Below are 57,395 nucleotides of genomic sequence, written 5' to 3' on the forward strand. Positions count from 1 at the left end.
AGCCCCTCCCCACCGTGTACAGCAGGTGGTCGGTGTCCCGCAGGTCGAGGACGTCCCGCCCGTCGACGACGACGAGCGGGCCGTCGAAGCCGTCCCAGTCGATCCCGTCGAACTCAGGATGGTCGGTGACGAGCGCGACGGCGTCCACGTCCAGGTCGTGGATCCCCTCGAGCGGGACGCCCTCCGCGTCGAACCCCTCGGCGTCGACGAGCGGGTCGGTCGCGAACACCTCGGCGCCGTTGTCCGCGAGCGTCCCGCAGACCCCGAGCGCGGGGCTCGCCCGCGTCTCCCGCACGCCGGCGCGGTACGTCAGTCCGAGGACGAGCACCCGCGCGTCCGCGAGCGGGACCCCGCCCGCGTGGAGCTCCTCGTCCGCGCCGACGACCCCGTCCGCACGCAGCCCCTCGGCCAGTTTCGCGGCGACGAAGCCGGGCATGGCGTCGTTCACGCCGCGGGCCGTCTCCAGCAGCGGCGCGGGCGACTCGAGCCAGTTGATGAGGAAGTACGGGTAGTACGGGATGCAGTGTCCCCCGACGCCCGGGCCCGGCGTGTGGATGTCACAGAACGGCTGGGTGTTCGCCGTCTCGATGGCCTCGCGGGTGTCGATCCCGAGTTCGTCGGTGAACCGGGCGAGCTCGTTCGCGAGCGCGATGTTCACGTCGCGGTAGAGCCCCTCGAACACCTTCACCGCCTCCGCCGTCGTCGCGTCCGAGACGGGAAGCACGTCGTTGTCCACGAGTTCCTCGTAGAGGACCCGCGCACACGCGGTGCTCTCCCCGTCGATGCCGCCGACCACCTTCGGGTGGGCGCCGCGGACGTCCCGGAGCGCCCGGCCGCTGGAGGTCCGCTCCGGGCAGAACGCGAGACCGAACTCGCCGCGGCGGAGGCCGCTCTCCCGCTCGAGCAGCGGGAGCACCACGTCGTGGCACGTCCCCGGCGGGACCGTCGACTCCACGACGACGAGGTCGCCCGGGTGGAGCCCCTCGGCGATGCCCTCGACCGCGGCCTCCAGCGTCGAGAGGTCGGGCTCGTTCGCCTCCGTGACGAGCGTGGGGACGATGACGACGTGGACGCTCGCGTCTCGGGCGGCCGCGGCCGGGTCGGCCATCGCCGTCAGCGCGCCGTCGTCGGTCACGGCCGCGACGGCCTCGGGGAGCCCCGGTTCGCGCTCGACGTGGCACTCGCCCGCGTTGACCGCCTCGACCACGTCGGGGTCGACGTCGACGCCGGTGACGTCGCCGCACGTCTCGGCGTACACCGTGGCGAGCGGGAGTCCCATCTTCCCGAGGCCGTACACCGCGACCGGCACCTCGCCGCGGGTGAACGCCGCGCGCCGGCCGTCCTCGTCGAGTTCGGAGCCGTACAGCGAGCGGACGTCGGTCCGGGTGGTCACGAGACCACCTCCGTCTCCCGCTCGGCGCGGTCGGCGGAGACGTCGTCGATCCGGCGGGCGACCTCGACGGCGCGGAGGCCGTCCTCGGCCGTGACGACGGGTTCTGTCCCGTGCCGGACCGAGGCGGCGAACGACTCCAGCTCCGCCTTCAGCGGCTCGCCGTTCTCGACGATGGGCCGCTCGACGACGCTCTCGACCCGCTCGCGCACCGCGCCGTCGTCCTCGATGTACGCCGGCGCCGTGTGGCGGTGGATCTCCACGGACTGGTCCATGTAGTCCACGTGGATGCGGCACTCGCGCGCGGTGATGCCGAGGGTCCGCACCTTCCGCTGGGTGACGCGGCTCGCCGTGAACGAGGCGACGACGCCGTCGTCGAACTCGCAGGTGGCGGCCGTGTAGTGGCCGTCCGCGGCGCCGGACGCGGTCACCGAGGTCGGGGCGCCGTCCAGCAGCGCACACACCACGTCGATGTCGTGGATCATCAGGTCGAAGACGGCCGAGTCTGCCACCTCGCGGTCCCGCGGCGGGCCGAGCCGCTGGGCGTCGACCGCGAGCACCTCGACGTTCGGGACGACGTCGGCGAGCGCCCGGACCGCGGGGTTGAACCGCTCGATGTGTCCGACCTGGAGCACGAGCCCCGCGTCGCGGGCCCGGCGCGCGAGCTCCCGCCCGCGCGGGACGTCGTTCACGTACGGCTTCTCGACCAGCGCGTGGACGCCGGCGTCGATACAGCCGTCGAGCACCGACGGATGTGCGGCCGTCGGGACCGCGACGGAGACCAGGTCGGCGGCCGCGAGCAGCTCGTCGGTCCCGCGGGCGACCGTGCCGTAGTCGTTCGCGACCGAGCGGGCGGCGGACTCGTCGAGGTCGGAGACGCCGACGAGGTCCACGTCCGGGAGTTCGCTGTACACCCGGGCGTGGTTTCGACCCATGCTGCCGACGCCGAGGACGCCGGCGGCGAGTGGCTCGGTCATGCGCTCTTGCGGCCGGTCTCGGCCGCGACCTCCGCGTTCGTCTCGGGGGCGTACGCCTCGACCGCGTCGGCGACCCGTCGGAGGTCGTCGGTCGAGAGCCCCGGGTGGACCGGCAGCGAGAGCACCTGCTCGGCGGCGCGCTCGGCGACCGGGCAGTCGGCGTCGACGCCCCCGTAGGCGGGCTGTCGGTGGATGGGGGTCGGGTAGTAGACGCCCGTGCCGACGCCCGCGTCCTCGAGGTGGTCGCGGAGGCCGTCGCGGTCGTCGGAGCGAACGGTGTACTGGTGGTAGACGTGCCGGGACCCCGGGGGCTCGTGGGGGGTGACGACGCCGGCGTCGTCGAGCCGCTTCGAGAGGTAGGCGGCGTTCCCCCGGCGCGCGATGGTCCAGTCGACGAGCTTCGGGAGCTGCGCCCGGCCGATGGCCGCACAGAGGCTCGTCATCCGGAAGTTGTGGCCGACCTCGGCGTGCTCGTACCCCGAGACGCGGCCGTGGTCGGCGAAGCGGGCGACCCGGTCGGCCAGGTCGGCCCGGTCGGTCGTCACCATCCCGCCCTCCCCCGTCGTCATGTTCTTCGTCGGGTAGAACGAGAAGCAGGCCGCGTCGCCCAGCGTGCCGACGCGCCGCCGGTCGTACTCGGCGCCGTGGGCCTGTGCGGCGTCCTCGACGAGCGCGAGGTCGTGCTCGTCGGCGATCTCGCGGAGACGGTCCATCTCGGCGGGGAGCCCGTAGAGGTGGACCGCGAGGATCGCCGCGACGTCGTCGCGCTCGCGGACGACCCGCTCGACCTCGCGCGGGTCGAGCGTGAACGTCGTGGGGTCGACGTCCGCGAAGACGGGTTCCGCGCCCGCGAGCCGGATCGCGTTCGCGCTCGCGACGAACGAGAACGGCGTCGTCACGACCGCGTCGCCCCCGCCGACGCCGAGCGCCTCGAAGGCCGCGTGGAGCGCGGTCGTGCCGTTCGTCGTCGCGACGCCGTGGTCCGCCCCGCAGAAGCCGGCGAACTCGTCCTCGAAGCGGCGGACCTCCTCGCCGTCCGCCAGCTGGCCGCTCTCGAGCACGCGCTCGACGCCCTCGTGCTCCTCCTCCCCGACCTGTGGGTTCGCGATGGGGATCATCGGACCGTGTTTCCCCCTTGCAGCCGCTCGGGGAGCGGCTGGTGTTCGGCGGGCGCCCCGACGGCCAGCGTGTCCGCGGGCACGTCCTCCGTGACGACCGCGCCGGCGGCGACGAACGCGCGCTCGCCCACCGTGACGCCCGGGAGGACGGTCGCGTTCGCGCCGACGGTCGCGTCGTCCTCGAGGGTCGGTCCCTCGAGGTCGACCTCCTGGCGCAGCGGGTAGTCGTCGTTCGTGAGCACCGCGCCCGGGCCGACGAACACGCGGTCGCCGACCGTGGTGTTCGTCGGGAGGTACGCGCCGGTCTGGATGCTCACCTCGTCGCCGACGGTCGACCCGCCGTCGATGACCGCGCGGGTTCCCACGAGCACGCCGTCGCCGATGACCGTGTCCTCGCGGACCAGCGCGTCGTGGCCGGTGGTGAACCCCTCGCCGACGGTCACGTCGCCGTAGACGACGGTGCCCCGGCGGATGGTCGCCCCGCGCCCGATGGTCGGCATCGACCCGTCGGGGTCCCCGAGGGTCACGTCGGGGTGGACCTCGGCGCCGTCGCCGAGCGACGTGTTCGTCACTGTGGCCCCCCTGGGCGGCCAAGCGACCGCGGGACTGCACCGCCGTTCGGTCCGGTACGTCGGGTCTGTGAGTGTGTCGAAGACATGGATAGGAACTGCTCGGTCACTTTCCCGGCAGTGTCCGCCCTTGCCCGGTATCGAACCATTGTTATGTGCGGCTTTGCCGTCGTTAATACACGGCTGCCGCCGCGGCGCCACCCCGGCGCGTGCGGTCGCCGCCTCGCCGCCGATACCGGCTCACGCCATCGCCTCCGGCGGTAGCACGTCCGGAACCGCGGCTCCAGTCGCCCCCGCGCCACCGTCAACGGCCCCCGTCCCCGCGCCCGGGGCGAGCGGAGTCGTCGTCCCCGCGTCGGCCGGCCGTCGACGGGCCCCGCTTGCGCGCGACGTAGTACACGGTCGGGCCGAACGCCCGCGAGAGCGCCCCGGATTTGCCGATGGTGGCGATCGGCTCGAAGCCGAACGCCCGGAGCTGGCGCCGCTGGGCCCGGGGGGTCGTCTGGTACGCCAGATACGTCTCGTCGCTGTTGGTGAAGCGCTTGTAGGGGGTCCCGACGAGCCCGTCGGCGGCGTTGCGCGCCCAGAAGCCGAGGGCGCCCAGGAACTCGGAGGCCGTCGGCGGATGGATCAGGAACTGCCGTCGGCTGTTGTGCGCGCTGAACACGAACCGGCCGTCGTCGGCGAGCACGCGGTTGATCTCGCCGAGTGCCGCGTGCCGCTTCCCCTCGGGGTACAGGTCGTCGAGGCCGTTGTACGAGAACAGGACGGTGCCGAACCGGCCGTCGGGGACCGGTATCCGGGTCGCATCGCCCCGGATGCACGGCGCGTCCACGGCGGCCGCGGTCTCCCGGATCATCGGGCCGCTTCGGTCCAGGGCGACGACGTCGTAGCCCCGTTCGACCAGGGCGACGGTCGTTCGACCGGCGCCGCAGCCGAGGTCGAGCACCGGCGCGTCGGGGTCGAAGAACCCCCGTTCGAGCGCCCGCCGTTCCTGTTCGAACAGGCCGCCAGCCCGGAGCGTCACGTACCTCCGCACTGCGTCCTCGCGCCGGTAATCGGCGGTGTCTCCGACGCCCGTCCCCCGTTCGTCCGCGCGCGTTCGACTCGATACCATCGGCCCTGGCGTGGGTATCGACGTCGCAACGGCGCCACGTCCGTTCGTGCGGCCGCGGCGGGGACGCGTCGACGCGACGAACCTCCCAGTGCGGCCAGTCATGTCCCACAGCCCCCCCGGGACCGGGCTCCGGACTCGCGGAGGCGCCGCACGGAGACGTCGGTCGTCTCGATGTTGGAGTTCGTGAAGCGGTACGGCCTGTCGGTGACCGCGAAGTGGGCGTCGCGGATGGCGCCGTTCACCCGGGTCGCGCTGACGCCCGTGCGGTTCCGGCCGGTCTGGTGGACGCAGAGCCCCTCGAACACGCAGTCGTCGCGCTCATTCGCCTGGATCGCGGCGCCGGTCGCGGCCGACCCGGTGACCGTCACGTTCTCGACGCGGAAGGAGCCCCCGCGGCCGAAGAGGCCCCTGGACTCCTGCGCGTGCTTGATGCGGATGGCGTTGACGCCGTCGGCGTCGACGTGGACGTGGCTGTCGCGCATCGTCGCCGACGTCAGTTCCGTGGAGAACGTCACTCCCCCGTCGCTCTCGGTCACCGCGAGCATCTCGACGAGACAGTCCTCGACGAGGACGTCGTCGCCGCCGCGGAGGCGGATGCCGCGCATGTTCTCGAACCTCTGACGGGGCTCGTCGCACCTGACGTGGACGCCGCGGACGATGCTGCCGGCGTCGGCGTTCACGCGCACGCTCGCGACGTCGTTGTTGGCGTAGTAGCCGCCGAGCACACGGACGCGGCCCTCCGGGGGGTCGGCGTAGAGGCCGTTGTCCGAGAACCCCTCGACGTGACAGTCGGCGAACGTGAGATCCCCGCGCGTGTCGTCGCCCACCTCACAGCCGGTGATGCCCGGCCGCATCGCCACCGCGCCGTCGGGCAGACGGAGCCGTTCGATCCGCCCGACGCCGTCGGGACTCGCGACGTCCACGCGGACGGTGTCCGTGTCGACGTCCTGTCGCCCGCTGACCGAGACGTCCCGCAGGAGGAGGTCGTCGTCGACGCGGGCGACGATCGGCCGGCCGCCCGTCCGGTCCGCGCGGAAGTCGAACCGGAGCCCCTCGACGAGCAGGCGGGAGGCGGTGCCGGGCGCCCCGAGTTCGATCACCTCGTCGTCGAACCCCTCCTCCGGGACGACGGTCGCCCCGTCGGAGACGAGGCCGAACGAGTCGAACTCGGTGAACTCCCAGGTCTCCTCGAGCCGGTACCGGCCCGGCGGGAGATACAGGAGCCGGCCGTCGGCGGCGACCTCCTCCAGGGTCCCCTCGATGGGCTCCGTGCCGAACGGGTCGACCCCGTGCTCCTCGAGGTCGACCACCTCGTCGATCCCCCACGCGTCGGCGACGTCGTCCAGGTTCGGTCGGTCGGCGGGCGGCGGCTCCCCCCACGGCTCCGGCTCCGACTCCGGCTCCCTGCCGCCGCAGCCGGCGAGCCCGACCGACGCTCCCGCGGCGGCCGCTAGCAGCGCTCGCCTCTTCATGGTCGGTCAGGGGACCGTCGGCGGATTGTTATACGTCCCGTGTTCGCGGTACGGTCACCCTGTCGTCCGGAGAGGGCGTCCACTTTCCCCTAGCGCGCGTCCAGTTCCGCGTACGAGAGCGCCCATCCGTTCGGGTCCCTGAGCGAGACGCCGCCGGCGCTCCACGGCGTCTCGTCCGGGCCGCCGAGGTCGTAGGCGACGAGGCCGGTCGGGCTCGCGACCGCCGAGAGCGGCGGGGCCGTGTCGGGGAGGAACCCCCGCTCCCGGAGCAGCGACGGCGGGATCGTGTCGCCGCTGTGGGCGACGATGTCGGCGTCCGACAGTTCGGGGAGCACCCCCGACAGCAGCGCGCGCAGCCCCGCCCGTCGATCCCGGCCGCCCGCGAGCGGGTAGACGTCGACGAGGTTGGCGGTGGTGACGCCCCCCTCAGTCGCCGTCCCCGTGACGAGCGCGGCGGCCGTCTCGCCCGCGACCTCCGCCGAGTAGACGGTGTAGTCCCACATCGGGTTCCGGTAGCGCCACTCGAGGAACGCCTCGTCCCGGACGGCGTGGACGCCGGCCGGGACCGCCCGCCCGTACAGCCGCGACAGCAGGCCGACCGGGACGTCGGCGTGTCTGAGAACCCGCGCGTCGTCCGGCACGCTCGCCCGCCGGTCGCACCTCCTCGCGTACGCCCGCGCGACCGGACCCGCGACGGACCCGGCGAGGCGCCCGAGTGCCCCCTCGCGGTCGCCGGCCAGCGCCGCCGGGTCCTGGATCCGGTAGTACGACGGGAGCGTGGCCACCTCCTCGCCGCCCGCCTTCAGGAACCCGGGTCGCGAGAGGTCGTTCGGGCAGTTGAAGCAGAACCGCGGGGCCATGTCGCGGTAGTGGTCGAGGGCCCGCCCGGTGAGCCGGCTGAAGACGCCGCGACGGCGGTGGTCGGGGTGGACCATCGTGTCGCCGAAGCGGAGCGCGAGCGTCTCCTCGCCGCCGGCGCGCATCCGGAAGGGGACCTGCGGGCGAGCGCCCGCCAGTTCGCCCCCCGCGTCGGCGACGAGGACGGGGACGTGCGAGACGTACGGGGTCTCGCGGTACTTCCAGTCGAACCACGCCTCGCTCCCGCCGCCGAACGCCTCGTCGTACATGTCGAGGAACCCCGCGAGGTCGTCGGGGTTGAACCACCGCAACTGGTACTGGTCCTCGGAGTCGGTCATACCGTCGACACGTGCGTGATCCCCATAGTTAGTCGCCGTGCCGCGGACGCGTCGGGGTCAGTCCTGCCCCTCCGCGAGCGGCGTCGCCGCCTCCCCGTCTTCCGCGTTCCGGAACACCTCGCAGTGGTCGCGGTGGTCGAAGTCGTACCTGTCGTTGCAGATGTCCGCGCGCATGGGGGAGACGAACGACTCCTGGGCCCGGCAGAACGGGCGCTCGTGGTCGAACTCGAGTTCGCCGTCGTCGTCGCGGTACTCGAGGTACGGGCAGGTCATACGGGGTACACCTCAGGGCGGGGGCTCAATGTTATCACCCACTTATGGCTCGTTTGGTCCCGCCGATGCCCAGCATCTCGCGCGCCTCCGCCGGCGTCGCGAGCTCGCAGCCGAGCCCCTCGAGGACGTTCGCCGTGCGATCGACGAGCTGCGCGTTGCTCTCGACGGGGACGCCCCGCTCCAGGTAGAGGTTGTCCTCCATTCCGACCCGAACGTGCCCGCCCATGATGGCCGAGAGGGTCGTCAGCGGGAGCTGATGTCGGCCGACCGCGAGGAGGTTGAACTCCGCCCCCTCGGGGAGGTTCCGGATCATGTTGAGCACGTTCTCGGGCGAGGGCATCGTGAAGGTGCCGTGGCCGAAGATGATGTTGACGTAGTAGGGCTCCTCCAGCAGCCCCGTCTCGATGAGCCGGTGGACCTCGTTGAGGTGGCCGTTGTTGAAACACTCGAGTTCGGGCTTGATGCCCTTCTCCCGCATCTCCTCGGCGAGCGACTCGATGTTGTGCCGGTTGTGTTCGGTGATGATGTGCTGTTCGCGGTTGAACGGTCCCATGTCGAGGCTCGCCATCTCGGGGTACGGGTCCGTCCTGATCCCCTGTACCCGCTCCTCGTAGGTCGCCTGGCCGCCGGTCGTGTTCTGGACGACGATGTCCTCACAGCGGTCCCGAACCGCGTCGTTCACCGCCTGGAGCCGTCGCGCGCTGTTCTCGCCGTGCTCGTCCCGCCCGTGGAGGTGCGCGATGGCGGCGCCCCGCTCCTCGCAGGTGCGGACCTCCGCGGCGATCTCCTCGGGCTGTTCGGGAACGTTCGGGTTCGCGTCCTTGCCGTGGACTCCCCCCGTCGGCGCGACCGTGAGTACGACCTTCCGCCCGTCGAGGTACTCCTCGTAGGTCATCTCTCCCTGGATACCTGTTCGCGGGTCGTATTGTTGTACTGGCCCTACAGTTTCGCCGAATGAGAATGGTCGATGTACCACGCCGTCGGGCGATGCTTCAGGCGAGCTTACCGCCGGCAGATTCGCCGCGTGAGAGCGGACCGGATCCGAGAGAACCGGGCGAGCTGGAACCCGACGACGGAAGGATCGGGGAAAGGGAGCGGTAACGGGTCCGTGCCGTCCCGCTAGTTCACACCATCGTCTCCAGATCGCGGATCGAGTCGGGGTCGACGACCATGAAGGCGTTCTCGCGGAGCATGTTCTCGTCGGACGGGAGCACGAGGATGTGCTCGTCCGCGCCGTCGGACGACCGGAGCACGTCCAGCTCCAGGAGCTGATAGCCCAGGTCGGACTCGGGGTCCGGGTCGCGCGGCAGCCGGCCCCAGTCCCGATGGCTACCCGTACTCATCTCAGACGCCACAGACGTTCTCGTCGTCCTCGTCCTCGGAGTCTTCGGAATCGGAATCGTCGCCCGACTCCTCGTCGTCCGCGCCGTCGCTGCCGGAGTCGCCCTCGTCGGAGTCCTCGGCGTCGCCGCTCGACTTCCCGTCGGAGCCGCCCTCGGATGCGTCTTCGGCGGTTTCACCCTCGGCGGATTCGCCCTCGGCGTCGCCGGCCGTCTCCTCGTCGGCCTGCGCCACGGAGACGGAGCCGTTCCACGGGCCGAGGCCGGACTCGACGCCCTCGATCTCGTCGGCGGCGGGGTTGCCCGTCACGTCCGAGGGGAGCGGGAACGAGACGTCCCCGTCGGCCGCGAGGTCGGACTCGCTCACGTCGGCGCCCTCGATAGTGAAGCTACCGGAGCCGACGGCGACGCAGTTCTCGACGGTGATGTCGGCCGAGCCGCCGGACTTGTCGCGGACGAGTTCCTGGTCGGTGTCGTTGTAGAACGTGCAGTTGCGGATCTCGACGGTCGCGCCGGCCGCCTCGTCGTGGACCTCGATGGGGTTGGCGGGGCCGTTGACGTCGAGATAGATGAAGTAGCAGTTCTCGATGACGATGTGGCCCGGGGCGCGCACCCGGATCCCGCGCGCGTTCGGGCTGTTGGTGTCGTCGCTGGGGATGTCGGCCGTGACGGCGACCAGCGAGTTGCGGACCTCGGTCGTCAGTCCCTCGCTCGTCCCCTCGCGGTGGCCGACGCGGATGCCGGCGATGTTGTTGTTCACCGCGGCGCAGTTCTCCATCGTCACCGGCGGCTTGTCGACGTACGCGCCGTTGTTGGCCATCATGCCCCAGGCGGAGTTCCGGATGGTCAACCGCTCGTCGCCGCCCTCGGGCGTGTACAGCGCGCGGTCCTCGCTCTGCTGGCCCCCCTCGGGCCAGACGAAGCCGTCGACGGTCGCGCCGGGGTTGACGTTGAGCCCGGCCTTCGCCTCGGGGTTCGCGCCGCGGACGACGACGTTCTCGAGGGTCCCCTCGACCTCGCCGTGCATCGTCCCGGACTCGAGGTTCAGGACGACGTCGCCGGGCGACCCGCCGCCGACGAGCGCGGCGTCCGGGCCGATCTGGATCTGGGAACCGTCCCACGAGTACTCGCCCGGCTCGAGCGTGACCTCGCCGTCCGGTTCGAGCGGCAGTTCGCCCTGTGCGGCGGCCCCGCCCGGGAGGCCCCCGACGGTCCCCACCGCGGCGGCCGCGGCGGCCACCCCCTTCAGCACCGAGCGTCGCGAGGAACCGCCGACCTCCCCGCCGGTAGGCGCGTCGTTATCGACGGATCGATCGGTAGCATCGTCCTTCTCGGCTCCGGCCTCGTTGTGGCGTTTCGCCATGGACGCGTAGGATGGAGTTTACCGAAAAGTCGTTTCGACCAGTTCCGCCCGGATGATTGGTAACGGCTACCTACTGGTTACCGCTTGCCGGCGCGTGGTGACCAGGTGCGTACGGACTTCCGATGATAGTAGGTATCCGTCGCTTAATACCGCGCCCTCCGGCCTGACCGAAACTAACGACCCGATACCGCGAGGTAGGACGATCCAACCCTGACGGCGCCGTCCACGGAGGCGGTGAAACGCCGCCCTAGCTGCGTTAGGAGGCTGCTACTCCGAACGATCGGGCGTTCATTCGTGGGTGCGACCGCGTTGGTACGCCCGACGACTCCCGCCGGGCGCCCATCCTCCGTCCCGAACCGTCGCGCCCGCCCCGCCAGGGGCCCCGGAGACGCCGGGCGGTTCCGCGGAGGCTACCCTCGACAATGCCTCCATAACAATTGTACCGGGTTCGGTGGGGACAGTCGTGAGTCGAAATGACACGTCTTCCGGGTTGCGGACGCTTCTCGTCGGGCTCGACGGGGCCTGCCTACCCGTCCTCGACCCGCTCGTCGAGGAGGGGCGCGTCCCCGTGCTCGCGGATCTGCTGGAACGGGGGGTGTCGGGGCCGCTCGAGTCCCAGATTCCGCCGTGGACGCCGAGCGCCTGGCCCTCGCTGTACACCGGAACGAACCCCGGCCAGCACGGCGTCTTCGACTTCCTGACGTTCGACGGCTACGACTGGAGCGTGGTGAACCGCACGCACGTCCGCGAGCACGCGCTCTGGGAACTGCTCGCCGAGCAGGGTCGGACGAGCGTCGTGGTCAACGTCCCCGTGACGTCCCCCCCGCGCTCGTTCGACGGCGCGCTGGTCCCGGGGTACATCGGCCCCGAGTCGCCGCCGTGTCACCCCGAGGGACTGCTCGAGGAGCTCCGCGCGGAACTCGGCGACTATCGGGTGTACGGCCCGCGGGGGGTCGAAGGGGACGAACAGGTCGAGTGGTACCGTCGGCTTACCCGGATGCGCGGGGCCGCGTTCCGCCACCTCACGGAGCGGTTCGACCCCGAGTTCGGCTTCCTCCAGTTCCAGCAGACCGACACCGTGTTCCACGAGCGGCCGGAGGACGCCGCGGCCATCTCGGCCGTGTTCGAGGCGGTCGACGACGAACTCGGCTCCGTGCTCGACCGCTGTGATCCCGACACGGTGATCGTGGCGAGCGACCACGGCATCGGCCCGTACGACCCCGACGAGTTCCGCGTCAACGAGTACCTCCGCGAGCGCGGGTTCGTCGAGACGACCCGCGGCGGCGGGATGCCCTCGTGGTCGACGATCGCGCCGGAGGACCGCGACGAGGGGACGCCGAGCGAGGACCGCACGCTCGCCGAGCGCCTGCTCTCGGCCGCGGCCGCGATCGGGCTCACGAGCCAGCGGATGGGGGCCGTGCTCTCGCGACTCGGCCTCGCGGAGTTCGTCCTGCGGTTCGTCCCCCGGGACGCGGTCCGCGCGGCGACCGAGAGCGTGGACTTCGAGCGCTCGACCGCCTACATGCGCTCCCGGACGGAACTGGGCGTCCGGATCAACCTCGCCGGGCGCGACCCCGACGGAACGGTCTCCCTGGCCGAGTATCCGAGCGTCCGGGACGACCTGGTCGAGGAACTGGCCGCCGCACGGACGCCCGACGGCGAGCCGGTGTTCGAGGAGGTCGCGCCCCGGGAGGAGTACTTCGAGGGGCCCCACGTCGACGACGCGGCCGACATCATCACCGTCCCCGCGGCGTTCGACACGTACCTCTCCGCCTCGCTCCGCGGGGGGACGTTCGGACCGGCCCCGGAGTCGTGGAACCACAAGCGCGACGGCATGTTCGCCGCCGCCGGCGCGGGCGTCGCCGCGGACGCGAGCCTCGACGGCGCCCACCTGTTCGACGTGGCCCCGACCGTGCTCTGCTCGCTCGGGGTCCCCCCGAGCGAGCGGATGGACGGGGAGCCGCTCCCGGTCGTCGACCCGCTCCCGCCCGACGCGTACCCCGCCTTCGACGCCCCCTCGACGCGCGAGACCGCCGACGCCGCGGTCGAACGGCGCCTGACCGACCTCGGCTACCTCGACGACACATGAGCGTCGACGTGCGCCCGGTCGACGAGGACGAGTGGAACGATCTCGTCGACCAGTCGTCGCAGGCGACCCCGTTCCACCGGGCGGAGGCGGTCGGCGTCGTCGCCGAGCACGCGGGCGCGACCGCCCACAGGCTGGTCGGGTTCAAGGGGAACGAGCCGGTCGGACTCTTCCCGGTGTTCACCATCTCGAAGGGCCCGGTGACGGCCGCCTTCTCCCCGCCGCCCGACCTGAAGGTCAACTACCTCGGCCCGGCGCTGCTCAACTCCGGGAAGCTGAAGCGGCGCAAGCGGGACCGCCGCCACCGGCGGTTCGTCGACGGCGTCCTCGACTGGGTCGAGGAGCGGGACTCGCCCAGCTACTGGCACGTCAGGACCTCGGTCGGCTACGACGACACCCGCCCGTTCCAGTGGCGCGGCTACGAGGTCGAGCCGAAGTACACGTACGTCGTCGACCTGGAGACGACGCCCGACGAACTCATCGGCAGGTTCACGGGCGACCTCCGGAACAAGCTCCGGGGCGAGTACGACGTGACCTACGAGATCGGGGAGGAGGGACCCGACGCCATCGACAGCATCATCGAGCAGACGCACGAGCGACACCGCGAGCAGGGGGAGTCGTTCCCGGTGACCGCGACGTTCGTGCGCGACCTCGCCGACCGGCTCCCGGACGGGGCCATCAGGCCGTACGTCTGCCGGGTCGACGGCGAGTTCGTGGGCGGGCTCGTCGACGTGGAGAGCGACGACTGCGCGAGCGCCTGGATCGGCGGCGTGAAGACGGACGCCCCCGTGCCGGTGAACGACCTCGTCGAGTGGCAGCTGTGTCGGGACGCGATGGAACGCGGCCGGAGTTCCTTCGACATGTTCGGGGCGAACCACGAACGCATCTACTCGTACAAGGCGAAGTTCGCCCCCGACCTCGTCACCTACTACAGGCTACAGCGGGGATCGGCCGGGATGAACGTCGCGTCGAAGCTGTACAAGCGGTTCCGGTGACCGCATCCTGTCAGGACAGGGTGTCCCTACCGCACCCGCCGCGGCGGTACGGTCGCCTTTCGGCCCGAACGCGCGCTGCCACGGCTGCTTCGAGCCCGTCGGCCGAGCGGCCGCCGCCGTGTACGCGACGCCTTCGGACGTACCTACTCCGACGCACGTCGCACATACCAAAGGCCGAATCCGCCGTACTCGGGCGCACATGCGACTCGAGCGACGACGTCTGTTGGAACTCGTGACGCCCGGACTGGCCGCCGGACTCGCGGGCTGTGGCGGCCCGCCGGAGGAGGAGGAGGGGACGAACCCGCTCGAGGTCGAGACGGCGACGGGAGAGGCGACGGAGGAGGACGCGGGGACGGGTCAGGGGGCCGCGACGGAGGCCGGTGACACGCCGGCGACCGGAACCGGAGACGACGCGCTCGGGAACGGGACGGCCACGGTCACCGACGCGCCCGGGAACGGGACCGGGTCCCCGTAACCGCCGGCGTTCCCCGGGCCGTCGAGCCGACCACGGCTCCGGCCGCCGGCTCGCGATCCGCGTCCACCAACGGAGTTCGTCCGGCCGAGATAGCTCGTACATATTTGATGGTTCGCACGTCAAAACCCTCAGCGACGTCGCCGTCCCGGCACGCGTGACGCGTTACCGTTAGCACGTGGCCCCTCCCGTCCGCGGCAGCCCGGACCGTGATCGGTGTCGTTCCGCGCGGGTTACTTTCGCAAGGATGCCTTCTAAGTCGAGCCGCCTCGGCCGACGCCGACCGGGCGTAACCGACGGACCGGCAGGGTGCGCCGTTCGGCGGCGGCGCGGACTGGCTTGAGAATCCGTGGCGCACGGTTATCGGCCGAACGACCGTCGGATACGCACTACGATGGCTAACCGAAACCGCGGACGACGCTCGAACCTCCCCCGACGGACGGTGCTCAAGGTCGCCGGCGGCGCCGCCGGGGCGGCGGGCCTGGTCGGCCTGACGACGGGACAGGAGTCGCAGTCGTTCCGGCTCGACGGGGAGTCCTCGGGCTGGGTCGGCCGGGAGCCGTCGTCCATCGAGGGCGACGTGAACCCGACGCTGACGCTCGAACCCGGGACGGAGTACGAGGTGGTGTGGGAGAACACCGACGGTGCGCCGCACAACTTCGCGATCCTCGACGCCGAGGGGAGCGAACTCGTCAGGAGCGAGATCGTCGAGGGACAGGGCGAGACGCAGACGGTGACGTTCACGGCCGAGGAGGCGATGGCCGAGTACTACTGCGAGGTCCACCCGGTCGCGATGCGCGGCGAGGTGCAGGTCGGCGGGGGCGGCGGCGGGACCGAGACGCCCGACGAGGGGGCGGAGTCGGTCGTCCCGCAGGGCCCCAGCGTGGGGCTCGAACCGGTCGCACAGGGGCTCACCAGCCCGGTCACGATGGAGTACGCCGAGGAGGACCGCGACCGCCGGTTCGTCGCCGACCAGACCGGCCAGATCTACGTCCACGACTCGGAGGGGCTCGCCGAGGAGCCCTTCCTCGACGTCAGCGACCGGATGATCGAACTCCAGTCGACCTACGAGGGCGGGTTCGAGCCCGGCGACCTGCGGATGGACGAGCGGGGCCTGACCGGTCTGGCGTTCCACCCCGAGTTCGCGGACAACGGGCTGTTCTACGTCCACTACAGCTCCGAACCGCGGGACGGCACGCCGGACGGCTTCGACCACACGGAGGTGATCTCGGAGTTCCAGGCGGCCGACGACATGGAGTCGGGCGACCCGGAGTCCGAGCGCGTGCTGCTCGAGATCCCCCACCCGCAGTTCAACCACAACGCCGGCCCAATCCTCTTCGGTCCGGACGGCTACCTCTACGTCACGATGGGGGACGGGGGCGGCGCCAACGACACCGGGACCGGCCACGTCGAGGACTGGTACGACGGGAACGAGGGCGGCAACGGCCAGGACGTGACCGAGAACCTGCTCGGGAACGTCCTCCGCATCGACGTGGACTCCGAGGGGGAGGACACGCCGTACGGCATCCCGGAGGACAACCCCCTCGTCGGGGAGGACGGCCGGGACGAGATCTTCGCCTGGGGGCTCCGCAACCCCTGGCGGGCGACGTTCAACGACGGCACGCTCCTCGTCGCCGACGTCGGGCAGGCGCTGTACGAGGAGGTGAACGTCGTCGAGAACGGCGGCAACTACGGCTGGAACGTGAAGGAGGGGACCGTCTGCTTCGACGCCTCGAACCCGGGCCAGCCGATGGACGACTGCCCGTCGACGTCCGACCGCGGCGCCGAGTTCCGTGACCCGGTCGTGCAGTACCCCCACTCGCGCGACGGGACGAGCGTCGGCGTCGCCGTCGTCGGAGGCTACGTCTACGACGGGGAGGCGATCCCGGACCTGCAGGGCCGGTACGTGTTCGGCGACTGGACGAGGGACCCGACGTTCCGCGAGGCCCGCGGGGTCATGTTCGCCGCGACGCCGCCCGAGGGGTGGGCCGACGGCGACGGGACGGGAACCGGCACCCCGACCGGGACGGAGACCGGGACCGCGACGGAGTCCGGCACGCCGACCGAATCCGGCACGCCGACCGAGTCGACCACGGGGACGCCGACGGGGACGCCGTCCGGCGGAGGGGCCGAGACGTCGATCGACGCGTCCGATGGCGGCGACCTCTGGCCGATGGAGGAGCTGGTCGTCTCCGGCGGCGACGGCCTCGGCCGGTACGTCATCGCGTTCGCACGCGACCGGGAGGGGGAGCTGTACGTCCTGACGAGCGGCCGGGCCGTCCCGGAGGGCGACACCGGCGAGGTCCTCAAACTCGTCCCCGGGGACGAGGGGGCCGGCGGGACCACCGGCACCGCGACCGGAACGGGCACGGCCGGGGGTACCGACGACGAACCGACCACCGAGGGGGAGGGCGGGACGCCGGCGGGCGAGGGCGAGACGACGACGGACGGGGACGAAACACCCGACGACGAGGGAGGGGCCCCGGCCGAGGGGGAGGAGACGACCGAGACGGACGGCCCGGGGTTCGGCGTGCTCGCCGCTCTCGGCGCGGCGGGCGCCGCCGGCTACCTCGCGACCCGACGGAGCGACGACGGCGAGGACTGAGGCGGCGGCCGATCGCGGCCGACCGTCCGGCGAACGAACCGGTTCGCCGGCGGCGACGCTCCGCCGGGGCGACTAGCAACGGGAAAGTTATAACATCCCGGTACCATATGTTATCGAACACGACCGTCGACCCGAGATGGTCGCTTTCTCCCCCGCCACGTGCCCGAGGGAACGCGAGGACGGAGCTTCCGAGATGACGACTAACTTTCCGATCGTACGTTCGATGAAGCCGGCTAAACTCGTTCGTACGACCATACTAGCGGAAATTCAGAGCCGGATCTAACTCGCTCGGATATATTTACCCAGGCACAGGATATTCGGAACGACCACTTCCGAACACTGAGTGCATTTCTTATGCTTCGTGGCCGATATGTCCCCCTCGTCCGATGGTTTCCCGACCGGCGACGGGCCCGGCGGGTCGTGCTCCAGACACGCTTATGGTGCCACGTGCCAACCGGTGACTCGGAATGCGAAAGGTACGATTCCGGGACCCGGCGGGGAGCGTACGCGTGGGCGAGTGGGCCGACGGCGCCGTGGAGTTCGGCGGCCAGCGGTTCGACCTCGCGGACGTCTCGCTGCTCCCGCCGACGGACCCCTCGAAGATCGTCTGTATCGGCCTGAACTACGCGAACCACGCCGCCGAGACCGACTCGGACGTGCCCGAGCGCCCGCTGCTGTTCCTCAAGACGCCGAACACCCTCGCGGGCCACGGCGACACCGTCACGCTCCCCGAATCGAGGGAGCGCATCGACTTCGAGGGCGAGCTCGGCGTCGTCATCGGCGAGCAGTGTCGCAACGTCGCCGAGGATGACGCCGAGGAGGTCATCGCGGGCTACACCTGCGTCAACGACCTCTCGAACCGCGACGACCAGCGCGTCGAGCAGAACTGGGTACGGGGCAAGTCGTTCGACAACTCCGCGCCCGTCGGCCCCGTCCTCGCCACCCCGGAGCACCTCCCGGACGGCGCGAGCATCGAGACCCGGCAGAACGGCGAGGTGCGACAGTCCTCCTCCATCGACGATCTCATCTTCGAGATCCCGGAACTGATCGCGGAGATCACCGAACTGATGACGCTGGAGGCGGGCGACGTGATCGCCACCGGGACGCCCGAGGGCGTCGGCCCCATCAGCGGCGGCGACGAGGTCGAGGTGGAGGTCGAGGGCGTGGGGACGCTGCGGAACGACTACGTCGCCGGCGAGTTCACCGGGGACGGGACGCACGACTTCGTCCCGAACCAGTAGCCGGCGGGTGACCCCGTCGGCCGTCCGCGGCGGGCGGATCGGCCGGCGTCCGTCGACGCTCCCGTCGGACGGCTACTCCACCCGCTCGACCACGTTCGTGAGGGTCCCGACCCCCTCCACGGTGACCGACACCTCGTCGCCGTCGGAGAGCGACACGTCCTGGAAGTGCCCGACGCCCTTCGGCGTCCCGGTGGCGATCACGTCGCCGGGCTGGAGTTCCACGCGGGTGGAGACGTACGACACCAGGTCGGCCACGTCGTAGATCATCAGGTGGGTGCCCTCGTCCTGGACGACGTCGCCGTCGTGGCGCGTCTCGATGTGGAGGTCGTTCGGGTCGCCCACCTCGTCGGCGGTGACGACGGCGGGGCCGACCGGGGTCGAACTCTGCAGCGCCTTCGAGGAGAACCAGTCGAGCCACTCGGCGTCCTTCGCCCGCACGTTCTGGAGGTCCCGGGCCGTGACGTCGTTCAGCACCGTGTAGCCCGCCACGTGGTCGAGCGCGTCCTCCCTCGCGACGTGCCTCCCCGGCCTGCCGACGACCGCGGCGAGTTCGCCTTCGTAGTCGAGGTCGGTCGTCACCCGGGTGTCGTACTCGATGGGGACGCCGTGGCCGACGAGGGCGCGCCGGGACTTGGTGAAGACGAGCGGCCGCTCGAACTCCTCCCGCGTCCGGTCGACCTCCTCGATGTGGGAGCGGTAGTTCAGCGCGACGGCGAACGTCGTGTTCCGGCGCGTCGTCGGGGGGAGCCGCGTCACCTCGTCGGCGTCGTGCCCTTCTCCCCCGTCGCCGACGCCGTCGCCGCCCGTGACCGCCGCCAGCGCGTCGTCGAACCGGCCGACCGAGTCGGTGACGTCCCGGACCGTCCCGTCCGACTCGACGCCGACGCGTCGGTCGTCGCCGTCCGTGCTAAAGTGTACCAGCCGCATGATCCCCTGAACCGGGGCGTCGTTCCGGCATAAAGGTTCCCGTCGCGGCGGCGACGCCGGGCGCCCGGGCGAGGAGGGGCGGTCCCCGGCGCTCGCGGGCCGATCCGCCTCACCAGTCGGGGGCGTAGTCCGGCGAGTACTGGCGTTCCGTCCCGTCGATGGCGTCGATCCGCTCGACTTCGGCGTCCGTGAGGTCCAGTTCCCGGGCGCGCCAGTTGTCCTCGATGTGGTCCCGTCCGGTCGCCTTCGGGATGGGGACGACGCCCTTCGCCAGGCACCACGCCACGCTCACGCGGGCGGGGCTGACTCCCCGCTCGTCGGCGATCTCCCGGACCTCGGACACCTCCAGCACCCGGCCGTTGCCGAGCGGCGCGTACGCGACGAGGTCGATGCCGGCGTCCTCGCAGTGCTCCCGGAGCTCCCGCTGTGGGAGCAGCGGGTGCATCTCCACCTGGAGCGCCGTGATCGGGACGCCCGAGGCCTCGCGCGCCTCCTCGATCCCGTCGACGGTCACGTTACAGACGCCGAGGCGGTCGAACAGCCCCTCGTCGTGGAGCCTCGCGCAGACCTCGAACGTCGTCCCGGGGTCGTAGTCGCCCGCGGGCCAGTGGACGCCGTACAGCAGGTCGACCGAGTCGACGTCGAGTCGCTCGAGACACGAGCGGACGTTCGCCTCGATGCCCGCCGCCGAGTAGTCGTCGGTGAACCGGGGGTGGAGCACCTTCGTCGCCAGGAACACGTCGTCCACGTCGACGTCCGCCGCCGCGATTCCCTCGCCCACGGCCGCCTCGTTGCCGTACGCTTCCGCGGTGTCGACGTGGCGGTAGCCCACCTCCAGGGCGGTCCGTACGCTCCCGACGCACTCGTCGTGGTCCGTGTTCCGGTACGTTCCGAGCCCCGGTGCAGGGGTGCCCTGGGTCGTCATGGGTCGATGTACATCTCCGATGCCACCGGCATAACGGTTCCCCCGCGACCGAGGGGCGTTACGGCCGAACTCGTTCGGAGACGCCGCCGCCCGGACGTTCGGCATCGCTGAACGGGTCGGGCGGCCTGACCGGCGCCGATCGCCCGTTTCCGCCCCGCGCTCCCGCTTCGTCCTCCCCGCGTCGAACCGGGGATCCGACGAAACGGTGGCGAACCCGTTCCGCGGTCACGCGTCGGATTACACACGTAGGTCTGTCACGCTGTTTGCCGTTCGCGATGGCGGAACGGGGTCAGGCGTACCGGACGTTCAGTTCCAGTTCGTTGGCCACGGCGAGGAGCAGGTCCGGGAGCTCGGACCGGACGCGCTCGCCCTTCATGCGCTGGCCGGGGGCCGAGACGCTCAGCGCCCCGAGGACGCTCCCGTCCGGGGCCCTGACGGGGGCGCCGACCGCCCAGAGGCTGTTGGTGCTCTCGCCCCGGTTGTCCGCGTACCCCCGGTCGCGGATCAGCGCCAGTTCCTCACGGAGTTCGGCCTCGTCGGTGATCGTCCGGTCGGTGTACCGCTCCAGTCCGTGCCGCTCGACGATCGAGTCGACGCGCGACTCGGGGAGCGCCGAGAGGATGGCCTTGCCTGCGGAGGTCGCGTGCAGCGGGATCCGCTTGCCGATCTCGGAGTCGGTCTGGACGGCGTCGCTCCCGAACTCGCGGAACATGTAGACGCCGCGCCCGTGTTCCTCGACGATGAACTGGGAGCGTTCGCCCGTCTGCTCCGCGAGCTTCGTCACCTTGTCGTGTGCCAGTTGGTAGGCCGGGAGCCGCGTTCTGACCCGCTGTCCGAGGTGCAGGAACCGGAGGCTGAGCCGGTACTCGTCGCCGTCCTGTACGACGTAGCCACGCCGACGGAGCGTCTGCAGGTGGTTGTGGACGGTGCTCTTCGCCAGCCCGAGTTCGCCGGCCAGTTCGGTGACCCGCGCCTCGCCGTCCTCCCCGATGCGTTCGACGACGTCGAACGTCGTGTCCGTCGCCCCTACCCCGCCGACTCCCCCCTCTCGCGATTTCATGGTGGATGATACCAATCAACAATACTTATACTCGTCGTTCACGAGGACCGAACGCGCCCCGGGGTAGGCCCGGCGCCGAGCGATCGAAGCGGCCGGTCCCGCCGTCCGACCGGGTGGCGACGCCGCCGCGGTCAGTACGACCGGGGCAGGTCGAGCACCGTCTCGGCGACGTAGTTGAGCGCGAGCTGCTGGGTGACGGGGACGAGCCGCGTCAGCCGCGCCTCCCGGAGGTACCGCTCGACGTCGAACTCCCGGGCGACGCCGCGGCCGCCGTGGGCCTGGACGGCGGCGTCGGCGGCGTCGAAGCAGGCCTCCGCGGCGAGGTACTTCGCGGTGTTCGCGCGGGCGCCCAGTTCCCGCCGGGGGAGTTCGTCCGCCATCCGTGCGGACGCGTACGTGAACTCCCTGGCCGCCTGCACGCGGGCGTGGGCCGCGGCCAGCGGGTGCTGGACCGCCTGGTTGGTCCCGATGGGCCGGCCGAACACCTCGCGCTCGCGGGCGTACGCGGCTCCCCGCTCGACGGCGAGTTCGCCCAGGCCGACGCACTCGGCGGCGACGACGAGTCGCTCCTCGTTGAGCCCGTCGAGCACGTGGTAGAACCCCTCGTCCGCGGTGCCGACGAGGTCGTCGACGGGGATCCGGAGGCCGTCGAACGCCAGTTCGAAGGAGGTGACGAACTCCCCCGCGGTCTTCGCGATCGGCTCCATCGTCAGCGCGCCCTGCCCCTCGGCGTCCTCGAGGTCGACGAGCAGCAGCGACAGCCCGCGGGTCGGCTTCTCGACGTCCTCCCTGGGGGTGGTCCGGGCGACGAGGAGGAGGTAGTCGGAGACGTCGACGCGGGAGGTCCACAGCTTCCGGCCGTCGACGACGTACTCGTCGCCCTCCCGGGTGGCGGTCGTCCGGATCGCCGTCGACTCCGAGCCGGCGGCCGGTTCGGTCAGCCCCAGCGCCTGGATCGAGACCTCGCCGGCGGCGACCTTCGGGAGCAACTCGGCCTTCGTCTCCGGGTCGGCGTACTTCACGAGCGGGACGGAGTTGTACAGGCCGCCGTGGACCGCCTGCGCGGCGCCGAAGCCGCCGCCGTTCGCCGCGATCTCCTCCATCATGATCACCGCCTCCACCGTCGAGCGGCCTGCGCCGCCGTACTCCTCCGGGACGAGCAGGCCGAGCAGCCCTGCGTCGGCGAGCGCGTCGACGAACTCGTGGGGGTACTCGCCGGCGGCGGCGCGCTCGCGCCAGTAGGCGTCGTCGAACCCCGAACAGAGCTCCCGGACGTCCCGGCGGAACGCCCGCTGTCGCTCGGTTACCTCGACGCTACCCCGTACGGGATGGACCATCTGGCGTGTGTGGGGGCGCCCAGCCCATATAGTTCCACCTGTCACTCGCAACCACCGAACGCCCGGGCGACGCCCCGGGTCGGGCGCAGGAACCTTTTTGACCCGGTCGCCCGCCCCTACGGTCGTGACGGACGTACACGTACTCTCCGCCGCCAGACTCGTCCGCGAGATCCGCGACGGCGACCGCTCGCCGGTCGTGGTCGTCGACGCGCTGCTCGACCGCATCGAGGCCCGCAACGACCGGACGAACGCGTTCGTGACCGTCACCGCCGACCGGGCCCGTGCGGCCGCCCGCGAGGCCGGGCGCGCCGTCGAGGAGGGACGGTCGCTCGGCCCGCTCCACGGCGTCCCGGTCGCGGTGAAGGACCTCGACGACGTCGCCGGCGTGCGAACGACGTTCGGCTCCCGGCTGTTCGAGGACGACGTCGCCGACGAGGACGACGAGTTCGTGCGACGGCTGGAGGCGGCCGGCGCCATCGTCGTCGGCAAGACGAACACGCCCGAGTTCGGCCTCGGCTGTACGACGGACAACCTCGTCGTCGGGCCGACCGGCACCCCGTTCGACCCCTCGCGGATCGCCGGCGGCTCCTCGGGCGGCGCGGCCGCGGCGCTGGCCGACCGACTCGTCCCGCTCGCGCAGGGGTCGGACACCGGCGGCTCGATCCGAACGCCCGCGTCCTGCTGTGGCGTGTTCGGCCTCAAGCCCTCGTTCGGGCGCGTCCCCCGCATGAACCGGCCGAACGCCTTCGCCGACCACACGCCCTTCTCGCACACCGGTCCGATGGCCAGGACGGTCGCGGACGCGGCGCTGATGCTCGACGTGATGGCCGGCCCGGACCCCGGGGACCCGTTCAGCCTCCCGTCCGACGACGCCGACTACGTCGCTGCCACGGAGCGACCGGTGGACGGAATGCGTGTGGCCTACAGCCCCGACCTGGGCATCTACCCGGTGGAACCGGCCGTCCGGGAGGTCGTGGACGAGGCGGTCGGGGCGCTGGCGGACGCGGGCGCGACCGTCGAGCGTGCGGATCCGGACGTCGACTGCGAGCGGGGGGACGTCCTCGACGCCTTCTACGCGTTCGCCAAGGTGCGCTGGGAGTCGCTGTTCGACCACCTGGAGGAGCAGGGGCTGGACCCGCGGGGGGCGGACCGGGAGAAACTCCGGCCGGTCACCGTCGAGACCATCCTCGAGAGCGACCCGGTGACGACCCGCGAGTACAAGCGCGCGGACGTGACCCGGACGACGGTGTACGAGGGCGTCGTCGACCTCCTCCGGGAGTACGACCTGCTCGTGACCCCGACGCTCGGCGTCGAGCCGTTCCCGCACGGCGAGCACCCGACCGAGGTGGACGGCGTCGCGGTCGAACCGCTCCGGGGCTGGCTGCTCACCCAGCCGTTCAACTTCTCCGGCCATCCGGTCGGGGCGGTCCCGGCGGGGCTCTCCGCGGACGGCCTCCCGGTCGGGATGCAGGTCGTGGGCCGCCGGCACGCGGACGCGGACGTGCTGGCGGCGAGCGCGGCGGTGGAGCGGGAGCGCCCCTGGGCGGACGACTACCCGGCCTGAGTCGTCGACTCCCGGACGTTCCTCGCCGCAGTTCCGGCCCTCGACTGCGCCGACGCAAAGCTATATGCCGGCTCGCACCTCCGGTCCGGGCGAGGTACCCGAGATGCGACGAGTCCGATTCAGGGACGACGGTGGATCAGTACGACGGGGCGAGTGGACCGACGACGACGTGATCGAGTTCGGGGGCGAGGCGTACGACCCCGGATCGGTCGACGTCCTCCCCCCGGTCGAACCGACGAAGATCGTCTGCGTGGCCGCGAACTACGTCGAGCACATCAAGGAGGCCGGCCGGAGCATCCCCGAGGACCTCCCGCCGCGCCCCGGCTTCTTTCTCAAGGGCCCGAACGCGGTCGCGGGCCACGGCGACACGGTGAAGCTCCCGACCCCCGCGGTGACGCCCGAGGAACTGGCCGGCCGCGAGAAGGGCGACATCGAACTCGGGCGGGGACGAATCGACTACGAGGGCGAGTTCGGCGTCGTCATCGGCGAGCAGTGCCGGAACGTCCCCGAGGAGGACTACATGGACGTGGTCGCCGGGTACACCTGCGTGAACGACGTGTCGAACCGCGACGACCAGGACGCGGAGCGGAACTGGGTGCGCGGGAAGGCGTTCGACACCTCCGCGCCCCTCGGCCCGGTGCTCGCGACGCCCGACGAGGTGCCCGAGCAGCCGCGGGTTCGGCTCTGGCTGAACGGGGAGAAGCGGCAGGACTCGGACGACGACGAACTCGTCTTCCCCGTCGGCCGGGCCGTCAGCGACGTCTCCCGGTTCCTCACGCTGGAACCCGGCGACGTCGTCGCCATGGGCACCACCGTCGGGGTCGGGCCGCTGAGCGACGGCGACCGCGTCGAGATCGAGGTGGAGGGCGTCGGACGGCTCGAACACGACGTCGAGGCCTGACGGCGGCGCGGGGAACCCGGATTCGGCCGCGGCAACCCCCGTTCGTCCCGCCCGTTCCGTCCGGGCGTTGCCGACGTGCAAACGCTTTATCCGACCGTGTGCTAGGGTGACCCATGAACGATGGCGCGGACGGCGAGGCGCTGTTCACGAGCGGGGTACTGGCCGCGGCGGACGGCGTGGCGACGACGTCGGCTGACTTCGAGTCGGCCGTCGACGGCTACCTCGATGAGGTGGCGGGGCTAGACCGCGGGGGTCTCGCCGACCTCGTCGGCGGCCGGGTCGACCGGCCGGCGGTCGTCGACCCGCTCGCGGCGCTCGGCGCCGAGGATCCCCGGACCGTCGCGGAACTGTGCGCGCTCGCCGACTTCCTGACCACGGAACCGACCCCGGAGGGGGACGACGCCGGTCGGTCGTCCGCCGACGCCGGGGGCCCGCCCCGCGACTGGCTGTCGCTGCTCCCCGTGTTGCGGCTGTTCCGCCCCGTCGAGACGCCGACCGAGGGGGTCCCCGACCCGTTCGTCCCGGTGCCTGCCGCCCACGTCCCCCACCTCACCCGGGTCTTCTCGCCCGCCGTCGTCTACGTCTGGCTGGACGACTGCGACCCCTGCGAGACGGTGAAGGCCGACCTCGAGTCGGTCTTCGAGTCGCCGCGCGAGGTGATGCCGTTCGCCGTGTACGGCCCCGACCACCGGGAGTTCCTCGCCGAGGAGTACGAGGTGACCGCCGGGCCGGTCGTGCTGTTCGTGCGCGACGGCGCCGTCGACTCCCGGCTCTACGGCGCCCAGGGCCCACGGAGCATCGAGACCGAGCTGGACGTTCTCCGGGAGTCGACCCCTCGACCGGCGCGATAGCGGACTCCGGCGGGGACGATCCCACCCCTCTCATCGAAACCCTTAATATAGCAGCTGGGCTGGTGATTGTTGACATACGACTCTATGACCATCGCAGACGCCAGTATCTACGGTTTCCCCGACGGACGTGAACGAAACGGTGCCGGCCGCCACCGAACCAGATGAGCGTCGCGAACAGACTCCGGAACGTCGGCGACGGCGACTTCGGCGTCGTGGTCAGGCGGACCATGCGGAACCTGCTCCGCGAGCGGATCACGAAGGTCGCGTTCGTCTGCCTGCTCCTCGTCCTCCTCACCGGGCTCGTGGGGCCGGCGATCGCGCCGTACGACTACACGGAACAACAGCGGACCGACGACGGACAGCTGAACAGGTACGCCCAGCCGTCGCTCGACCACCCGCTCGGAACCAACGACCGCGGCGAGGACGTGCTCTCGCGGCTGCTCGTCGGGGCGCGGATGACGCTCATCACGGGGCTGCTGGCGGGGAGTCTCATGCTCACGATCGGCCTGTTCGTCGGCGTGACGGCCGGCTACGTCGGCGGGCGGACCGAGAGCCTGCTGATGCGCTTCGTCGACTTCATCTACGGCATCCCGTTCATCCCGTTCGCCATCGTGCTCATCACGTTCTTCGGGGCGGGCTTCTACACGACGATCGCCATCATCGGGCTGGTGCTGTGGCGGTTCATCGCGCGGGTCATCCGGTCGCAGGTGCTCCAGATCAAGCAGCGGCCGTACATCATGGCGGCGAAGGCGTCGGGCGCCAGCACGCCATGGATCATCCGCAAGCACATCCTACCAAACATCGCCAACATGGCCGCGCTGTTCTTCGCCATGGGCGTGGGGCTGGCCATCCTCGAACAGGCCGGCCTCTCGTTCATCGGCGTCACCGACCCGTTCACGCCGACGTGGGGGATCATGATCCGCAACGCCCACCAGTCCGGCCGGGTCGCCGAGGCGTGGTGGTGGTCGTTCCCGCCGGGGATCATGATCTCGCTGACCGTGCTGTCGCTGTACCTGCTCGGCCGGGGCTACGAGGGCGCCGGCGGGGAGGACGAGGTGGTGGTCTGAGATGACCGAACCGATACTGGAGTTCGACGGGGTCGACGTCGAGTACGAGACGCGCGGCGGCACCGCCGTCCACGCGGTCAACGACGCGACGTTCGCGATCGAGGAGGGCGACTACTTCGGGCTGGTCGGCGAGAGCGGCTGCGGGAAGAGCACCATCGCCGACGCCGTCGTCGGCGGCCTCGACGAGAACGGCGCCGTGACCGGCGGGACGATCCGGTTCAAGGGGACGGAGATCCAGGACTACTCCGAGAAGCAGTTCAACAGGGAGATCCGCTGGAAGGAGATCTCGGTCATCCCCCAGTCGTCGATGAACAGCCTCGACCCGGTGATGAAGCTGAGCCAGCAGGCCGCCGAGATGGCGAAGTACCACACCGACCTCTCGAAGGCCGAGGCGGTGGACCGCCTCCGGGAGCTGTTCGACGTGGTGGGCCTGTCCGAGTCGCGCATCCACGACTACCCCCACCAGTTCTCCGGCGGGATGCAACAGCGGGCCATCATCGCGTTCTCGCTGTTCCTCCGGCCCAGCCTCATCATCGCGGACGAGCCGACGACGGCGCTGGACGTCATCATGCAGGACCAGATCCTCGACCACATCAACGAGCTGAAGGACGACTGGGACATCAGCATGCTGCTGATCACCCACGACATCTCGGTCGTCTTCGAGAACTGCGACTCGATGGCGGTGATGCACGGCGGGCAGGTCGCCGAGGCGGGCGACGTCGTGGAGCTGTTCGACCGACCGCGCCACCCGTACGCAATCCTGCTCCAGAAGGCGTTCCCCGACGTTCGCTACCCCGACCGCGAACTGGCCGTCATCGACGGCCACCCGCCACAGCTCCGGGAGAAGCCGGACTTCTGCACGTTCGCGGACCGGTGCCCGTGGTCGACCGCGGAGTGCTACGACGGCGCCCCCGACCCCCGACCGGTCGAGGGCGACGACGACCACCTGGCGTGGTGTGTCAGGGCCGACGAGATGGAGGAACTGGCCGCCGAACACCTGCGGAAGCCGCCCGAGGAGACGAGCATCCTGAAGGGGGGACGATGAGCGACGACGCGCCGGTCCTGGAACTCCGCGGGCTCGAGAAGCACTTCGACACCTCGACCGGCCTGGTCGACGTCGTCAGAACCCGGCTCGCCGGGGGGGACCCGTCGTACGTGAAGGCCGTCGACGGCGTGGACATGCAGTTACGGGAGAACCAGGTCCAGGGCGTCATCGGCGAGTCGGGCTGCGGGAAGACGACGCTGCTCCGGACGCTCATCGGGCTCTACGAGCCCACGGACGGCGAACTGCTGTTCCACGGCCGGCCGACCTCGGAGTTCACGAAAGAGGAGTGGACGGAGTTCCGCCGCCAGGTCGGCATCGTCTTCCAGGACCCGTTCAACTCGCTGGACCCGAAGTTCAGCGTCCGCCGGACGCTCGCGGAACCGCTCGAGATCCACGGGATCGACTACGACCTGGCTCGGATCGAGGAGATGCTGGAGTCGGTCGGGCTGACTCCGGCCGGGAAGTACGTCGGCCGGTTCCCGAACCAGCTCTCCGGGGGCGAGAAACAGCGCGTGGCCATCGCCCGCGGGCTCATCACCGAGCCGGACGTCGTCCTGGCCGACGAGCCGGCGTCGATGCTGGACGTCTCGACCCAGGCGGAGATCCTGAACCTGCTGAACCGGCTCACCGACGAGTTCGGCGTCTCGATGGTGTACATCTCCCATGACCTCTCGACGGTGTCGTACATCTGCGACCGGATCAACGTGATGTACCTCGGCCGGGTCGTCGAGGAGGCGCCGACGCGACGCCTGCTGGCCGAGCCGAAACATCCCTACACGCGAGCGCTCATCCAGTCCATCCCCATCCCGGACCCGCACTACGAGCGCGAGCGGGCGGTCATCGGGGGCGAACCCGGCGACCCGATCAACATGCCGACGGGCTGTCGGTTCAAGAACCGTTGCCCCGAGCGGATGGACGTGTGCGACCACACGCCGTACGACGTCTCGACGGAGGGAGACGAGGACCGGACGGTGGCGTGTCACCTGTACTACGACCACCCGACCGACGGGACCGACGCGTCGGCGTCGGCGGACGGGACGGCTGCGGACGGCGGAACGACGCCCGCCGGGGGCGGACCCCCGGCGGGCGACCACTCACCGGCCGTGTCCGGAACCACCGGAGGTGGGTCAGAATGAGCCGACTCCGTTACTTCGCCCGGCGCACGGTCATCACGGCCGTGCTCATCTTCCTCGTGGCGTCGGCGCTGTTCGTGTTCTTCCGGCTGATGCCGGGCGACTACTCGTCGCTGCTCGTCCAGCAGGGGATGACCGCCGAACAGGTCGCTCGCCAGGAGGCGAAGTGGGGGCTGAACGAACCGTTCCACCAGCAGTACATCAACTACGTAACCAACTTGTTGACGGCCGACGCCGGCGTGTCGTTCCGGCACGGCACCCCCGTCTGGGCGCTCGTGAAGCCGCGCATCATCAACTCCGCCATCCTCGTGTTCCCGGCGATCACGGCGACGTACGTGATCGGGAGCCTGCTCGGCGCCGTCATCGGCCGCTACCGCGGGGGGCTCTTCGAGAAGTCCAGCATCGTCACCGTCTCGGCGTTCCACTCGATCCCGGACTTCTTCCTCGGCATCCTGCTGATCGCGGCGTTCTCCTCGACGCTGGGCATCTTCCCCACCTCGGGGATGCTCTCGACCCAGACGTCGATCATGATCCAGGACGAACCGTTCTGGCACCGGTTCCTCCTGAAGGAGTTCTGGATGCACTACGCGCTGCCGTTCGCGACCATCACGCTGTACTTCATGCAGTACCCGGCGCTCATCATGCGCAACAGCGTCGTCGAGGTGAGCGACCAGGAGTTCCTCCACTACCACCGCCTGAAGGGGCTCCCGCGCGGGAAGCTGCTCCGAAAGCTGATGCGGCACGCGTCGCTTCCCGTCGTGACGCTGTACCCCATCTCGCTGGCGACCTCGATCAGCGGGCTCGTCCTCATCGAGATCGTGTTCAACTGGCCCGGCATCGGGCGCCTGCTCGTGGACTCCGTGCTGGCCCGCGACTTCCCGGTCATCCAGTTCGTGTTCCTCGTGGCGGCCGTCTGGGTCATCCTCGGGAACTTCGCCGTGGACCTGCTCTACGGCGTCATCGACCCCCGCGTCTCCGTCGCCGGCGACGAGGGGGAGTAACGGGCCTCCACGTCGGACCGGCCCACGCCGGACCGCACCTCGTCGCCCCGGGACGTCGCCGACCGCCTCGAACCGCGTTCGATGGGCTGCGTACCGACGGGCTCATCGCTGGATAGACGGCCTCAGCCCCTTCCTTTCACCGAAAGCCTTTTCGTTACCGGTGGGAACAGTGGGGTATGCCATCAAGTGGCAGAGAGAGCGGCGACCGTCGGGTCGACCGGCGGCGAGTGTTACAGACGATCGGCGTGGCGTCCGCCGCGGCCCTCGCGGGGTGTGGCGGCGGCGGCGGGAACGGCGACGGAAACGGGGGCGACGACACCGACACCCCCGGCGGCGCGGCGGACCTCGGCGAGCGCGTGCCCACGCTCACGTTCCAGTACTGGTCCGACCAGGGGCCGCCGACGGTGCTGTTCGAGGAGACGATCTCGAACGTCCAGGCCCGCACCGGCGAGATGGGGTTCGACATCGAGACGATGCCGATGACGACGGCGGAGGGGCTCGATTCGGTGGCCAACGACAACCGTGATTTCCACATCGCAGTGAACAGCCACGGGCCGTCGCCGGGTCGACTCGACCCGAACGAGCTGTTGACCAACTACAGCATCGACTTCGCGGGCGCCGACGGCAACTACAACCCCGCGAACTACGCGAGCTGTGAGTTCTCCGACCCCGCCGCGCGGCAGGCGACGGTGGGCGACCCCGACGAGCGGCGTCAGGTGGTCGGCGAGGCCATGAGCGTCTTCTCGGAGGACCTCGCGTTCATCCCGACGATCGAGCGGCCGACGACAGCGGCCATCAACACCGACCAGATCCAGTCGATCGAGGCCGGCGCGGCGGGGCTGACGGACACACACTGGGCGGCGCTCGTCGAAGCCGGCGTGAGCGCGCAGAGCGGCACCGACGCGGTCGTCGCGAACCTGCCGTCCGAGCACCTGACGAGCAGCTTCTACCCGACCGTCGCCGACGGCGACTCGATGGGGCTGTACACGAGCCTGACCCACTCGCCCCTGCTCATGTACGACTCCAACTACGAGCTAACCCCCGTCCTCGCGGAGGACTGGGAGACGTCCGACGACGGGACGTCCACGACGTTCAACCTCCGTCAGGCGACCTTCCACAACGGCGACCCGGTGACGCCTGAGGACGTCAAGTGGACGTACGAGTTCCTGAGCGAGCAGTACCACGCGGGTAACTACCAGTGGACCAACCTCCCGGAGGACCTCACCGTCGAGATCGTCGACGATAGCACGGTCAGCTTCAACACGGAGAACCCGGCGCCGACGCTGTTGACCGCGAGCCTCTCGATCTACGGCGTCCTGCCGCGGGACCCGTACGTGAACGCCGGCATCGAGGACAGCCCGACCGACTTCGAGGACCCGATGATCGGCGCGGGGCCCTACCGGATCACCGCGTACAACAACCAGCAGAACATGCAGCTCGAACCGCACGACGGCCACCCGGTCTACAGCCCGGACACCCAGATCCTGCTGCAGCTGTACGACAGCACGGACGGCGTGACGCGGGCGTTCCAGAACGGGGAACTCAACGTCGCGGTGGCGATCCACCCCGAGGCCGGCCAGCAGCTCCAGGACAACATGGGCGGGAACGTCCAGATCATCTCGGGCGTGGCCCACCTCCCGTTCGGGATCATGCCCCAGCAGTCGTTCGCGCCGGGGATGTTCCCCGAGTTCCGACAGGCGCTCTCGCACATGGTCGACCGGCAGAACCTCAACGAGACGTACGCGTTCGGGGAGTCGCAGGTCGTCACCCACGCGACGTTCAACTCTCAGGAACACCCCTGGTACAACGAGGAGGTCCTCACACAGATCGCCGGCGAGAGCGCCGACGTCGAGCAGGCGAAGCAGGTGCTCGAGGACGCAGGCTGGGGCTGGGACGACGCCGGCAACCTCCACTACCCCCAGGACGCCAGCATGGAGGCCTGGCCGCAGGGGGAGGAGCCGAGCCCCGACGACTTCCCCTGCCTCGGCTGAGCGGGCCTTCGGGACGGGAACGGCACCCGGTCGTCGCGACGGGATCGGCCCGACTCCCGCCGCTAGCCGCCCGCCTGCTACCGGTCACACGGGAAGGCGGCTGTCGGGAACCGCTCGACTGCGGGCCCACACGACCCTCGCTCGCGCGGTGAACCGCCTCGGGCGCGGAGGGGGCTGCGAGGGGGCATTTGATATAGCGACATGAGATTCATCCGTCGGAGATTGGCCGTGAACGGCGGTGTCGGGTCCCAACGAGGCCGATATCGGCCGTTCGCGCCACCGCGCCAGTTCACCCGGTTGTAATCGAATACAACCAAGTGGTTATTTGTGGGTCGCCGCCCTCGGGGGAGCACGACATGGCCACCTCGGACACGAACGGCCCGGACCAGGGGGAACCCGCCATCCGGCGGCTGGTCGACGACTTCCTCGCCTCGAAGGAGGAGCGGGGCTCGGGGGCCTACGCCGCGAGCGCGGCCTCGGTGCTCGATCGGTTCGTCGACTGGCTGGGGGCACGCGACCGGACCCTCGCGGACCTGGACGACGACCGCCGCGGCCCGCAGGTCATGCGCGCGTACGCGAAGCACCTCCGTCGCCGGGCGACCGCCGAGGACGGCATCTCCGCGTCGACGGCCAACACCTACTACGCGTACGTGTCGGGCTGTCTCGGGTACGGGGTGCGGGACGTGGCGCTCTCGCGCAACCCCGCGCGGACCGAGGCGGCGCGCGAGGAGCTCCCGGCCATCGAGGGAAAACGCTCGGACCAGCAGTTCTGGTCCCGAGAGCAGCGCGAATCGCTCCTCGATCACGCCCGGGCGCGCGCCGGTGACGCCATAGTGGCCGAACCGTTCGAGGCGTACGCGGAGACGCGGGACCACGCGCTCGTGGCCGTGCTCGCGTTCGCGGGCGTCAGGGGTGCCGAAGTGCTCCGCCACCGGAAGGACGACCGCCGGGGGAGGGACGGCCTCCGGTGGTCCCGCGTGGACCTCGAAGCCGGCACGATGGAGGTGCTCGGCAAGTCGAAGACCGAGGGGAAGCGGTGGCAGCACGCCTCCCTGCCGGGCCCGGCGCGGGAGGCGCTCGGGACGCTCTACCGGGTCCAGCGCCCGCCCGTCGACGACTGGCCGGTGTTCGAGTCGAGCCACGCCCCCTCGCTGTGGGCTCGCGCGCGCGAGGAACTGGAAGGTCGCGGCGAGTCGGTGGAGACGCTGGTGGCGGCACGCGGTGACGTCCGCGAACTGCTCCGGGCCGAGCGCGTCGCCCCGCCCGCGCTCACGACCGACGGCGGGCGATCCGTCCTCCGCAGGCTCACGGGGGGGGCGGACGTCGACCCCCCGGACGGCGCCGACTACCTCGAGCCGCACGGCGCCCGTCGGGGCATCGGCGAGGAGCTCTACCGGATCGACCGGGGGCTCGCACAGGACCTGCTCCGCCACGAGGAACTGTCGACGACGCGGGACCACTACCAGCACATCGACGCGGCCGAGCGCACGCGCGAGATCGACGCCGAACTGGAACGGATCGGGGAGTAAAGCGGATCAAGGGGGAGGCGGAGCCGACCGGGTCGCTACCCGTCGGGCGACTCCTCGGTCCGCCGTCCGACGGTCACGGACGCGTCGGTCCCGGGACGGCCGCCCCGTCAGGTGTCGAGGCTCGTGTCCCGGAACCGTTCCCCGTCCTCGTCGCGCAACATCACCCCGGCGTTGGGGTGCTGGTCGGCGTCCTCGACGAGTTCCCCGCTCTTCCGCAGGTCCTGGAGCCGTGCTCGCGCCTCCTCGCGACTGATCCGGCCGACGACGGCGACGACGTCGACCAGCAACTGCTCGGGGACCCCCGGTCCGGCGCCGCCGCGGGCGACGTCGTCCACGGCCCCGTCGGCGTCCCCCTGCAGGAACTCGACGTACTCCTGGACGTCGGTCGAGCCGCCGAATCGCTCGTGCCACTCCGCCGGGAACAGGCTGATCCGATCGTCCTCCAGCCGATAGAGGTGGCCGTCGCCCGCCCACGTCTCGCTGTCCGTGAGGCTGTCGTCCAGTTCCTCGAGGAACGTGTCGAGGTCGACGCTCGCCTCGGGATCGGTTTCGAGCGCCTCCGCGTACGCCTCGACCGTCCCGCGCGGGACGCCCGGGCGGTCGTCGTCGTGGCTCCGCTCCACGAGCGAGACGACGTCCTCGATCAGCATCGTCCGGCCGCCGTGGCGGATCTCCTCCAGGACGTTCGCGTCGAGTTCGACCATGGTGGCGGTACGGTCGTGACCTCAATAAACGACGGGTCGACGTTCGTATCGCATGGTGATCGTATCACGACGGATTGGTGACCGGGCCGGACGTGGATCGAAACCGGACGCCGAACGGGGAGAACGGAGTCGTACGAGGCAAAACACCGGAATCGCGTGGGACGTTCGGATCGCTCATCGTTCCGGGACGAGCACTCGCCGATCGGATACGTCCACCTGACATGACTACCACACCTATATATAAGGTATATGTCATCAGGGCGGACGTCGCCCGGCGTCGACGGTTCGGACTGCGGGTCGATCGACGCGGGCGCGAGCCATGTCGCTGTCGAACCCTTTACCACCTCGCGGGTGTCAGGGTTCCACAACTGACTCGAGTGAAACACACGTGACGGCAAGCGAACGACACTCCCCGTTCGAGGAGGAGCACGACGACCCGGCGACCGACGCACGCGCGAACTACGACTACGCGGGCGAGACCGTCGAGCGACCGGCGCTCGTGGCCGACATCGAGGGACTCGTCGACGGCGAGGTCCGCTTCGACGAGTACACCCGCCAACTGTACGCCACCGACGCGAGCATCTACGAGGTGACGCCGGTCGGCGTCGTCTTCCCGCGGGACACCGCCGACGTGAGCGCGACCGTCGAGTACTGTGCCGAGCGGGAGATCCCCGTGCTCCCCCGGGGGGGCGGCACCAGCCTCGCCGGCCAGGCCGTCAACGAGGCGGTCGTCCTCGATCTGGCCCGCCACATGGACGACGTCGTCGAGGTCGACCCCGACGCCCGACGCGCGCGCACCCAGGCCGGCGCCGTGCTGGCCGACGTCAACGCGGAACTGGCCCCGCACGGGCTGAAGTTCGCGCCCGACCCGGCCGCAGGCAACCGGAGCGTCATCGGCGGCGCCATCGGCAACAACTCGACGGGCGCCCACTCGCTGAAGTACGGCAAGACCGACGCCTACGTCGAGTCCTGTGAAGTCGTCCTCGCGGACGGCACGGTCACGACGTTCGGCGAACTCACGCTCGCGGAACTCCGCGACCGCGCGGACCCCGGGGGCGACCTCGAGGCCCGCATCCACGCCGAGGTCGCCCGGATCGTCGACGAGGACGCCGACGAGGTGGTGGCGCGCTACCCCGACATGAAGCGGAACGTCTCGGGGTACAACCTCGACGTGCTGATCGAGGAGGCGCGCGAGGGATCGGTGAACCTGGCGCGCCTGCTGGCCGGCAGCGAGGGGACGCTCGCGGTCGTCACGGAGGCCGAGGTGTCGCTCGAACCCGTGCCGGAGACGAAGTCGCTCGCGTTCCTGACCTACCGGAGCGTCGTCGACGCGATGGAGGACGTGCCCCGCATCCTCGAACACGACGCGGCCGCCGTCGAACTCATCGACGACGTGCTGCTCGACCTCGCGCGCGACACCGCCGAGTTCGAGGAGGTCGCGGGGATGCTCCCCGACGGGACCGAAGCGGCGCTGCTGGTCGAGTTCTACGCCGAGACGGACGCGGCCGGCGAGCGGAAGGTCGCCGACCTGATCGCCGACCACGTGCCCGACGGGGGTGGGGACGCGGGCGCCGAGGGCACCGACGACACGCCCGCGTTCGCGGCGCTCGAGGCCCACGACGACGCCGAGCGGGCGGCGTTCTGGAAGCTCCGCAAGTCGGGGCTCCCCATCCTGCTGGGCCGGACCTCGGACGCGAAGCACGCCTCGTTCATCGAGGACTGCGCCGTGCCGCCCGAGCACCTGGCCGAGTACGTCCAGGGGTTCCAGGAGATCCTCGCCGAGCACGACACGTTCGCGTCCTTCTACGCGCACGCGGGCCCGGGGGTCCTCCACGTCCGCCCGCTCGTGAACACCAAGGAACCCATCGAGGTCGAGGCGATGGAGTCCATCGCGGACGCGGTCACCGACCTGGTCGTCGAGTACGGCGGGTCGGTGTCCGGGGAACACGGCGACGGGCGCGCCCGGACCCAGTGGAACCGGAAGCTGTACGGCGACGCGCTCTGGGAGACGTTCCGCGACCTGAAGGCAGCGTTCGACCCGGACTGGCTGCTCAACCCCGGGCAGGTCTGTGGCGACGCGAGGATGACCGAGAACCTCCGGTTCGACCCCGAGTACGAGTTCGACGCCGGCCTCGACCCCGCGCTCGAGTGGGACAACGAGAACGGCTTCCGGGGGATGGCGGAACTCTGTCACGGCTGTGGCGGCTGTCGGGGCAAGCAGGACACGACCGGCGGCGTCATGTGTCCGACCTACCGGGCCGCCAACGAGGAGATGCTCTCGACCAGGGGGCGGGCGAACATGCTGCGGCAGGCGATGAGCGGCGACCTCCCGGAGGGCGAGCAGTTCGACGTGGAGTTCATGCACGAGGTGTTGGAGCTCTGCATCGGCTGCAAGGGCTGTTCGCGCGACTGTCCCAGCGAGGTCGACATGGCGAAGCTGAAGGCCGAGGTGACCCACGAGTACCACGAGCGCAACGGGTCGAGCCTCCGCGACCGCCTGTTCGCGAACGTGGACACGTTCGCCGCGCTCGGGAGCGCGACCGCCCCCGTCTCGAACTGGGCGACGAAGGTGCCCGGCGCCCGCCGCGCGCTGGAGGCGGCCGTGGGGATCAGCCGCGACCGCGAACTGCCGGCGTTCGAGCGCGAGACGCTGCTCGACTGGTGGGCCGACCGGGGGCCCCGGGTCCCCGAGTCCGACGCGGCCCGGAAGGCGGTGCTGTTCCCGGACACGTTCACGAACTACGCGAACCCGGCGCTCGGGAGGGCGGCGGTCCGCGTGCTCGAGGCCGCCGGCGTCCACGTGGACGTGGCGGAGCAGACGGACTCCGGGCGGCCCGCCCACTCGAAGGGGTTCCTCGACCGGTCGCGGGCGGCCGCGGCGGCGAACGTCGAGGCGCTCGAACCGCGAGTCGCGGACGGCTGGGACGTCGTGCTCGTCGAGCCCTCCGACGCCGTGATGTTCCAGTCGGACTACCGCGACCTGCTCGGCGAGGAAGCCGACCCGCTCGCGAGCAACACGTACGGCGCGTGCGAGTACGTCGATACGTTCCGGCTGGACGAGGGAGTGGACTGGGCGGCCCCGGCGGAGTCGGACCCGCTGGTGTACCACGGCCACTGCCACCAGAAGTCCACGAAGAAGGATCACCACGCGGTCGGCGTGCTCCGGCGGGCCGGCTACGAGGTGGCTCCGCTCGACTCCGGATGCTGTGGGATGGCGGGGACGTTCGGCTACGAGGCCGAGCACGACTCGCTCAGCCGCGCCATCGGGGGCATCCTCGGCGATCAGATCGCGGACGCACCGGACGGGACGGTGGTCGCGCCGGGCGAGTCCTGTCGCTCGCAATTGGAAGACGTCGTGGGCGAGCGGGAGCCGCCCCACCCCGTCGAGGCGTTGGCGGCCGCGCTGGACTGATCGGTGCGGTCGTACGGTCTGCCGGGCCGGCCCCGTCGCGTCCCGGCCGCGTTCCTCGGCGGAAGCCTGCCGGCCGTTCAGTACCGGCCGACGTTCGCGATCGGCGGGCCGCCCCGCGGCCCGTACGGCGCGTCGTCGAGCCACTCGCCGGCGTCCTCCCAGTAGTCGGACAGCCCCGCGGCGGCCCGCTTCTTGAACTTCGTCACGACGCCGTCGCCCTGGAGGTACTCGAGCGCCTCGCCGGCGGCGTTCTTGTTGTACTCGGCGGCCGTCTCGCGCCGGGAGGCGTACAGTTCGACCTCGGCGCGGGCGACGCCGCGGCTCCTGGCCCGCGAGGCGACCGCGATGGCCGAGGCCGCCTCGTCGGCGTCGGCGATGCCGGAGTTCATCCCCCGGGCGCCGAACGGCGCGAACAGGTGGCCGGCCTCGCCCGCGAGCAGCACCCGCCGGTGCTCGTCGACGAACGTGTCCGCGGTGACCTGCTTGAACTGGTAGGAGGAGACCCACGCGACGCGGTCGCGGTAGCGCTCGCCGAGCGTCGTCGCGACCATGTCGCTCACGGCCTCGTCGCTGGCGAGGCGCTCGGGGTCGTCGGTCACCTTGCACTGGATGTCGACGCGCCACCCGCCCGTGAACGGGACGAGCAGGACGTTCCGGCCGTCCAGGTCCGGGTGGTCGTAGTGGAACACGCGCTCGTGGTCGCGCGGGTTCTCGGGGTCCTCGTCGACGTCTGCGATGATGAACGAGTTCTCCGACTGGCTCCCGTCGAACTCGGAGCCGATCTCCTTGCGGACCGTCGAGCCGGCGCCGTCGGCGCCGACGACGTACGGCGACTCCCACTCCTCGCCGTCCTCGGTCACGACGCGGACGCCGTCGGCGCTCGACTCGACCGTCTCGACCGTCGAGTCCCAGTGGACGTCGACGCCGACCTCCTCGAGCGTCTCGAGGAGGAAGTCCTCGGTGTCGACCTGCGGCAGGCTGGTGAAGTGGGGCAGGTCGCCGCTGCCGCCGGGGGTGGAGTAGGTGCGCGAGAACACCTCCTTGCCCCGCCACAGCGTCCGCCGGGTGGGCCACACGAGGCCGGCGTCGGCGAGCCGCTTCCCCAGCCCATCGTGGTTGCGTTCGAGGGTGTGGAGCGTCGAGCCGTGCACGTAGATCGCCCGGCTTCCCGGCCGTTCACGGTCCTCCGACTCCGCCTCGAGGACGACGGCCGGAACGCCCCGCGCCTCCAGCGCGAGCGCGGCGGTCATCCCGGTCGGCCCGGCACCGGCGACGACGACGGGTTCGTCGTGACTCTCGGACATACACCGGGCTTTCGAGGGTGCACCCAAAGCGGTTTTGGTTACCACACCACGTCCTCGCCGTCGCGAGCGCCGTTCGTGTTATCTCACCCCAAGGTTGAATAGCCAGTTTGCGAAGGTGCACGCATGGCGCAGGAAGCCGCGGAGAGCCTCGGAATCGGCGGGAACTGGGATCGCATGTACGTCGACGGGGAGTGGCGCGAGACGTCCGATCGACGACGGCTGAGCGTGGAGAACCCCGCGACGCGAGAGGAGATTGCCACCGTCCCCGAGGGGAGACCCGAGGACGTGGACGAGGCGTTCGAGGCGGCGCTCGCCGCCCAGGAGGGGTGGGCGGCCCGGCCCCCGCAGGCGCGCGCGGAGGTCGTCCAGGCGGCGATGCACGTGATGGACGAGCACGGGGACGAACTGTCGGAGGTGCTCATCGCCGAGGGCGGGAGCACCCACGTGAAGGCCCACACCGAACTCGACGTCCTCGCACCCGGGATGATGGCCGAGGCGGCCGGTTTCCCGACGCGCTCGCAGGGGACCCACTCCGACTCGGTCATCCCCGGCAAGGAGAACGAGGTCCGGCGGGTGCCGAAGGGCGTCGTCGGCGTCATCACGCCGTGGAACGTCCCGTTCCACCTGTCGATGCGCGCGGTCGCGCCCGCCATCGCGCTCGGCAACGCGGTCGTGCTGAAGCCGGCGCCCGAGACGCCCATCGGCGGCGGCCTCGCGCTCGCGAAGGTGTTCGAGGAGGCGGGGCTCCCGCCGGGCGTGCTCAACGTGGTCCCGGGCGGGGCCGACCCCGGCGACGCCGTCGCCTCCCACCCCGACGCGGACGTCGTCTCGTTCACCGGCTCCTCGGAGGTCGGGAAGCTCGTCGCACGGAACGCGGGCGAGAACCTCTCGCTGCCGGCGCTCGAACTCGGCGGCAACAACCCCCACGTCGTGCTGGAGGACGCGGACCTCGACCTGGCGGTCGACACGGCCGTTTTCGGCTCGTTCTTCCACCAGGGGCAGATCTGCATCTCCATCAACCGCCACCTCGTCCACGAGTCGCTGTACGACGAGTACGTCGACGGGCTGGCCGAGCGCGCGGCGGCGCTGGAGGTCGGCGACCCCGCCGAGGGCGCGGACGTGGGGCCGATCATCAACGAGCAACAGCGCGACCAGATGGTCCAGTTCGTCGAGGAGAGCGTCGACGCCGGCGCCCGCGTCGTCGCCGGCGGCGGCCACGAGGACCTGTTCGTCGAGCCGACGGTGCTCGCGGACGTGACGAACGACATGCCGACCGCGTGTAACGAGCACTTCGGCCCCATCGCGCCGGTCATCCCCTTCTCGGACGAGGAGGAGGCCCTCGAGATCGCCAACGACACCGAGTACGGGCTCACCGGCTCGGTCGTCTCGGAGGACCTGGGGCGGGCGAAGGCGGTCGCCCGCCGCATCGACGCGGGGATGGTCCACGTCAACGACCAGCCGATCAACGACGAGCCCCACGTCCCGTTCGGCGGCGTGAAGGCGTCCGGGATGGGCCGCTACAACGGCGAGGCCATCCTGCGCGAGCTCACCGAGGAGCGCTGGATCTCCGTCCAGCACGAGCCGCGGGAGTTCCCGATCTGACTGGCGGTTCGACGGGCGGATTCCCACGGCGCGTGCCGGCGCAGACGGAGCCGCGCCGGATGCGAGCGGGGGATGAGTGACCGACCGAGTGCCAGCGAGGGAGGGGCGAATCGGACGGAGAGGGCGAGGTGCGGTCGGGCGGGACTGAAAGGGGCCGCGGCTGTCGGGAACTTCGTCGCGACGCCCGAACGGATTCAGGAGCCGACCCGCACACGAGCTTTCGAGGTCGTCCCTGTCGCACCCTGACCGCGACCGCACCTCCGATCGACCCGGCAACACGAGGACCGATGGGCATGTTTTATGGTCGCACTCCCCCCACGACCTCCCATGCGATTCGTCCACTTCGACGAGGGACGTCTGGGGCTGTTGACCGACGACGGCGTCGTCGACCTGACCGACCGCCTCGGCATCGACGCAGAGGACCCCCTCATCGAGTACATGGAGGGGGACTACGACGCGAGCGAGTACGCGGACGCCGACCCCGACTTCGACCGCGAGGAGGTCGACCTCCGCTCGCCCGTCCAGCGGCCGGGCAAGGTGATCGCCGCGCCGCTCAACTACGAGAAGCACATCGAGGAGGCCATCTCCGACAGGGACATCACCACCGAGGAGTGGTTCTCCATCGAGGACAAGGGCTACTTCCTGAAGGCGCCCTCGAGCGTCGTCGGCCCGGACCACGGCGTCGAACTCCCGTTCTCGGACCGCCGGACGGACCACGAGATCGAACTCGCGTTCGTGATGGGCAAGGAGGCCAAGGACGTCCCCGCCGAGGAGGCGTGGGACCACATCTTCGGCTACACGATCCTGCTCGACATCTCGGTGCGGGGCGACCAGGACCGCTCGAACCGGAAGTCCTACGACACGTTCACGGTGATCGGCCCGTGCGTCGTCACCGCCGACGAGATCGACGACCCGCAGGACCTCGAGATGGAGCTGCAGCTCAACGGCGAGACGCGCCAGCAGGAGAACACCGGCGACATGGTGTACACCTGCGCGGACGTCGTCCAGTACGCCTCCATCGGCGCCACCGTCGAGGTCGGCGACGTCATCACCACGGGCACGCCCGAGGGCGTGAGCGAACTCCACGACGGCGACGTCATCGACGCCGAGATCGAGGACGTCGGCTCGATGACCGTCGACGTGACCGGGGGGGACGTGGCGTTCGCGGACGTCGACGTGGCCAAGGGCGGCCAGGAGTAGGTCGGGACTCGGTTCGGGTGTCGTTTTTCCGTTCGGTGATGGTCCGTCGTGAGCGGAAGCGGTACGGTTCGGCTCCGTGAACAAGGCGTACGGTCCGGTGAACGCCTCGAAAGCCCCCGCACTCACAGCCGCGCGCCAACCGGCTGATTCACCACCGGACGTCAGGAGAAGCCGTCACGCGAACCCCTCGAACCGACGTCGCCTCACGCGCCACGACCGATCCCGACGCGAATCTTTTAGCCGCGCTCGGGCGAAGAGGCACGACACCGTGTCATCTCACTCCGACGCCCGACTCGACGACCTCGACGACCTCGTCGACCGCCTGCTCGTCCGCGACGCCGACGAGCACGCGGCGGCGGTCGAGGAACTCGCCGAGGCGGGCGACGAGCGGGTCGTCCCCCACCTGCTCGAACTCCTCGTGATCGACGCCATCGCGAACGACTGGGAGCGGTTCGGCTTCCCCGAGGTGCTCCGCAAGCACTCGCCGCCGCGCTACCTCGAACTCCCGGAGGTGCGCTGGCCGGGCGTCCGGGACGCGCTCGCCGCCCTGGCGGAGCCGGACTTCGACTCGCCCCACGCCTGGGTCGAGTGGGAGTCGTGGTACTCGCAGCAGGGGATCGAGCCGCTGGCGGGCTTCGACGAGTGGAAGCTGCGGCTCTACAGGTCGTACCTCCCGCCCGTCGGCGGCCTCCTCGACGCGGAGCCGCGGTCGTTCGACCTCCAGGACGTCAGGTGGGGCAACTGCGACCGGTCGTTCCTCGCGGCGCTGAACGCGCCCGACTTCGTCCCCGGCGACGCGGTGGACGCGTCGGGCGGCGACGCGTCCGCGGACGGCGACGGAACGGACGACGCGACCGCCGCCGAGCACGACGGATCGACCGACGACGCAGCGGGTACGGGCGACGAGTACGAGCGCTACCTGAAGGACGGCGACACGGTCTTCGGCTTCGAACTCGGCGGCGTCGCCTACGCGGTGCCGCGCTGGGTGCTGTTCCCGCACGAACTCCTGAACGCCGTGCTGGAAGGGGTCCCCGTGAGCCTCACCTACTGCACGCTGTGTAACGCGCCCATCCTCTACGACCGGCGCGTCGGCGGCTCCACCGCCGCCGGCGGCGACGACGACCGGGACGTCCTCACCTTCGGCAGTTCGGGGATGCTCGCGTCGGGCAACAAGGTGATGTACGACGAGGAGACCGAGACGCTGTGGGACCAGCACGCGGGCGTCCCCATCGCCGGCGACTACCTCGCCGAGGACCCGGACCTCGTGCTCGACGTGCTGTCGGTCACCCAGACCACGTGGGGCGAGTGGAAGGACGAGTACCCCGACACGCTGGCGCTCGACGTCGACACCGGCTACGACTTCGACTACTCCCACTACGACGGCGAACTCGGCATCTTCCGGCACTACTGGGAGAACGGGGACGTCGTCCAGCCCGGGGTCCGCCGGGAGGAGGGCGAACTCCCCGAGAAGGCCGAGGTGTACGGCGTCGTCGGAGACGAGGCGAGCGAGGTGTGGGTCGTCCCGCGCGACGCGCTGGCCGACATGAACGTCGTGACCGGCGAGGCGGCGGGTCGCGAGGTGGTCGCGTTCCTCGACGCGACCGACGACGTGGCCGTCTACGAGGCGCCGCCGACGCCCGTGGAGCTGGTCGCGGACGGGCTCCGGGACGCCGAGGGGGACCTCTGGGCCGTACACCGGAACGAACTGCACAGCCAGGACGGCGAGACCCGCGAGCGCGTCGTCGGCCGACACGGCCTCTGGTTCGCCTTCCGGACCCACTACGACCGGGCCACGGTCCTCCGGTGAGCCGGAACCCCATTTCGTGGTCGCGACCGCCCGTAGGGGGCGATCAGGACGACGGCTCGGCCTCGGCGTAGAAGTTGAACGCCTCGAACACCGGCCGGTCGGTCATGCCCAGCAGGATCGCCTCGCCGTCCGGTTCGTGGTGGTGGACCCCGTCCGGGGGGACCACGAAGACGTCCCACTGGCCCCACTCGAGCGCCTCGTCGCCGACGTGGGTGACGCCCTCGCCCTCGATGACGAAGTACACCTCCGTCGCGTTGTGGAAGTGCGGGTCCGTCGGCTCGGTCAGGAGCTGGGCCCGGAACGACATCGTCGGGAACAGCGGCTCCTTCCCCGTCGCCGGGTTGACGTACGCGAGGCTGTAGCCGTCGTGCGGGTCGGGTTCATCGTTGTCGGACCGCTGGCGCAGCGACTCGAGCATCTCGTCCCAGCCGAAGCGGTACGGCGGCGTCGCCTCCCGGACCCCCTCGAACGGGCCCGGAATCTCGCCGTCGGACCGCTCGTTGGCGGGTCGCCCCCGCCCGTACTGGGAGTCCCAGTAGCCCTGGGTCTTCGTCACCGGCTGGCGCTCGAGTTCGTGGTTCTCGAACACCTGTCGCTTGTTGAGCGAGTCGAGGAACAGCGGCAGGTCGAGCACGTCGAGCCACGCGGCCGTCTCGTCCGAGTCGTTGACGTGGTCGTGCCACTCCCACTGTGGCGTCGTGACGAGGTCGTTGTCCCGCATCGGGAACTCCTCGCCCGCGACGACCGTCTTCATCTCCTCGTGCCCGTCGATGGTGAAGCGGAGGGCGTTCGCCGAGTGCCGGTGTGACGGGGCGGTCTCGCCGGGCGAGACGGTCTGGACGCCGACGTAGATGGTGTTCGAGATGGCGTTCCCGAGCGAGGTGTTGATCGGGACCGCGACCCGCCGCTGGAACCCCGGCGGCAACTCGGCGATGGGGACGTCCGCCTCGATGCCGTCGATGGCGGCCTGGATGTCGTCCCAGTGCCAGACGTCCGCCTCGGGGTCGTCCATCACGTTCCCGAAGTCGTCCTCCACCTCCCACAGCGGGCGGAGGCCGTGCTCGTCGAGGAGATCTCGGGTGTCCGAGCTCATCTCCAGGAGCTCCTCCGGCTCTTGCTGGGCCATGGACAAAGGTTGGCACAGATTCATCATAAGTGTACTGGACGCGTACCCCCGCCGGTCGCCTCCGTCGTCGGATCTGCTCGCTCGCCCCCGGCGATGAGGTCGGTCGGCCGCGACGCCACCCGGCGAGCTGCCACGTCGTTTCCGCCGTCCTCGGGGCTACACCTGCGCGTCGAATATCTCGCCCGAGGGGAACACGGACCGGCAGTCCTCACAGACCATCTGCCCCTGGATGGCGTACTCCCAGAGCTTCCCGCCGCAGCTCAGGCAGTCGAAGTGCGCCCGGACGAACGGGTTCGACTCCGCGTAGATGTTGTCGAAATCGGCCATGTCCGTACGTGGCGGCGGGAGCCATAAAAATCATGTCGCCCCCGGCGACGCGGACGGCTCAGTCGGCGGCGTACGGCTCCATCGCCGCCCGGAGGTCGTCGGGCAGGTCCATCGATCCGTCGCCGCCCCGGCGGGCACACACCCGCTGTTCGTACCCCGAGAACGCCACCTCGCCGTCGTTCCGCGCGACGTACTCGAAGCGGACGCTGCGGGTCCCGAGGCTCGGCGTCAGTTCGACGGTCACGTCGTCGCCCGCCTCCACCGGCCGCTCGAACTCGAAGTTCATCTCGACGAGCGGCAGCCCGAACCCCCGCTCCCGGGAGATCTCCCAGAACGGGAAGCCGATCTCCTGGACGAACATGTCCGAGGTCTCGTGGATGGCGTCGACGATGCGCGGGTAGTGCGCGATGCCGAACGGGTCCGTGTCCGAGAAGCGGACCGTCCAGACGCGCTCGAACGACCGGCTCATCGCTCACCGTCCTCCAGCAGGACGAGCGCGTCGAGTGCCACCGCGCCACCTGCGCCCGCCAGCACGGGGTTCACGTCGACCTCGGCGATCCCCTCGCGTTCGACCAGCAGATCGCCGACCGCACACACCACGTCCGCGAGCGCGTCCACGTCCGCGGCCGGCCCGCCGCGGTATCCCGCGAGCAACTTCGCCGCGGTCAGTTCCTCGATGGCCTCGCGCGCTTCCCCGCGGTCGAGGGGCGCCAGCCGGTGGCTCGTGTCCTCGTACACCTCCGTGAAGACGCCGCCGAGCCCCGTCAGCACGACCGGGCCGAACGAGGGGTCCCGCAGCCCCCCGACGATGACCTCGGTCCCGGCGTCCACGTCGCGGGCCTCCTCGACGAGCACCTCGGCGTCGATCCCCTCCGCGTCCGCGGCGTCGAACACGCGCTCGGCGGCCGTCTCGACCGCATCGCGGTCCGCGAGGCCGAGCGCGACGCCCGCGCCGTCGGCCCACTCGCTCTTGTGGGCCACCGACGGCGAGGAAACCTTCAGGACGACCGGGAAGCCGATATCGGCTGCCGCGTCGGCGGCCGCTGCCGGGTCGTCGGCGACGGCGAACTCGGTCGTCGCCACGCCCGCGTTCGCGAGCAACGCCTTCGCCTCGGCCTCCGTGAGCGTCGTCCGCCCGTCCGCCCGGGCCGCGGCGACGGGGTCGTCGGACTCAGACATCGGCGCTCACCTCCGCCTCCGCGGCGCCGTCCCCCAGCCCCGCGTACCGCGCGAGGAGCGCGGTCGCCTCGGCCGCCCGTTCGGGCGAGGTGAACGTCGGCACGCCCGCCTCGCGCAGCGCCGCGAGTTCGTCGTCCATCGCCCCCGGCGGCCCCTCCGAGGCGAACAGGACCGGCTTGCCGACGCGCTCGGCCAGGCCGTCGAGCGCGTCGACGGGGAAGCCGAGCGCCTCCTCGAACAGTTCGTACACGAGGACGACGTCGACGGCGTCGTCGGCCGCGACGGTCTCGATCAACTCGCCGAACTCGGGCATCGGCCGGCCCGTGTCGACCGGGTTGTCCGCGAACGTGATCCCCGGGAGCACCTCCTCGACGCGCTCCTGGGTGTCCTCGGAGAGTTCTGGGAGCGTCGCGCCGGCGCGCTGGAGGCGGTCGGCGACGATGATTCCGGGCCCGGCCTGGGCGGTCACGACGCCCACGTTCGCTCCCCCGGGCGCGGGCGAGTTCGCCAGCGCGAGGCCCGCGTCGAGCAGCGCGGAGGTCGAACCGACCGTGGGGACGCCGTACTGGGCGAACCCCGCCGTGTAGAGGTCGTGATCGCCCGTGAGCGCCCCGGTGTGCGACTCGGCGAACTCGCCGACGTCGGACTGGCCGACCTTGTACGCGACGACGGGCGTCTCGGCAGCGCGGCACGTTTCGAGCAGCGAGCGACCGTCGTCGGTCCCCTCCACGTGGAGGACGATGGCGCCGGTGGCCGCGTCGCCGTCGAAGTAATCGATCGCCTCCTCGAAGCCGACGTTCGCTCGGTTGCCCAGTCCCACCATCGCCGAGATCCCGCGCCCCTCCCGCAGCGCCTGGAAGGCGAGTTGATGGGCCACACCGCCGCTCTGGGCGAGTATGGCGACGTTGCCGGGGCGGAACCCCTCGACGCCGCTGGCAAAGGAGGCGAGCAGGTTCGACCGCGGCACGACGAAGCCGCTCGTGTTCGGGCCCAGCAGCGCCACGTCGCCGGCGGCGGCCACCTCGACGATGCGCTCCTGGAGCGCCTCGCCCTCCTCGCCGGCCTCGGCGAAGCCGCCGGCGTAGATGACTGCGCCGCCGACGTCCGCCTCGCCGCACTCCTCGAGCACGTCGGGGACGACCGGGCCGGGCACGCAAAGCAGCGCGAGGTCGACGGGTTCGTCGACGTCGGCCACCGAGGGGACGAACTCCTCGCCGAGGACGCTGCCCTCGGCGGACGGGTTGACGGGGTAGACCCGGCCGTCGAACTCGACGGCGTTGGCCATCGCCTCGTAGCCGATCTTCCGCTCGTCGGTGGAGGCGCCGACGACCGCCACGGTCCCCGGATCGAACAGGCGTGTCAGGTTCACACAGGCACGTCGGGTGAACCGGCTAAATCGTTTTCCCTAGCGGGTGGTGGTACGCCGATCAGGACCGGAACGCGGGAACCGACTCTACGACGGCTTCCCGGCGAAGTTCACGAACCGGTCGAGCGCCCCGCTCGCGTCGGTCGTGACGCTGGAGCCGTGGTAGACGAGGCCGACGTCGAACTCGTACCCGAGGAGCCGTTCGAGGTTCGCGTCCGCCGCGTCGAGGTCGGCCGAGAAGAACGCCGGCGGGAGCACGAACCCGCCCGCCGGCAGGCCGCGGGCGTCCGAGCCGAACGCGGCGTCCCCGAGGACGGCGACGCCCGCCGACTCGTCGACGAGCGCGTGGTGGTCGGCGGTGTGGCCGGGCACGTGGACGGCGACGAACGGTCCGATCTCCGCGCCGTCGCCGTACCGGTGGGTCGGGCTGTACCTCCCGTCGATATCGGTCCCCTCGGGAACCCACGTCTCGAGGTCGTACCGCTCGGCGAGGGTCGCCAGCCCGCCCACGTGGTCGGGGTCGCCGTGGGTGACGACGAGCCGCTCCGGCTCGACGCCGAGTTCGTCGAGCCGCTCGGCCGCCGCGTCGGTCGTGTCCTCGAGGCCGGCGTCGACGAGCGTCGGCACGTCGCCGTCGAACAGGAAGACGCGGTACCGGCCGCCGTTCAGCTCCGTCAGGGTCAGGTCGTACACGTCGGGTGCGATCTCCTCGATCATCGCTGATGACGTCTCCTCGCGGACGCGGCAAAGGTGTTTCCGCCGGACCGGCGTCCCCGTCGGGCGGCCGGCCCTCCGCCGCCCCGCGCCGTCCGCGTTCCGCCGGGTCCTCGCCCCGCCGTCGGCGCCGCGCCGCGGTCCTCGGCGGGAACCGTCCGCCGCCGGTTCCGAAACACACATGCCACGAACGTCCGTGGCCGGAGGTACCACGTCACCATGACGGACCACCCCGACCTCCGCGCCCGGATCCCGGCGGCCGTCGACCCGTCGTGGCTCTCGGTGCCCGCGGGCCTGCTCGCGGCCGCCGGGGCGTTCGCGTACGCGCCGGTCGGCCGGGACGCGGCCGTCATGCTCGCCATCACGCTGTTCTGTGTCGCCCTCTGGATCGGTTCGCCGGTCGAGCCGTGGTTCACCGGGCTCGTCTGTCTCGGCCTCGTCGGCGTGACGTTCTCCTCGGAGCTCGCGCTCGTCGGGTTCCGCTCGCCCGCGACGTGGCTCGTCGTGCTCGGCATCCTGCTCGGCGAGGCGACCCGGCAGAGCGGGCTCGCGAACCTCGTCGAGCGCCGGGTGCTCCACGCGATGCCGGGCGCCGGAACGATGACCGCCACGGGGACGTACCGGTTCCTCCTCCTCGCCCTGTCGGCGGCCGCCCTGGGCTTCGTCGTGCTCGTCCCCTCCGCGCTCGTCCGCGTGCTCATCCTCGGGCCCATCCTCGTCTCGGTCGGCGACGTGTTCGCCGAGCGCCGGCCGAAGGTCGGCCTGTTCCTCGGCCCGCTGTTCGTCACCTACTACGGCGGCACCGGGATCCTCACCGGCTCGCTCGCGAACATCATCATCACCGGCCTCGTCGAACCGGCCGGGCTCTCCATCGGCTGGGTCGAGTGGGCGACGTGGCTCGGACCGGTGATGACCGTCGGCAGGTCGCTGGCCGTCGTCGCGGTCGCCTACGTCCTCTACCGGCCGCGCGAGTCGGCCGCGCTCGACCCCGCGGCCGGGTCGGCCGAGCGCCCCGGCGTCTCCCCGACCGAGCGCCGGATGCTGGCGTTCCTGCTCGTCGGCGTCGCCGTCTGGGCGACCGACTCGATCCACGGGCTCCACCCGCTGTACGGCGCGCTGGTCGTCGCGCTGCTCGCGTTCGCCCCCCGGATCGGCGTCGTCGGCTCGGAGGCGGTGGCCGAGGCGGACTTCTCCATCGTCTTCTTCCTCGGGGCCATCTTCGCCATCGCGGAGGGGCTCCAGCGGACCGCGTTCACCGCCGTCGCGGCCGAAGCCGTCCTCTCGCGGATGCCCGCGGACGCGTCGCTCCCGCTCGTCCTCGTCTTCGTCGTCGCCGCCGCCATCGCGCTCACGTTCGTGATGGAGGGACTCGCGGTCGCGAGCGTGCTGACGCCCGTGCTCGTCCCGTTCGCCGCGAGCGCGGGCATCCCGCTGCTCCCGGTCGCGCTGACCGAGGCGGTCGCGCTCAACACCTACTTCTTCCCGTACCAGTCGGCCGTGCTCGTCGCCATCCTGGGGCTGGACGTGGTCGACTCGATGGAACTGGTCAGGATGACGGCCGTCTGCTCGCTCGTCACGCTCGTCGTCCTCCTCCCGATCCAACTCGCGATCTTCGCGGTCGCGTTCTGACCCGGTCGGGGTCGCGACGGTCGGACGGGGGCGGACCGGGACGAACCGGGCGGATCGGAACGAATTGGGGCGGACGGGGGCGGACCGAGCAGGGCCGGGACGGCGTTCGACGCTCCCGGACGCGGGTCACCCGGACCGGCGGGCGGTCGCCCGTGGCGGCTCGTCGGCTCAGCCGAAGTGATCGTCGATGACCCGCCCGCGCTCGACCGTGCCGGTGTCGGTGCGCGGCAGCGGCTCCGTGCGGACGGCGTACGTCCGCGGGCGCTTGTAGTTCGCCAGCGAGCCGTGCTCTCGACAGAACTCGTCGAGGTCCTCCCCGTCCACCGAGCCGTCGGCGACCACCACCGCGGTGACCTTCCGGCCCCAGTGGTCGTCCTCGAGGCCGAACACGAGCGCCTCCTCGACGGCCTCGTGTCCGCCCAGCGCGTGCTCGACCTCGGCGGGGTAGACGTTCTCGCCGCCGCAGGTGAACATGTTGTCCACGCGGTCGACGACGTAGAGGTAACCGTCCTCGTCGACCCTGGCGACGTCGCGCGTCCGGAGCCACTCGCCGAAGTAGCTCTTCCGCTGTGCGGCCTCGTTGTCGATGTAGCCGTCCGACTTGCCCGGTCCGCGGGCGATGATCTCGCCCCGCTCGCCCGGGTCGACGGTCGCCTCCGGGTCGGGGTGTTCGTCCACCGGCGCGGGCTCGACGACCCGGAGCTCCCACGTGAACGCCTCCTTTCCGATGGTCCCCGGGTGCTCGTCCTGGGCCGACGGGTGCGCGAACGTGAGGTCGGGCCCCGCCTCCGTCATGCCGTAGGTGTTGTAGAGCCCCTCGGAGAGCAGCGATCGGGTCCGCTCGACGAGCTCCTCGGTAACGATGGCGCCGCCGGTCCGGACGTACTCGAGCGACCCCGTGTCGTAGCCGACCTCCGCCTGGACGTCGTTCAGGGCGTCGAGCTGCGTCGGCACGGCGAGCAGCCCGGTCGCGTCGTGCTCCTCGACGAGTTCGAGCGCCTCGGCCGGGTCGAAGCTCTCGTGGAGCACGACCGTCGCCCCGGCGAGGAAGTGCGGGTAGAGCCACGCGTCGGAGGTGACCATGTGGTACCACGGCGTCGTAACGATCGCCGTGTCGGTCTCGTCGACGCCGTGCTCCATGACGACCTGGACCGCGCCGTACCACATGTCCTCGCCGTCGAACGGCACCGCCTTCGGCCGGCTCGTCGTCCCGCTCGTGTAGAACACGGTGCACTCCTCGCCCGCGGGGAGGTCGGCGTGGAGCGTGTCGGCCGCCCCGTCGAGCACGTCCTCGTACGACTCGACCCCGTCGGCGTCGAGCTCCCGGTCGCCGACGTGGATCGCCGTCCCGAACTCGCCCCGATCGAGCATCTCCAGCGCGGTGTCGGCGTTCGCGTCGTCGAAGACCAGCCCCTCTGCGTCCGCGTTCTCCGCCATCCGGACGAGCTCCTCCGCCATCCCCCGGAAGGAGAGCTGTACCGTCGCGGACCCCCGCTTGTGGCCGGCGATCATCGACTCGACCGCCGCGGGCCCGTTCAAGGCGAGGACGGCACACCGACCGCCGCCGAGCCTGTCGGAGAGGGCGTTCGCGAGCCGCGTGCTCCGCCGGTCGAACTCGTCGTAGGTGAACTCCCTGCCGTCGTCGGTGACGACGGCGGTCTCGTCGCCGTAACACCGGACCGTGCGCTCGAACGCCGATAAGTAGTTCATAGATGATGCGGTATGCTACTACAGCCCATTCGCAGATATTAACGGTTGCGGTCGCGCCACGACGCAGTCGCGCGATTCGGCGGCCGTCCGGACGGGGGTCCGGGGCGACGGCAGGTCGCGTCCCCGCTCGCCGCGATCCCGTTTCACGCCCGCCCGGCGTGACCGGGCGCCGCGCGGCGGGACGGATCGGCGGACTCCGATTCGGTGTCATCGAACGCCCGACCCGACGGTCACCGGTAGGCGAGGTTCAGTTCGACGTCGTTCGCCGCGGCCCGGAGGTGGTCGACGAGTTCGTCCTCGCACCGCTCCCTGCTGACGCGGTGGGCGGGACCGGCGATCGCGAGCGCGCCGTGGACCTCCTCCTCGAACAGCAGGGGGGCGGCGACGGCGTGGATCCCCTCGAGGTCCTCGCCCATGTTCAGGGCGTACCCCCGTTCGCGGATCGCCGTCAGGTCCTCGCGGAGCGCGTCGGCGTCCGTGACGGTGTTCGGGGTGCGGGCCGGCAGCCCGTGGCTGTCGACGACGTCCTCGACCGCCCCGTCCGGGAGGTGTGCGAGGATCGCCTTCCCCCCCGAGTTGCAGTGCATGTAGGCCCACGAGCCGACGAGCGTGTTCGCGTTGACGTTCGTCCTGCCCGCCCGCCCGTAGAGGTACATCACCCGTCCGTTCTGGTGGGTCAACAGCCAGACCATCTCGCCGGTCGTCCCCTCGAGCTCGTCGACGATGGGTTTCGCCGCCCCGCACACGTCGTACTGGTTCCGGACGTACTGGCCGTGGCTGAAGAACTGGAGCCCCAGGTGGTAGCTCGCCCCCCGCTTGACCACGAAGTCGTGGGCCTCCATCGACGCGAGGTGGTCGTGGACAGTGCTCTTCGCGAGTCCCGTCCGATCGGCCAGCTCCGTCACCCCCGCCCCGTCGACCTCCCGAAGGTGTTCGACGATGGAGAACAGCGTCTCGTCCGACTTCACCCCGCCGCCGCGCGCCCGGTCCCCGGTCATGTGGGGTGCTACTTCGCCCCGGCTACTAAACTCTTCAGCTCCCCGCCCTCGCCCGGGCGACGGAACCGAGCGATCCCGCACGAGCGGGCCGCCGCGACGCCCGTTTCGGTCTCACCGAACGCGACCCGCTCGCCACGGCGACTGCGGTGATTATTCGTGGCAGTTCGTCCGTTCGGCTATCCGTCGTCGGAGAACGGGCGAAATTTTCGGATTCGTTCGACGAGAGGGAACGGGTGTGGGGACGGAGGGCGTTACGCCGATAAGCGTGTAACGTTTCGCGGCGAACGCGCGGGTCGTCCGACGCGCTCGCGCCCGGTCCGGGGGCTACCCCGCGAACTCCTCGACGTAGCTCCGGTCGGCCGCGAGCGCGTCGGCGTCCTCCGGCAACAGCGCGACGACGAAGTACTCGGCGTACTCCTCGAGGTAGTCGACGATCCGCGCGATGCGGTCGGAGTCGATCGCCTCGAGCGAGTCGAGGACGATGAACGGGAGATCCTCGTGGACGTCGTGGACGAGGTAGCCCGCGAGCGCGAACACGAGGCCGGTCACCTCGCGCTCGCTCTCGGAGAGGTGGTCGATCGTGTCCCGGTAGGACTCGCCGCCGGCCGTGGTGCGGATGATGTGGAGGTCGAACTCGGGGCGGGTCACCTTCCGACGGCCCTCCCGGACCTCGCGTTCGCGCCGTTCGATCCAGATGCGGTCGATGTTGTCGTACTGGAGGATGTCGAGCACGGCGTCCATGTGCTCGTTGAACGACTCGACGGCGTCGGCCTCGATGCGATCGACGCGGGTCCGGAGTTCGGTGAGCTGGTCGGCGACCTGCTCGCGCTCGTCGGCCAGCCGGGACCGGTCGTCGATGGCCTCCTCGCGCTCCTCGATGCGCGCGTCCACGTCGGCGAGGTCGGACTCGAGCCGCTCGACCCTGAGCTCCAGTTCGTTCGCCTCCCGGTGGCGCTCGAGCACCTCGTCGTAGTCGCCCTCGCCGACCCGCTCGGTCTCGGCCTCCAGTTCCTCGACGGCCTCGGCCTGCTCGTCGCGGTCGTCCTCGAGCCCCTCGATCCGCTCCTCGGTCGCCTCGATCTCGGCCTCGACGTCCTCGAGCCGGGACTCCGCCCGTTCGACCTCCCGGCGGGCCTGCTGGAGCTCCGAGCGCTCGGTCGAGAGCTCGTCGATCCGGTTCCGCAGTTCGTTCCGCTCGTCGAGCTTCTCCGCCCGGATCTTCCCGAGCAGGTCGAGCGTCTCGTCGATGCGGTCGCGCTCGACCTCGGAGCCGCACGTCCAGCACACCGTCCGCTCGGTGTCCTCCACCAGCTTGTCGGTGACGTCGCCGCCGGTTCCGGCCGACGACGTGCCGTCGAGATCGAGGTCCAGGCCGTCGCCCTCCAGCATCTCCTCGTTGAAGCTGATGACGCTTTGGAGCTCGCTGAGCGTGTCGTCCAGCTCACGTTTCCGCCGCCGGGCGTCGGCGATGCGCTCCGCGATCGCCTCGGGATCGGAGTCGGACGGCTCGGCGCGCTCGAGCGTCTCCTCCAGCTCGTCGCGTTCCTCGCGCAACTCCGCGAGCGTCGCGCGCTCGGCCTCGATGTCGAACTCGACGTCCTCGAGCTCCGACCGGGCCTCGCGCAGGCGCTGGAACGCCGCCTCGATGTCCTCCTTGCGCGACCGGCTCTCCTCGAGGTCAGCGTCGAGGTCGTCGATCTCCGCCTGGACGTCGGCCAGCTCCTCGCGGGCCCCCTCGAGCTCCTCGCGCACCTCCCGCCGCTCCGCCTCGAGGTCGGGGAGCTCCGTCTCGAGCCGTTCGAGCTCCTCGATCCTGTCGTCGATGTCGTCCTTCTCGCGCTCGAGTTCGGCGATCTCGGCCTCGATGCTGTCGGTGTCGATGGGGCGCATGATGATCTCCCGGAGGTCGTCGCCCCGCTCGACGGCCCGCCGGACCTCGTTGTTCTCCAGGAGGAACGCGAACATGTCCGCCAGCTGCGGGTCGTCGAGGAACGGGTCGCCGTCGAACGACACCGCCTCGCCGTGTCGCGTCAGCGTCCGCGTCCAGGTCCGGTCGCCGATCTCCAGTTCCACGTGCCCCTCGTCCGCGTCGGCCTTGAGCGAGGGTTGCTCGCTTCCCAGCCCCGCCATGAGCGCCTGCAGGAACGACGTGCGGTTCGTGGCGTTCCGGCCGCTAAGCACCGTCACGCCCGGAGGGAGCGTCACGTCGGCCTCGTCGATGCCGCCGATGTTTCGTGCGCGGACGTGGACGTCTTTCGCCGTCTGATCCGTCGTATTCATCGTTTCGAGTTTATGTCTTCACGACTTAACTGTTGCCGTCTCGGACTGCGGGAACGCACGACCGCCCGCCGCCGAGGGGTGCGCCGCCCGCGAGTCCCGGACGGGTCGCCGGAGCGTACGCCCGCCGCGGCCCGGGTCGGACTGCCGGCGGGTTCAACAGTCGCACCCGCCCTGGCGGATGAGCTCGCCGATGGGATACCCGGTGCCGCACTCGCTACAGACCACCTGCACGTCGACGAACACCTCGTACCCCCGCTCCGTGAGGTCCCCGGAGGCGACCAGCCCGTCGATGGTCGACTCCGCGACCACCGATGTCCGGCCCTGCAGGCGCTCCATCGTCTCGACCTTCCTGTCGACCCGGTCCGCCGACCGGTCCGGGAGCTCCGCCTCCCGGTACTCCGTGAGATACGTGTGGATCGCCTGGTGGGTGACGAAGTCGCCCCGGAGCGACTCGACGTCGACGTCCTGGCGCTCGAGTTCGCGACGCTTCCGCATCCTGTCGGCCTCGGACACGTCGTCGTCCGTGAGCACCCGGTAGGTGGTCTCGACGTCGCTCGAGACGGCGGTCGCGCCGGCCCCGTCGAGCGCCGCCTCCAGCACTGCCCGGTTGAACTGCTCGGCGAGGTCCCGGAGGCTCGTCCGCTCGCCGCCCTCGCCGGTCCATCTGGACTCGAGTCGTTCCCCCATGTCGGTCAGCCCGTACTCGTCGATGACGCGCGCCACCTTGCTGTTCGGCCGTCCCTCGGTCGTCGTCATGGGCGGACGTAGGCCCCTCCATTACAAATATATTGGTGTAACCTCTTCGTGCCGGCGTCGACGGGGTCGAGCGCCGGCCCTGTTAGCAGGTTCGACGAGGGGTGCGAAGTTCGAGAACGGGTACGACGGCCGTACCCGCCCGTCACGTGCGACTAACAATGCCCGAGCCGGCCGTACGGGCGCAGTCGGAGGTCGACACTCATGGCCGAATCCCGAAGCCTGACCGACTGGATCGCGTGGCTGAGCCCCGGCGTACTCGTGCTCGTCGGACTGGCGCTGTTCTTCCTCCCCGTCCCGCCGACGTCGATGATCGGCATCGCGCTGATCGTCGTCGGCGTGGCCCTCTGGGTGCTCGACTACGTGGGCGTCCGCGGTGCGGGCGGCGGAGGGGACGAGACGTAGTCGGGACCCACACTCACGGACGGGTCGTCGGCGATCGCGCCGCAAGGGACAACTCCCTCGAGCGCCTCCTGACGCCCGATGCCCCACCGCCGACACCACCGCTGCAACCTGTGTGGCCGCGACTTCGAGACGGGCCCCGAGCTCGAGGACCACGTGGACCGCCGCCATCCGAAGGCCGACGTCCGCTGGTGGATGGTCGCGGAGGACCCGGAGAAGGACCTGCGGTTCGAACGGTGACCCGGGCCCGATCCGAACGACGGACCGGCGCCCGGCCGCGGACGGGAGACGTGACGGAATCGAACGTATGACAACTGCCGTACACCAGCCGGCGGACCGACCCCGCGACCGTCCGGCGATCGGGGTCGATCACCGCCGGGGTTCGGGGACCAGCGCCGCGCTCGCCCGGTAGAGCGCGACGTTCACGATCGCGAACAGGACCCCGACGGCCGCACCCACGACGCTTCCCGCCGCAGCACCGAGCGACAGGAGGAGGACGAACGCCGGGACGTCGACCATCCCGTCGAGCACGTTGACGGCCGCGACGACGACCGCGATGCCCGCGACGAACCCCATCCCGACCAGCGCGCCGCCGACCGTCCCGCGGACGAGGAGGCGCCCGGTTTCTCCCGCCGCGGACCGCGCGAGGCCGCCCTCGGCGAGCACCCAGCGGGTCGTCACCCAGAGGAGCAGCCACAGGTAGCCGAACAGGAGGAGGCCGGGGAGCGTCCCCAGCGAGGGGAGCGTATCGCTCAGCGCCCCGCTCGCGTGCCCGAGCAGGACGAGCGGCAGGCCGAAGGCGACGAGGTCGAACGTCGTCACGATCCACGTCTCCGCGGCGCCGGCGGCCTCACCCATGCGCGAGCACCTCCGCGAGCGCGACGAGCAGTAGCAGCGTCGCCGCCGTCGCGCCGTACGCCCGTTCGAGTGTAGCGCCGCCGCGGTCCGGGACCGTCGCGTCGGCCGGCAACCGGAGGACGGCCAGCGACCGGAGGAACGACCCGACGACGAACGCGAGCGCAACCAGCAGTTTGGCCGTGAGCACCGACCCCCACCGCGTGCCCGGCCCGGGCGCGCCGACGGCGCCGAGGTTCCCGACGCCCGTCGCGAGCACGAGTCCCAGCAGCGCCCAGAACCACAGTTCGAACCGCAGCAGTCGGGCGCTCGGAACCCGGTCGGCGGTTCGGAGGCCGTGCCACGCGAGGGCGCTTCCGCCGACGAGCGCGACCATCCCGAGCAGGTGGACCGTTCTGACGGCGAGGTGGAGGGCCGACGACATCACGCCGCCCTTCTCGGTCGGGTGACAAATAACGACCGGTGGGCGTCGCCCGACGGGT

The 57,395-nt window shown here is 70.9% G+C and carries 49 protein-coding genes and 1 pseudogene; 21 read left to right on the forward strand and 29 right to left on the reverse strand.

From position 1 onward, the window contains the following. Nucleotide 1: 1 nt before the first annotated feature. From HUG12_RS21800 to HUG12_RS20325, 11 genes and pseudogenes are all read right to left on the reverse strand, one after another. A pseudogene (locus tag HUG12_RS21800) lies at nucleotides 2-1,393 on the reverse strand (nucleotide sugar dehydrogenase); the annotation flags it as partial. Continuing rightward, nucleotides 1,390-2,367, reverse strand: coding sequence for a Gfo/Idh/MocA family protein (locus tag HUG12_RS20280; RefSeq protein ID WP_179270715.1), 978 nt, complete (start codon nucleotides 2,365-2,367; stop codon nucleotides 1,390-1,392). The pseudogene HUG12_RS21800 and the gene HUG12_RS20280, both read right to left, overlap by 4 nt. Then, the gene (locus HUG12_RS20285) at nucleotides 2,364-3,485 is read right to left on the reverse strand and encodes a DegT/DnrJ/EryC1/StrS family aminotransferase (protein ID WP_179270716.1); all 1,122 of its coding nucleotides are present in this window, start codon (nucleotides 3,483-3,485) and stop codon (nucleotides 2,364-2,366) included. The genes HUG12_RS20280 and HUG12_RS20285 overlap by 4 nt, the downstream gene beginning before the upstream one ends. Further along, nucleotides 3,482-4,012 carry an acyltransferase gene (locus HUG12_RS20290; protein WP_246308238.1) on the reverse strand — a complete coding sequence of 177 codons (531 nt, stop codon included), beginning with the start codon at nucleotides 4,010-4,012 and terminating at the stop codon, nucleotides 3,482-3,484. Before HUG12_RS20290 ends, HUG12_RS20285 begins: the two co-directional genes overlap by 4 nt. A gap of 346 nt (nucleotides 4,013-4,358) precedes the next feature. Then, entirely contained in the window at nucleotides 4,359-5,171 is an 813-nt protein-coding gene (locus tag HUG12_RS20295; protein WP_179270717.1) for a class I SAM-dependent methyltransferase, read from the reverse strand. 98 nt (nucleotides 5,172-5,269) lie between these two features. Then, nucleotides 5,270-6,643 (reverse strand): right-handed parallel beta-helix repeat-containing protein, encoded by a 1,374-nt coding sequence (locus tag HUG12_RS20300; RefSeq protein WP_179270718.1) that lies wholly within the window; start codon nucleotides 6,641-6,643, stop codon nucleotides 5,270-5,272. Nucleotides 6,644-6,732: 89 nt separating this feature from the next. Continuing rightward, a complete protein-coding gene (locus HUG12_RS20305) occupies nucleotides 6,733-7,839 on the reverse strand; it encodes a GNAT family N-acetyltransferase (protein ID WP_179270719.1) in 1,107 nt (368 codons plus the stop codon). A gap of 57 nt (nucleotides 7,840-7,896) precedes the next feature. Further along, nucleotides 7,897-8,112 carry a hypothetical protein gene (locus HUG12_RS20310; protein WP_179270720.1) on the reverse strand — a complete coding sequence of 72 codons (216 nt, stop codon included), beginning with the start codon at nucleotides 8,110-8,112 and terminating at the stop codon, nucleotides 7,897-7,899. 34 nt (nucleotides 8,113-8,146) lie between these two features. Continuing rightward, complete coding sequence (locus HUG12_RS20315) at nucleotides 8,147-9,007, reverse strand: BKACE family enzyme (protein ID WP_179270721.1); 861 nt, start codon at nucleotides 9,005-9,007, stop codon at nucleotides 8,147-8,149. 229 nt (nucleotides 9,008-9,236) lie between these two features. Beyond that, a complete protein-coding gene (locus HUG12_RS20320; protein ID WP_179270722.1) occupies nucleotides 9,237-9,455 on the reverse strand; it encodes a hypothetical protein in 219 nt (72 codons plus the stop codon). A 1-nt stretch (nucleotide 9,456) separates the two neighbouring features. Continuing rightward, nucleotides 9,457-10,815 (reverse strand): hypothetical protein, encoded by a 1,359-nt coding sequence (locus HUG12_RS20325; protein WP_179270723.1) that lies wholly within the window; start codon nucleotides 10,813-10,815, stop codon nucleotides 9,457-9,459. A gap of 463 nt (nucleotides 10,816-11,278) precedes the next feature. Here HUG12_RS20325 and HUG12_RS20330 point away from each other — a divergent pair, with 463 nt between their 5' ends. From HUG12_RS20330 to HUG12_RS20350, 5 genes are all read left to right on the forward strand, one after another. Continuing rightward, the gene (locus HUG12_RS20330; protein WP_246308225.1) at nucleotides 11,279-12,904 is read left to right on the forward strand and encodes an alkaline phosphatase family protein; all 1,626 of its coding nucleotides are present in this window, start codon (nucleotides 11,279-11,281) and stop codon (nucleotides 12,902-12,904) included. Then, entirely contained in the window at nucleotides 12,901-13,896 is a 996-nt protein-coding gene (locus HUG12_RS20335; RefSeq protein WP_179270724.1) for a GNAT family N-acetyltransferase, read from the forward strand. Before HUG12_RS20330 ends, HUG12_RS20335 begins: the two co-directional genes overlap by 4 nt. Before the next feature lie 223 nt (nucleotides 13,897-14,119). Continuing rightward, nucleotides 14,120-14,371 (forward strand): hypothetical protein, encoded by a 252-nt coding sequence (locus tag HUG12_RS20340; protein ID WP_179270725.1) that lies wholly within the window; start codon nucleotides 14,120-14,122, stop codon nucleotides 14,369-14,371. Between the two features lie 391 nt (nucleotides 14,372-14,762). Then, a complete protein-coding gene (locus HUG12_RS20345) occupies nucleotides 14,763-16,973 on the forward strand; it encodes a PQQ-dependent sugar dehydrogenase (protein ID WP_179270726.1) in 2,211 nt (736 codons plus the stop codon). Nucleotides 16,974-17,440: 467 nt separating this feature from the next. Then, on the forward strand, nucleotides 17,441-18,214 hold the full coding sequence (locus tag HUG12_RS20350) for a fumarylacetoacetate hydrolase family protein (protein WP_179270727.1): 774 nt from the start codon (nucleotides 17,441-17,443) through the stop codon (nucleotides 18,212-18,214). A gap of 72 nt (nucleotides 18,215-18,286) precedes the next feature. On the opposite strand, the gene HUG12_RS20355 is transcribed toward HUG12_RS20350, so the two are convergent. The 4 genes from HUG12_RS20355 to HUG12_RS20370 form a co-directional block, all read right to left on the reverse strand. Then, a complete protein-coding gene (locus HUG12_RS20355; protein ID WP_179270728.1) occupies nucleotides 18,287-19,141 on the reverse strand; it encodes a fumarylacetoacetate hydrolase family protein in 855 nt (284 codons plus the stop codon). Between the two features lie 109 nt (nucleotides 19,142-19,250). Then, nucleotides 19,251-20,066: an aldo/keto reductase gene (locus HUG12_RS20360; protein ID WP_179270729.1), complete on the reverse strand. Its 816-nt coding sequence runs from the start codon at nucleotides 20,064-20,066 to the stop codon at nucleotides 19,251-19,253. A 289-nt stretch (nucleotides 20,067-20,355) separates the two neighbouring features. Beyond that, on the reverse strand, nucleotides 20,356-21,126 hold the full coding sequence (locus HUG12_RS20365; RefSeq protein WP_179270730.1) for an IclR family transcriptional regulator: 771 nt from the start codon (nucleotides 21,124-21,126) through the stop codon (nucleotides 20,356-20,358). A gap of 131 nt (nucleotides 21,127-21,257) precedes the next feature. Continuing rightward, nucleotides 21,258-22,463 carry an acyl-CoA dehydrogenase family protein gene (locus tag HUG12_RS20370; RefSeq protein ID WP_179270731.1) on the reverse strand — a complete coding sequence of 402 codons (1,206 nt, stop codon included), beginning with the start codon at nucleotides 22,461-22,463 and terminating at the stop codon, nucleotides 21,258-21,260. A 124-nt stretch (nucleotides 22,464-22,587) separates the two neighbouring features. Between HUG12_RS20370 and HUG12_RS20375 the strand changes: the two genes are divergently transcribed. The 9 genes from HUG12_RS20375 to HUG12_RS20415 all read left to right on the forward strand — a co-directional run bounded on the left by HUG12_RS20375 (nucleotide 22,588) and on the right by HUG12_RS20415 (nucleotide 33,545). Further along, on the forward strand, nucleotides 22,588-24,027 hold the full coding sequence (locus HUG12_RS20375; RefSeq protein ID WP_179270732.1) for an amidase: 1,440 nt from the start codon (nucleotides 22,588-22,590) through the stop codon (nucleotides 24,025-24,027). Nucleotides 24,028-24,130: 103 nt separating this feature from the next. Further along, nucleotides 24,131-24,928 carry a fumarylacetoacetate hydrolase family protein gene (locus HUG12_RS20380; protein ID WP_179270733.1) on the forward strand — a complete coding sequence of 266 codons (798 nt, stop codon included), beginning with the start codon at nucleotides 24,131-24,133 and terminating at the stop codon, nucleotides 24,926-24,928. A gap of 113 nt (nucleotides 24,929-25,041) precedes the next feature. Further along, nucleotides 25,042-25,779, forward strand: a complete 738-nt coding sequence (locus tag HUG12_RS20385; protein ID WP_179270734.1) for a thioredoxin family protein — start codon at nucleotides 25,042-25,044, stop codon at nucleotides 25,777-25,779. Between the two features lie 161 nt (nucleotides 25,780-25,940). Beyond that, nucleotides 25,941-26,846: an ABC transporter permease gene (locus HUG12_RS20390; protein ID WP_179270735.1), complete on the forward strand. Its 906-nt coding sequence runs from the start codon at nucleotides 25,941-25,943 to the stop codon at nucleotides 26,844-26,846. A 1-nt stretch (nucleotide 26,847) separates the two neighbouring features. Then, complete coding sequence (locus HUG12_RS20395; protein ID WP_179270736.1) at nucleotides 26,848-27,891, forward strand: ABC transporter ATP-binding protein; 1,044 nt, start codon at nucleotides 26,848-26,850, stop codon at nucleotides 27,889-27,891. Next, nucleotides 27,888-29,027: an ABC transporter ATP-binding protein gene (locus HUG12_RS20400; RefSeq protein ID WP_179270737.1), complete on the forward strand. Its 1,140-nt coding sequence runs from the start codon at nucleotides 27,888-27,890 to the stop codon at nucleotides 29,025-29,027. Before HUG12_RS20395 ends, HUG12_RS20400 begins: the two co-directional genes overlap by 4 nt. Further along, on the forward strand, nucleotides 29,024-30,025 hold the full coding sequence (locus HUG12_RS20405; protein WP_179270738.1) for an ABC transporter permease: 1,002 nt from the start codon (nucleotides 29,024-29,026) through the stop codon (nucleotides 30,023-30,025). Before HUG12_RS20400 ends, HUG12_RS20405 begins: the two co-directional genes overlap by 4 nt. A gap of 176 nt (nucleotides 30,026-30,201) precedes the next feature. Further along, complete coding sequence (locus tag HUG12_RS20410; protein ID WP_179270739.1) at nucleotides 30,202-32,016, forward strand: ABC transporter substrate-binding protein; 1,815 nt, start codon at nucleotides 30,202-30,204, stop codon at nucleotides 32,014-32,016. Between the two features lie 356 nt (nucleotides 32,017-32,372). Beyond that, complete coding sequence (locus HUG12_RS20415) at nucleotides 32,373-33,545, forward strand: tyrosine-type recombinase/integrase (protein WP_179270740.1); 1,173 nt, start codon at nucleotides 32,373-32,375, stop codon at nucleotides 33,543-33,545. Nucleotides 33,546-33,652: 107 nt separating this feature from the next. Here the strand turns inward: HUG12_RS20415 and HUG12_RS20420 are convergent, their stop codons facing one another. Then, entirely contained in the window at nucleotides 33,653-34,249 is a 597-nt protein-coding gene (locus HUG12_RS20420) for a hypothetical protein (RefSeq protein WP_179270741.1), read from the reverse strand. 319 nt (nucleotides 34,250-34,568) lie between these two features. Here HUG12_RS20420 and HUG12_RS20425 point away from each other — a divergent pair, with 319 nt between their 5' ends. Further along, nucleotides 34,569-37,661 (forward strand): FAD-binding and (Fe-S)-binding domain-containing protein, encoded by a 3,093-nt coding sequence (locus HUG12_RS20425; RefSeq protein WP_179270742.1) that lies wholly within the window; start codon nucleotides 34,569-34,571, stop codon nucleotides 37,659-37,661. Between the two features lie 77 nt (nucleotides 37,662-37,738). On the opposite strand, the gene HUG12_RS20430 is transcribed toward HUG12_RS20425, so the two are convergent. After that, nucleotides 37,739-38,965 (reverse strand): FAD-dependent monooxygenase, encoded by a 1,227-nt coding sequence (locus HUG12_RS20430; RefSeq protein ID WP_179270743.1) that lies wholly within the window; start codon nucleotides 38,963-38,965, stop codon nucleotides 37,739-37,741. A gap of 123 nt (nucleotides 38,966-39,088) precedes the next feature. On the opposite strand from HUG12_RS20430, the gene HUG12_RS20435 reads away from it, so the two are divergent. From HUG12_RS20435 to HUG12_RS20445, 3 genes are all read left to right on the forward strand, one after another. Further along, nucleotides 39,089-40,567, forward strand: a complete 1,479-nt coding sequence (locus HUG12_RS20435; protein WP_179270744.1) for an aldehyde dehydrogenase family protein — start codon at nucleotides 39,089-39,091, stop codon at nucleotides 40,565-40,567. Between the two features lie 327 nt (nucleotides 40,568-40,894). Further along, the gene (locus HUG12_RS20440) at nucleotides 40,895-41,767 is read left to right on the forward strand and encodes a fumarylacetoacetate hydrolase family protein (RefSeq protein WP_179270745.1); all 873 of its coding nucleotides are present in this window, start codon (nucleotides 40,895-40,897) and stop codon (nucleotides 41,765-41,767) included. Between the two features lie 268 nt (nucleotides 41,768-42,035). Next, entirely contained in the window at nucleotides 42,036-43,574 is a 1,539-nt protein-coding gene (locus HUG12_RS20445) for a DUF3179 domain-containing (seleno)protein (RefSeq protein WP_179270746.1), read from the forward strand. 43 nt (nucleotides 43,575-43,617) lie between these two features. Here HUG12_RS20445 and HUG12_RS20450 read toward each other — a convergent pair whose 3' ends face one another. The 6 genes from HUG12_RS20450 to HUG12_RS20475 form a co-directional block, all read right to left on the reverse strand. After that, nucleotides 43,618-44,700 (reverse strand): cupin domain-containing protein, encoded by a 1,083-nt coding sequence (locus HUG12_RS20450; RefSeq protein ID WP_179270747.1) that lies wholly within the window; start codon nucleotides 44,698-44,700, stop codon nucleotides 43,618-43,620. Between the two features lie 156 nt (nucleotides 44,701-44,856). Then, complete coding sequence (locus HUG12_RS20455) at nucleotides 44,857-45,027, reverse strand: hypothetical protein (protein ID WP_179270748.1); 171 nt, start codon at nucleotides 45,025-45,027, stop codon at nucleotides 44,857-44,859. Between the two features lie 58 nt (nucleotides 45,028-45,085). Continuing rightward, complete coding sequence (locus tag HUG12_RS20460; RefSeq protein WP_179270749.1) at nucleotides 45,086-45,496, reverse strand: acyl-CoA thioesterase; 411 nt, start codon at nucleotides 45,494-45,496, stop codon at nucleotides 45,086-45,088. Continuing rightward, nucleotides 45,493-46,206 carry an acetate--CoA ligase family protein gene (locus HUG12_RS20465; RefSeq protein WP_179270750.1) on the reverse strand — a complete coding sequence of 238 codons (714 nt, stop codon included), beginning with the start codon at nucleotides 46,204-46,206 and terminating at the stop codon, nucleotides 45,493-45,495. The genes HUG12_RS20460 and HUG12_RS20465 overlap by 4 nt, the downstream gene beginning before the upstream one ends. Continuing rightward, a complete protein-coding gene (locus HUG12_RS20470) occupies nucleotides 46,199-47,575 on the reverse strand; it encodes a CoA-binding protein (protein WP_179270751.1) in 1,377 nt (458 codons plus the stop codon). Before HUG12_RS20470 ends, HUG12_RS20465 begins: the two co-directional genes overlap by 8 nt. Nucleotides 47,576-47,659: 84 nt before the next feature. Continuing rightward, nucleotides 47,660-48,289: an MBL fold metallo-hydrolase gene (locus tag HUG12_RS20475; RefSeq protein WP_179270752.1), complete on the reverse strand. Its 630-nt coding sequence runs from the start codon at nucleotides 48,287-48,289 to the stop codon at nucleotides 47,660-47,662. A gap of 216 nt (nucleotides 48,290-48,505) precedes the next feature. On the opposite strand from HUG12_RS20475, the gene HUG12_RS20480 reads away from it, so the two are divergent. Next, entirely contained in the window at nucleotides 48,506-49,915 is a 1,410-nt protein-coding gene (locus HUG12_RS20480; protein WP_179270753.1) for an SLC13 family permease, read from the forward strand. 168 nt (nucleotides 49,916-50,083) lie between these two features. Here the strand turns inward: HUG12_RS20480 and HUG12_RS20485 are convergent, their stop codons facing one another. The 4 genes from HUG12_RS20485 to rdfA form a co-directional block, all read right to left on the reverse strand. Then, nucleotides 50,084-51,625: a class I adenylate-forming enzyme family protein gene (locus HUG12_RS20485; protein WP_179270754.1), complete on the reverse strand. Its 1,542-nt coding sequence runs from the start codon at nucleotides 51,623-51,625 to the stop codon at nucleotides 50,084-50,086. Between the two features lie 230 nt (nucleotides 51,626-51,855). Further along, nucleotides 51,856-52,623, reverse strand: coding sequence for an IclR family transcriptional regulator (locus HUG12_RS20490; RefSeq protein ID WP_179270755.1), 768 nt, complete (start codon nucleotides 52,621-52,623; stop codon nucleotides 51,856-51,858). A 324-nt stretch (nucleotides 52,624-52,947) separates the two neighbouring features. Further along, nucleotides 52,948-54,903, reverse strand: a complete 1,956-nt coding sequence (locus HUG12_RS20495) for an archaea-specific SMC-related protein (protein WP_179270756.1) — start codon at nucleotides 54,901-54,903, stop codon at nucleotides 52,948-52,950. Between the two features lie 153 nt (nucleotides 54,904-55,056). Continuing rightward, on the reverse strand, nucleotides 55,057-55,659 hold the full coding sequence (gene rdfA, locus HUG12_RS20500) for a rod-determining factor RdfA (RefSeq protein ID WP_179270757.1): 603 nt from the start codon (nucleotides 55,657-55,659) through the stop codon (nucleotides 55,057-55,059). A gap of 201 nt (nucleotides 55,660-55,860) precedes the next feature. On the opposite strand from rdfA, the gene HUG12_RS20505 reads away from it, so the two are divergent. Continuing rightward, nucleotides 55,861-56,061, forward strand: coding sequence for a hypothetical protein (locus HUG12_RS20505; RefSeq protein ID WP_179270758.1), 201 nt, complete (start codon nucleotides 55,861-55,863; stop codon nucleotides 56,059-56,061). A gap of 78 nt (nucleotides 56,062-56,139) precedes the next feature. Beyond that, entirely contained in the window at nucleotides 56,140-56,298 is a 159-nt protein-coding gene (locus HUG12_RS20510) for a hypothetical protein (protein WP_179270759.1), read from the forward strand. Nucleotides 56,299-56,427: 129 nt separating this feature from the next. Here the strand turns inward: HUG12_RS20510 and HUG12_RS20515 are convergent, their stop codons facing one another. Next, the gene (locus HUG12_RS20515; RefSeq protein WP_179270760.1) at nucleotides 56,428-56,916 is read right to left on the reverse strand and encodes a hypothetical protein; all 489 of its coding nucleotides are present in this window, start codon (nucleotides 56,914-56,916) and stop codon (nucleotides 56,428-56,430) included. Further along, nucleotides 56,909-57,337 carry a hypothetical protein gene (locus HUG12_RS20520; RefSeq protein WP_179270761.1) on the reverse strand — a complete coding sequence of 143 codons (429 nt, stop codon included), beginning with the start codon at nucleotides 57,335-57,337 and terminating at the stop codon, nucleotides 56,909-56,911. Before HUG12_RS20520 ends, HUG12_RS20515 begins: the two co-directional genes overlap by 8 nt. Nucleotides 57,338-57,395: the final 58 nt, after the last annotated feature.

This window comes from Halorarum salinum (assembly GCF_013402875.1).
Lineage (GTDB): Archaea > Halobacteriota > Halobacteria > Halobacteriales > Haloferacaceae > Halorarum > Halorarum salinum.

Coding starts and splice junctions, on each gene's coding strand:
- HUG12_RS20280 (WP_179270715.1), bottom strand. CDS start 2,367: ATGACCGAGCCACTCGCCGCCGGCGTCCTCGGCGTCGGCAGCATGGGT.
- HUG12_RS20285 (WP_179270716.1), bottom strand. CDS start 3,485: ATGATCCCCATCGCGAACCCACAGGTCGGGGAGGAGGAGCACGAGGGC.
- HUG12_RS20295 (WP_179270717.1), bottom strand. CDS start 5,171: ATGGTATCGAGTCGAACGCGCGCGGACGAACGGGGGACGGGCGTCGGA.
- HUG12_RS20300 (WP_179270718.1), bottom strand. CDS start 6,643: ATGAAGAGGCGAGCGCTGCTAGCGGCCGCCGCGGGAGCGTCGGTCGGG.
- HUG12_RS20305 (WP_179270719.1), bottom strand. CDS start 7,839: ATGACCGACTCCGAGGACCAGTACCAGTTGCGGTGGTTCAACCCCGAC.
- HUG12_RS20310 (WP_179270720.1), bottom strand. CDS start 8,112: ATGACCTGCCCGTACCTCGAGTACCGCGACGACGACGGCGAACTCGAG.
- HUG12_RS20315 (WP_179270721.1), bottom strand. CDS start 9,007: ATGACCTACGAGGAGTACCTCGACGGGCGGAAGGTCGTACTCACGGTC.
- HUG12_RS20320 (WP_179270722.1), bottom strand. CDS start 9,455: ATGAGTACGGGTAGCCATCGGGACTGGGGCCGGCTGCCGCGCGACCCG.
- HUG12_RS20325 (WP_179270723.1), bottom strand. CDS start 10,815: ATGGCGAAACGCCACAACGAGGCCGGAGCCGAGAAGGACGATGCTACC.
- HUG12_RS20335 (WP_179270724.1), top strand. CDS start 12,901: ATGAGCGTCGACGTGCGCCCGGTCGACGAGGACGAGTGGAACGATCTC.
- HUG12_RS20345 (WP_179270726.1), top strand. CDS start 14,763: ATGGCTAACCGAAACCGCGGACGACGCTCGAACCTCCCCCGACGGACG.
- HUG12_RS20350 (WP_179270727.1), top strand. CDS start 17,441: ATGCGAAAGGTACGATTCCGGGACCCGGCGGGGAGCGTACGCGTGGGC.
- HUG12_RS20355 (WP_179270728.1), bottom strand. CDS start 19,141: ATGCGGCTGGTACACTTTAGCACGGACGGCGACGACCGACGCGTCGGC.
- HUG12_RS20360 (WP_179270729.1), bottom strand. CDS start 20,066: ATGACGACCCAGGGCACCCCTGCACCGGGGCTCGGAACGTACCGGAAC.
- HUG12_RS20365 (WP_179270730.1), bottom strand. CDS start 21,126: ATGAAATCGCGAGAGGGGGGAGTCGGCGGGGTAGGGGCGACGGACACG.
- HUG12_RS20370 (WP_179270731.1), bottom strand. CDS start 22,463: ATGGTCCATCCCGTACGGGGTAGCGTCGAGGTAACCGAGCGACAGCGG.
- HUG12_RS20380 (WP_179270733.1), top strand. CDS start 24,131: ATGCGACGAGTCCGATTCAGGGACGACGGTGGATCAGTACGACGGGGC.
- HUG12_RS20385 (WP_179270734.1), top strand. CDS start 25,042: ATGAACGATGGCGCGGACGGCGAGGCGCTGTTCACGAGCGGGGTACTG.
- HUG12_RS20390 (WP_179270735.1), top strand. CDS start 25,941: ATGAGCGTCGCGAACAGACTCCGGAACGTCGGCGACGGCGACTTCGGC.
- HUG12_RS20395 (WP_179270736.1), top strand. CDS start 26,848: ATGACCGAACCGATACTGGAGTTCGACGGGGTCGACGTCGAGTACGAG.
- HUG12_RS20400 (WP_179270737.1), top strand. CDS start 27,888: ATGAGCGACGACGCGCCGGTCCTGGAACTCCGCGGGCTCGAGAAGCAC.
- HUG12_RS20405 (WP_179270738.1), top strand. CDS start 29,024: ATGAGCCGACTCCGTTACTTCGCCCGGCGCACGGTCATCACGGCCGTG.
- HUG12_RS20410 (WP_179270739.1), top strand. CDS start 30,202: ATGCCATCAAGTGGCAGAGAGAGCGGCGACCGTCGGGTCGACCGGCGG.
- HUG12_RS20415 (WP_179270740.1), top strand. CDS start 32,373: ATGGCCACCTCGGACACGAACGGCCCGGACCAGGGGGAACCCGCCATC.
- HUG12_RS20420 (WP_179270741.1), bottom strand. CDS start 34,249: ATGGTCGAACTCGACGCGAACGTCCTGGAGGAGATCCGCCACGGCGGC.
- HUG12_RS20425 (WP_179270742.1), top strand. CDS start 34,569: ATGTCGCTGTCGAACCCTTTACCACCTCGCGGGTGTCAGGGTTCCACA.
- HUG12_RS20430 (WP_179270743.1), bottom strand. CDS start 38,965: ATGTCCGAGAGTCACGACGAACCCGTCGTCGTCGCCGGTGCCGGGCCG.
- HUG12_RS20435 (WP_179270744.1), top strand. CDS start 39,089: ATGGCGCAGGAAGCCGCGGAGAGCCTCGGAATCGGCGGGAACTGGGAT.
- HUG12_RS20440 (WP_179270745.1), top strand. CDS start 40,895: ATGCGATTCGTCCACTTCGACGAGGGACGTCTGGGGCTGTTGACCGAC.
- HUG12_RS20450 (WP_179270747.1), bottom strand. CDS start 44,700: ATGGCCCAGCAAGAGCCGGAGGAGCTCCTGGAGATGAGCTCGGACACC.
- HUG12_RS20455 (WP_179270748.1), bottom strand. CDS start 45,027: ATGGCCGATTTCGACAACATCTACGCGGAGTCGAACCCGTTCGTCCGG.
- HUG12_RS20460 (WP_179270749.1), bottom strand. CDS start 45,496: ATGAGCCGGTCGTTCGAGCGCGTCTGGACGGTCCGCTTCTCGGACACG.
- HUG12_RS20465 (WP_179270750.1), bottom strand. CDS start 46,206: ATGTCTGAGTCCGACGACCCCGTCGCCGCGGCCCGGGCGGACGGGCGG.
- HUG12_RS20475 (WP_179270752.1), bottom strand. CDS start 48,289: ATGATCGAGGAGATCGCACCCGACGTGTACGACCTGACCCTGACGGAG.
- HUG12_RS20480 (WP_179270753.1), top strand. CDS start 48,506: ATGACGGACCACCCCGACCTCCGCGCCCGGATCCCGGCGGCCGTCGAC.
- HUG12_RS20485 (WP_179270754.1), bottom strand. CDS start 51,625: ATGAACTACTTATCGGCGTTCGAGCGCACGGTCCGGTGTTACGGCGAC.
- HUG12_RS20490 (WP_179270755.1), bottom strand. CDS start 52,623: ATGACCGGGGACCGGGCGCGCGGCGGCGGGGTGAAGTCGGACGAGACG.
- HUG12_RS20495 (WP_179270756.1), bottom strand. CDS start 54,903: ATGAATACGACGGATCAGACGGCGAAAGACGTCCACGTCCGCGCACGA.
- rdfA (WP_179270757.1), bottom strand. CDS start 55,659: ATGACGACGACCGAGGGACGGCCGAACAGCAAGGTGGCGCGCGTCATC.
- HUG12_RS20505 (WP_179270758.1), top strand. CDS start 55,861: ATGGCCGAATCCCGAAGCCTGACCGACTGGATCGCGTGGCTGAGCCCC.
- HUG12_RS20510 (WP_179270759.1), top strand. CDS start 56,140: ATGCCCCACCGCCGACACCACCGCTGCAACCTGTGTGGCCGCGACTTC.
- HUG12_RS20515 (WP_179270760.1), bottom strand. CDS start 56,916: ATGGGTGAGGCCGCCGGCGCCGCGGAGACGTGGATCGTGACGACGTTC.
- HUG12_RS20520 (WP_179270761.1), bottom strand. CDS start 57,337: ATGTCGTCGGCCCTCCACCTCGCCGTCAGAACGGTCCACCTGCTCGGG.